Source organism: Rhodococcus sp. 14-2496-1d, from assembly GCF_002259365.1.
GTDB lineage: Bacteria > Actinomycetota > Actinomycetes > Mycobacteriales > Mycobacteriaceae > Rhodococcoides.
On sequence record NZ_NPFV01000029.1, the window covers coordinates 518,763 to 576,433 of the forward strand.

The following is a 57,671-nucleotide window of genomic DNA, read 5'->3' on the forward strand; positions in this document are numbered from 1 at the left end:
TGCCGTCCACCGGCCGGAACAGTCCGGCGAGACCGTTGTCGATCAGATCGGCCGCGTCGGTGAGGGTGCGGTGGTTGCCCGAGCCGGTGGGGATCTCGATGGTGAACGAGTCGCCGTAGTACCGGCCGTAGGCGCGCAGCTTGTCGGCCAGCAGTACGTTCACCGGGAACCACACCGGTCCACGCCAATTCGAGTTACCACCGAACATTCCGGTACGCGACTCCCCCGGCTCGTATTCGATGGACAGGCTTCGTCCGTCGACGTCGAAGGTCACCGGCTCGCGATACGAGGCCGACAGCGATCGAATTCCGAACTGCGACAGGAATTCCTCGGAATCGAACATCCGCGAGAGGATGCGCTTGAGACGCTCGGGCTGGACGAGCGTGAGCAGCATCCGCACCTCGCCGCCCTCACGCCGAGCCAGCAGTGGGCTGACCATCTCCGGCCGTCGACGCTGAACCCAACGCAGACGGGCGGTGAGGTCGGGGCATTCCTCCTCGACCCACGGCGGGATCTCGGTGGCCCCGAGGATGGGCAGCAGGCCGACCATCGATCGCACCCGCATCGGAACCGCATCGCCCTGAGGTTGGACGAGAACGTCGTAGAAGAAGCCGTCTTCCTCGTGCCAGAGCGAAATATGCTGCGAACCGAACGAATTGACGGCTTTCGCGATCGAGAGGAAGTGCGAGAAGAACTTGGTCGCGACGTCGTCCCAGGCGCTGTCGTGCCGCGCGAGCTCGAGTGCGATCTTGAACATCTGCTGGCAGTAGAACGCCATCCAACTGGTCGCGTCGGACTGCTCGAGTCGGAAGCCGGGAGGCAGTGGTGCAGATCGGTTGAACAGTCCGATGTTGTCCATGCCGAGAAATCCGCCCTCGAAGATGTTCGAGCCCTCGGAGTCCTTGCGGTTGACCCACCACGCGAAGTTGAGCAGCAGCTTGGTGAACACCCGCACCAGGAATTCGCGATCCCGGTAGCCGTCGATGCGATAGACGTGCCACGCCGCCCACGCGTGCACGGGTGGGTTGACATCACCGAACTCCCATTCGTACGCAGGCAGTTGACCGTTGGGGTGCATGGCCCATTCCCGGCACATGAGCACCAACTGCTCCTTGGCGAAATCGGCGTCCACGTGCGCCAACGGAATCGCGTGGAAGGCCAGGTCCCAGGCCGCGAACCACGGATACTCCCACTCGTCGGGCATCGAGATCACATCGGCCAATGCCAGGTGACGCCAGTGCGCGTTGCGCCCACCCGGGTCCTGCCGCGAGTCCGGTGCCGGAGCTCCGACCTTGTCGCCCTCGATCCACTCCTCGACGTCGTATCGATAGAGCTGCTTGGTCCACAACAGGCCGGCGTACGCGCGCCGTGCCACGTGCCGGTCGACATCGGTGAGATCGGCACCGATCACGGCACCGTAGAACTCGTCCGCCTCGACCTGGCGATCGACGTTGACGGCATCGAATCCGGCCCCGAACGTCTGCTCGTTCGGGCGGTTGGGCGAGAGCCGCAGCCTGACCGATTCCGTTGCACCCGGGGCGATGTCGTCGAAGCGATACCAGAACGCAGCCTTCGTTCCCGTCTGCTCGGGATTGACCGCATCGAGTTCCCCGTCGACGACTCGGCGGCCGATGCCGTCCTTGGGGTAGGACGAGATGTTCTCCTGCCCCCACAGGGCTTCGGCATTGGTTTCGTTGTCGCAGAACAGAACTGCCGGCGTGCCTTCGGCACTGAGGTAGTACCGACCGAGAAATCCGTGATCGACGGCGATCGCTTCGAGTCCACCTGCCATCAGGTCCGGCGGGCTCAGCTGCGCCAGTGTTCCGCCCCGCTCGTCGCGTCCCCAGGACCAGGTGTTGCGCAACCACAGGTGCGGCAACAGGTCGACCGATGCCGCCTCGGGGCCGTGGTTGGTGATCGAGATGGTGATGCAGATGTCGTCGGGCGAGGCCTTGGCGTACGTGACCTGGACGTCGAAGAATCTGTTCTCGTCGAGGATGCCGGTGTCGGCCAGCTCGTATTCGCGGTCGTCACGTCCGCGTCGAGCGTTCTCTTCTCGCAGGTGGGCGTAGGGGTACTCCGCGTGCGGGTAGCGGTAGAGCCACTGCATCCAACTGTGCGTCGGTGTTCCGTCGACGGCCCAGAAGTACTCCTTGACGTCTTCGCCGTGATTGCCTTCTTCGTTGGCCAGGCCGAACAGACGTTCCTTCAGGATCGGGTCCTTGCGGTTCCACAGTGCGAACGAGAAGTTGAGGAATCCGAAGCGGTCGCAGATTCCGCCGATCCCGTCCTCGCCCCAGCGGTAGGCCCGCTTGTGTGCCTGGTCGAACGGGAACGACGCCCAGGCGTTCCCGTCTTCGGAGTAGTCCTCGCGCACTGTGCCCCACTGTCGTCCCGCCAGATACGGACCCCACTGGCGCCACGGTCCGCTGACTCCGGGCGATTCGGCCAACCGATTGTGTTCGACGGTGGACGGGGTGGGAACGCTCACGGGATTGGTGGTCACGGCACACAGTCTGGTCGTTGGCGGTCATCGATGCACGCCGACGTTGGCCGCGAGGTAGCCGACGCGTCGTTGTACCGCGGCGATCTCGCGGATGCCGTCGGTCAGCAGGCTTCGTTCGAGCGGCGACAGATCGGCCATGATCAGCACGTCGCCGGGGCGGTGGCCCGCTGTGATCTGGTCGATCTGATGCGACAGTCGGAGCCGTTGCAGCAGCGCGAACACCTCGGACAGTGCAGTGACATCACGTTCGGAGAGCATGCCGTTACCCGACGCCGCCGCGAGTCGCGCCGGCGTGGAGGCCGAGGCCATGCCGACCGACAGCCCACCCCAGCGAGCGAGGTTGACGATGGGCGTCAGCGCGTGGGCCTTGAGATCGAACGTCCCGCCGCGCCGAGCCAGGACGTCGCGTAGCGATCGCAGCCGAGCGCGGCCGGCGAGCGCATCACGCAGCTGCAACCGCAGTGCGTCGGGGTGATCGACCAGCAGTCGGCGGTAGGCCTCGGGCACTGTGTGCAGTTCTCTCGGGCCCCACACCACTCTGCCGTCGATCATCAGCGAGGACATGATCAGGCCGGAGTCCTCTGCCGGATTGCCACGTTGGCCGAAGGGGTTGCTGAGCCAGTGCGCCGCGGCGCGTTCCCACTGACCGGCCGAGCGTGCGAATCGAGGTGAGCTCGCGACCGCGCCGTTGGTGTCCGACGGTAGCCCGGCACCGTCGAGGCTCTCGTGCACACGGGCGGCCAAGTCCATCAACGCCTCGTCGCGGGTTCTCTGCACCGCGTTCGCTTTCCCTCGGACCTCGGGGTCGGCGGTGGTGTCCGCCCAGCTCAGCGCACTGTCGACGTCCGAGGAGGGCATGGCTTCTCGACGCGCCACGCTGCCGAGAGTGATCCAGGCGAATCGGTCACGCGGCACGTCCGGACCTGCAGTCCATTCGATCTCGACGGCACGGCGGACGATGCTGTCCACCACGACGGAGAGGATCGCGCTGACCGCCATCGCATCGGTTCCGCCCTGGAACAGATCCACCACCAGTCGGGGCACGAGCCTGCCTGCGTCGGCGAGTTCGGCGGAGGTCGACGCCGATGCCACCGCTCGGCGCACCACGAAACTGCGTCGAGTCGACGCAGCGTGCAGATCGGAATCCTCGACGACACCGAGAACCTCGCCCCGATCGGACACCACGGGCATGTGCCGCAGCCCCAGTTCGAGCATGTCCACCAGCACGGTACCGGCCAGCCGGTCCGCCGTGACGGTCTCGGCGGGTGCCGTCATCACCTGCTCTATCGGAGTATCGACTCCGATCCCGGCGGCCACCACACGAATTCGGAGGTCTCGGTCGGTGAATATGCCATGGCGCGAGCCACGCAGCGGAACCAGAACGTACGAGCTGCCCTGATCGGTCATGTGCCGGACGGCGTCTCGAACGGTGGTGCCGACGGGTACGAACACCGCTGGGGCCGAGAGCAATTCACCGACGGTGCGGCCGGCGCTACCCTCGACCGGTCCCCCACGGTATGCAGACGACGAATTGACGGCATCGGCCAGGAACGCCAGACCGGTGGGCGTTGCGAACAACGGCCGAACCAGTGCACCGGGCAACTGCAGGACGACACTCGGTTCGAGTGCCCGCGCTCGGAATTCGACAGTTCCACCGGACAGCAGAGCCGAGAATCCGAAGACTCCACCTTCACCGATGGTGTCGATCGGCACCTCGGTGGGAGAGGTCGCGTCGGGGTGCATGATCACCACGCGCCCGGTATGCACCACCCATACGGTGTCGGTATCGGTCGAGACGTCCATCCGTCGAGGGTCCACAACCCATGCGCCACTGCCGTACTCGCGTTCGACGGCCGCCGCGGCCACCTCGGCCAGCACAGCCGGTGGCGCGCCCTGAAACGGTGGATGCGCGCCGAGGAAATCGGCCAGCTCCGATCTATCCGCCACGGATCAGGTCGGCGCATCTCTCCGCCATGGTCATCACCGTGATGTTGGGATTGACGTACGGCAGCTTCGGCATCGCCGACGCGTCGACCACGCGCAGGTGCGAGACTCCCTTGACTCGCAATTCCGGATCCAGCACGGCCATGGCGTCGTCCACCGAGCCCATCCGCGCCGTGCCCGCCGGGTGATAGACCGTGTTGTGGGTCTTGTGCACGTAGTCGAGCAGGTCGTCGTCGGTGACGGCCTCGGGCCCTGGGGCGAGTTCGCGCTCGATCCATTCCGAGAGTGGACCGTGCGCGGCGATGTCGCGCGCCAGCTTCAGTCCGGCCAGCATCACCGCGTCGTCGTGGCCGTCGGCATCGGTGAAGTAGCGCGGGTCCACTTTGGCACGGTCACGAAAATCTCTGCTGCGCAGACGAACAGTGCCGCGCGAGCGCCCCTGCGTCACGTTCGGAGTCAGGCAGAATCCGTTGTCGGTGGTCGGGTAGCCCCAGCGGAGGGTGTTCATGTCGAACGGCACACTGCCGTAATGCATCATCACGTCCGGGTAGTTCAGCGAGTCGTCGGTCTGCGCGAACACCCCGATCTCCCACCACTGCGAGGACGTGGTGACCATCGGCTTGCTCGCTTCCCAGAACACCAGACCTTCGACGTGGTCGTCGAGGTTCTCACCCACACCGGGAGAATCGACTCGCACCGTGATTCCCATCTCGCGCAGTTGGGCTGCCGGTCCGATTCCCGAGAGCATCAACAACTTCGGCGTGTCGATGGCCCCGGCGGTCACGATGACCTCGCGCCGTGCGGAGACGGTGTCGTAGCCCGTCAGGTCGGGGCGCTGGTATCGCACACCCGTCGCGGTCAGCGATTCGTCGATCAGAATCTCGCTGATCCAGCAGTCGGTGCGCACCTCGAGGTTCGGCCGTGAGCCGATGATCGGGTGCAGGTACGCATGCGAGGTCGACATGCGTGAGCCGTCTTCTCCCGCATTGATCTGAAACCAACCGGCACCGTTGAGTACAGGCGTTCCGCGGTTGAATGCGACCGTGGGAAGACCTATCCCGGCGGCCGATTCGAGTACTGCGGCACCGCACGGATCGTTCGGCGGCACGTCGCGGATTCGCACGGGGCCGTCGTGTCCGCGGCCCGTGTCGTTGTTCTCCACGCGCGCGACGTACGGCAGGATGTCCGACGCGCCCCACCCCGACGCACCGGCCGCCGCCCAATCGTCGAGGGTTTCCGCAGGTGGGTGAAACGCGATGCAGGAGTTGTGCGAGGAGCAGCCACCGAGCACTTTCGCGCGCGCGTGCCGCATGAAGCTGTTGCCGCGCTCCTGCGGCTCGACGGGATAGTCCCAGTCGTAGCCGGAGTCGAGCAGGTGCATCCACTCCACCAGTTCGAGAATCGCCTTGTCGCCGACGTCGGTCGGCCCTGCTTCGACGAGGCAGACACTGACGGAGGGGTCCTCGCTCAGACGTGCCGCGAGGACGCACCCCGCCGTCCCGCCACCTGCGACGACGTAATCGAACTGGGTGTCTGTCACTGCACGCTCCTTCTAGTTGCCCGTGGAGGCATGTGATTTCAGAGTGCCGATGTGCTTGCGTCCCTTGACTGCGTACCACAGCAGGCCAACGCCGAGGATGCCGCCGATGTAGACGAATGCTCCGAACGTGTTGTACCAGGGGGTTCCGTACACGGCCTCGCGCGGCCACGCGAGGTTGATCGCCATTCCAGCGCCCCACACCACTGCCGCGATGTTGACCGGCAGGCCCCACCTGCCCATCGTGAAGTATCCGCCGGGCTTCAGATCTGCCGGCGGCCACTCACCCTTGACTCGTTTGACCAACAGTGGACCGGTGACCATCAGATAGGCGAGGTAGATCATGATGATCGCGATCGAGGTGAGGACCGTGAAGATCTGCGGCTGACCGATATTGACGACGAGAATGACGATGGCCAGCACGCCGATGGTCACCGCGGGCACCACCGGGGTCTGGGTCTTCGGATTCACCTTGGCCAGACTCTCGCCGAAGGGCAACGCGTTGTCTCGGGCCATGGCGAACGTGAGCCGGATCGCCGCGGTGTGCACTGCCAGTGAGCAGACGAAGACCGCGATGACGATGCAGATGAGGAAGACGGTGCCCAGCGGGCCCCACATCACCGATTCGACGATGGACTGCAGGCTGCCGTCGGGACTGCCGAGGGAAGGATCGTTCAGGTCCGGTGCGGCCATGACGGCGAACACCAGGATGGCTCCGCCGATGACGAACGAGGCGAGGATGGCGCGAAAGATCGCCTTGGGGGCCGTGCGCCGAGGTTCGACCGTCTCCTCGCCGAGCGAGCTCGCGGTGTCGAATCCGTACATCACGTAACCCGACGCCAGCGACGCGACCAGGAAGGCACCGAGGTAGCCGCCGCTCTCGCCGGCTCCGTAGCCGTTGGTCGAGAAGAACACCTCAGGCCCGCGAGTGATGTTGGCCGCGAGCAGGATCGCGATGAGAACGGCAGCGATGAGTTCGATGAACACGCCCGCACTGTTGATCATGGCCATCAGCCGGACTCCGAGCGCATTGATCGTGGTGGTGATCGCGATCAGAATCGCACCGAGCAGCACTGCGTTGGCCGCGAAGTCGGTGGCACCCGAGCCGTCACCGATGATCTGGAACCCACTCCAGATACGTGGCAGGTTCAACTGCAGAGCGAGAGCGACGGCAGACAGTGTCACGATCGATGCCGTGAGCATCAACCAGCCCGCCGACCAACCGACGATCCTGCGGCCCAACAGCTTCGCCCAGTTGTACACCGATCCCGCCACCGGATACTTCGCGGCCAACTCCATGAAGCACAGTGCCACGCAGAGTTGGCCGACGAACACTGCAGGCCACGACCACAGGTACGCCGGCCCGGCGGTGCCGAAACCGAAGTAGAAGAGCTGGAACGTGCCGGTGAGAATGGAGATGTAACTGACTCCCGCGGCGAAGCTGGCGAATTTCCCGAGACTTCGATCGAGTGACTCCTTGTAACCGAAGTCGTCCATTCCGCTCGAATTGTCGTTCAGTAGTGCCATGCGCCTGGCCTTTCCGATCTTTCGCTATCGGGTACCGAACCACCCCGCCGCGGTGGGTGAGGTGTTGTGCCAAATATGCTTTGCCTCTTGGTATTCGGACATTCCGGACGGTCCGAGCTCGCGTCCGTTGCCGGACTGTTTGAAGCCGCCCCATTCCGCGGCAGCGGTGTAGACACCGAAGTCGTTGAGCCACACCGTGCCATGGCGAAGCCCACGGACCATCCGTTCGCCTCGCGCGGCGTCCGATGTCCGAACTCCCGCGGCGAGACCGTAATTCGTATCGTTACCCAACAGGAGTGCTTCGGCCTCGGTGCCGAAGCGCTCCACAGTGAGTATGGGCCCGAATGTCTCCTCCTGCACGATATTCATGGACCGATTGCAGTGGTCGAAGATCGTCGGCAGAAAATAGCTACCCTTGTCCAGGGCCGGATCGTCCGGCTTCGTTCCGCCGATGACCAGCGTCGCGCCCTCCTCGACGCCGGTCGCCACGAAGGCTTCGATCTTCTCTCGCTGTGCCTGCGACACCAGTGGACCGGTCTCGCTCGCCGGGTCCATGCCCGGGCCGATGACGATGGTTTTCGCCCGTTCGGCCACCGCAGCGACGAAGCGGTCGGCGACCGATTCCTCGATGATGAGTCGAGTGCCTGCCGAACACACCTGACCCGAGTGCAGAAAAACTCCGGTCAGGACGTTGTCGACCGAGTCGGCGAACGCCTGTTCGTCGGCCACCGCATCGGCGAACACGATGTGTGGATTCTTGCCGCCGAGTTCGACGGCCACCTTGGTGACGTTCTCGGCCGCCGCGGCCAGGATGTGTCTGCCCGTCGCCAGTCCGCCGGTGAACGAGACGAAGTCGACGTCGCGGTTCCTGGTGAGCGCGTCCCCGAGAACCGCGCCGCTGCCCTGCAGCAGGTTGACCACACCGGCCGGTACTCCGGCTTCTTCCACCAGCTTGGTGAACGCGATGGTGGACAGCGGAGTCACCTCACTCGGCTTGAGCACCATGGTGCAGCCGGCTGCCAACGCGGGGGCGATCTTCCACGAGATCTGCAGCAGTGGGTAGTTCCACGGTGCGATCATGACGCAGACACCGATGGGCTCGTGCACCACACGGCTCAGGATTTCGGGTCGGTCGACGTCGATCAGACGATCGGCCTGCACCACAGCGAGATCGGCGTAGAAGCGAAAGACCGACGTCACGTCGTCGATGTCGATCTCGCTCTCGCCGTATGTCTTTCCGGTGTCGAGGGTCTCGATGCGCGCCAACGTCGCTTTGTCGCGTTGGAGCAGATCGGCGATGCGGTTCAGCAGATCGCGGCGCTCGGCCACCGTGACCGAGCGCCACGGTCCGTCGTCGAACGCCGCTCGCGCGGCTGCCACCGCCCGCAGAGCGTCGTCCGGCGTGGCCTCGTCCACCACGGCGACCGTGCTGCCGTCCGCTGGGTTCACGATGTCTCTGGTACCGCCGTCACCGGCCCCCTGCCACTGTCCGTCGATGTACAACGACGGGCGCAGCGAGGTCGGATCGAGTGCTGCATCGGAATCGGTCACCGAAACACCTTCTTTCGTAGGGGGTCGGGTGGTGTGTCTACGCTATGCCCTCAACGGCCGATGACTCCATCGATCTGTTCGCGGATGATGTCCGCGTGTCCGTTGTGCCGGGCATATTCACCGATCATGTGCACGTAGACCATCCGTAGCGACATCGGCCCACCGCGCGAGTCGACCAGATCGTCCAACGAGTGCCGGGCCGCGATCTCGTCCGAGGCACCGCACTCGGCGGAGAATCGCGCGAAGTCGGATTCGGCCCCGGACTCGGTCGCGCCCAGAAAGTCGGAGTCCTTACCGAACGCCGCGTCGTACATCGGAGCGAACGACATCGACTCCAGTCGCTCTCGGAACCAGATGCGTTCGACCTTCGCCAGATGACGCACGAGTCCGAGCAGGGAGAGCGTCGAGTGCGGAAACGGTCGCCGCGCCAACTGTTCGGCGTCGGCACCGGCGCAGATGTTGAGCAGTGTCGCTCGATGCCACTGCAGCATTCCTTCGAGAATCGGCCGCTCGTCGCCGACGAGCGGACCCGTGACCTGTTCGGGTGTGGGCGCTGTCCATGTCTTCCGCCGTTCGGTCATGCAGAGATTGTCGAACATGCGACGGCGCTGTGCAGCGCCGCGCATTACGGTGGGATTCATGACTATCGAAGATGTGGGCGGCATACGAACGGTGACGGCGGACGAGCTTCTTCTCCTGGTGGGTGATCACCTGCTCATAGAAGAGGGTGTCGCGACCGGGTTCATCGAAAGCGCAGGCCAGGTCGCCGAGAACGTGGCGGTGACCGTGACCGACGGCGTCGACGGCACCACGACGACCGAGCGCGTTTTTCTTCCCGATGCCGAGGTGACCATCGAACCCGCCGATCGCGGACGCGCCCCGGTCACTTTGTGACGGAAGAAGTCCCTGCTCAGAAGTACATTCATGTAACTCGAACAACTCTGCTCACACCAGTCACACCGGCACCGAATTGAGCTAGGGTGGCGGAAACCCGTCACCGCTCGAAAAGGACGTCAGTAGTGCGACAAGGCCGAGTACGACCGACCGTTCGCGTTGCCGTGGTGTCCTGCGCCGCCGCGCTCGCTGTCGGGTTCGGCTCGATCTCGGCGGTTGCCGCGCCCGAGGCCTCGGCCCCGGCAACCGTCGCCGAAACGGTCCGGTCGGCCGACGCGGAGCGCTACAACGACGCGCAGAGTGCATTGGTGAAGGGGCGCTACGACGCCGGTTTCGCGGCACTCGATGCGCTCGCAACCGCTGCCCCGGACGACGCCAACGTGGCAGCTCTGCAGACGTTCTATGCCAACGCGACCGCCGATACCGCTGCTCTGACGGAGCACAGGACCCGCCTGCGCGGCCTGTCTCCAACCCTGGCCGATGCAGTCGATCGCGCCATCGCCATCATCGACGAAGCCGCCACGCAGACAATCGATTTCGCCCCGACCACCGACGGACCGCGTACCGCGATCGTGGTGCTCGGGCTGGGGCTGGAGGGTGACGGCAGCATGACAGGCGAGTTGGTGGCACGTCTACGCTCGGCCGTCGCCGCGGCGGAGCGCTCCCCCGAGTCCCCCATCGTCGTCACTGGCGGGAATCCGCAGAGCGGTATCACCGAAGCCGAAGCCATGCACCGATGGCTCGTCGACGAAGGCATCGCGGCCGATCGCATTCACACCGAATCGACCGCGAATTCGACGGTGCAGAACGCACAGCGCACCACCGCACTGGCAGCCGAGATCGGCGTCGAGAATCTGGTGCTGGCAACGACTCCGAGCCACCTACGGCGCGCGATGTCGGACTTCGAGATCGCCGGATCCGACGTGATAGGCGCTGCGACCGTCGATGTCGACGATGTCCCGGACCTGCCCACACTCGCTCCGACGGCGCGGTTGGGTATGACCGTGGATGCGACCAAGATTCTCGGAATACCGCGCACCTACTGACGCGTCCACCCGCGCAGCACGCACTCCGCTCCCGCGTCGAACATCGCCCGACGAGTCTCGTCGTCGGCGGTCGAGGGCATTGCCAATTCGAGCGACACCAATCCGTGCACGATCGCCCAGAACGAGTGGCTGATCAACTCGACCGACGCCCCGGCCATGGTTCCCGCCGCGACGGCGCTCGACACGGCAGCGCGGAGCGGATCCATGGCCGCGTCCGCGCGATGCGCCTCGTCTGCAACATCGATCGAACCGAGCACTCCCCCGAACATCACCGTGTACAGATGCGGATTGGCCAGGGCCCAGGTGCGGTACGCGACGGCGAGCTCCCGTAGGTCCACTTCGGGATCGCCGGTGACCGGAACCCGGCGCTGGGAGTCCCCGAAACTCGCGAACGAGGTGGCGAACAGTGCCACGAGCAACTCGGTACGTCCGCCGAACAACGAATAGATCGCCGTTGTGGAGGTGCCCTGTGCAGCGGCCAGTTTCCGCAGCGACAACGAGTCGACGCCCTGGTGCGCAACGGTTTCCGCCGCGGACTCCAGTAGCCGGGTCCGCAACTGCTCGTCGTGAATTCTGGGTCTCGCCACTTGCGGAATCTATCACAACGGTGTTTTATAACAGTGTCACATAATGCCTCACCCACCGAACAGACGGGAACACGTCATGCCACCCATCATCGACGGCCGCCGGACGGTCGAATTCGAACGAGACACCGTCACGGTCTTCCTCATCGGAATGCGGATCAACAATCCGGTGGCCGTTCGCTCCTGGTTACCCGTGGTGCGCGCGATGCCGCGGATGCTCGGCCATCTCGAGCAGGATCCCGCTTCCGGGCTGCTCGGTTACCACTCGTGGCTGGGGCGCACCACCATGCTGGTCAGCTATTGGCGCACTGCCGAGGATCTGACGCGATTCGCCTCCGATCCCGACGCACCACATGCACCCGCCTGGCGTGCCTTCAATCGATCGGTGGCCGCAACCCGCCACGTCGGCGTGTGGCACGAAACCTATACCGCCACAGCACAGAACAGCGAGGCGATCTACGTCAACATGCCCGCGTTCGGCCTTGCGGGAGCCATCGGCGGACTACCGGTCGGTACCGGCTCGCACACGTGGAAGCAGCGAATGAAGTCCGCGAAGTAAGAGCTACAGGAAGTTCGCGGCACGCGCAGCGAGGTCGAGAACGGGCTGCGGAAAGACTCCGAGAGCGACGGTGACCACCACCGAGGCCCCTATCGAGCACGACACCGACGCAGTCGGGCGCACGATCGTGGCAGTCGTCTCTCCCGGATCGGTGAAGAACATCAGCACGATCACCCGCACGTAGAAGAACGCCGCAATCGCGCTGCACACCACACCGACCACGACCAGCGCCGCTCCGCCTGCACCGGAGGCAGCACTGAACACCGCGAACTTGCCGATGAACCCACTGGTGAGCGGAATCCCGGCGAACGAGAGCAGAAACAACCCGAACACCGCCGCCACCAGCGGTGACCGACGGCCGATTCCCGCCCACCGATCGAGATCGCTCACCTCACCGCGTTCGTCGCGCGCCAACCCGATGATCGCGAACCCTCCGAGAGTGCTGAAGGCATACGCCACCAGGTAGAACATCGTGGCCGACACACCGGCGTCACCCCCGTCACCGGAATCACCCAGTGCCGTCACTCCCGTGAGGATGAATCCGGTGTGTGCAACGGACGAGTACGCCAGCATCCGTTTGACATCCGTCTGCGTCACCGCGACAACGGAACCCAGCACCATCGTCGCGATGGCGACCACCCACAGCATCGGTCGCCAACTCGAGTCGAGACCGGGCAGAGCCATTCCGAAGATGCGAAGAATCGCACCGAACGCCGCGACCTTGGTCACCGTGGCCATCAGCGCCGTCACCGGCGTCGGTGCACCCTGGTAGACGTCGGGAATCCAGGAATGAAATGGCACCGCGCCGACCTTGAACAGCAGACCCACTGCGAGCAAGGCGGTTCCGATCAGCGCGAGCGATCTGCCCGGGCCGTCCACCGCGATGGCGTCGGCGATGCCGTCCAACCGAACGGTTCCGGCGTATCCGTACAGGAACGCGACTCCGAACAGGAAGAACGCGGACGAGAACGCGCCCAGCAGAAAGTATTTCAGAGCCGCTTCCTGTGAGAGCAGCCGCCGCCGTCGGGCGAGTCCGCAGAGCAGATACAGCGGCAGCGACAGCACTTCCAGCGCCACGAACATCGTCAGCAGATCCGTGGACGCCGGGAACAGCAGCATCCCGCCGATCGCGAACATCGCCAGAGGAAATACCTCCGTCTGGGCGACGCCTGCATCGATGGCCTCCTTCTCCGCCACGCTGCCCGGGGTGGTCGATGCCTGTGGAGTGAACGAATCGATCCGGCGCTCGGCACCGGCCCCGGTGACTGCAACGGTGCGCTCCGCCAGCAGTGCGACTGCCGGAATCGACACCAGCACAATGGTTCCCTGCAGGAAAAGGGTAGGGCCGTCGATCGCGACCGCCCCGTTCATCGCCGACGCCTCGGTTCCGGCCAGACCGAGGATCGCCGCCAGCGCTACCACCAGTCCTGCGAGGGCAAGACCCAGATGCATGAGCCGACGGGCCCGCAGCGGCACGAACGCTTCGACGAGAACGCCGAGAACTGCGACCGAGAACACGATCAGCATCGGTGCCAGCAGACCGTACTGCACCTCGGGTGTGGTCATCGCTGACCTCCTGAACCGTCGACGATCGTGGATTGCACTGCCGGAGTGATGACATCGAGCGCCGGTTTCGGGTAGACGCCGAGCACGATCAGCAACGCGATCAACGGCACCACCACGGCCAGCTCGCGTCGGACGAGATCGGGCACCGTCCGGTTGTCTTCACGGACCGGCCCGGTCATGACGCGCTGGTAGAGCCACAGTATGTAGATCGCCGACAGCACGAGGGCTCCGGCGGCCACGATCGCAGCGACTCCGTATCGACCGAACGTGCCGATCAGCACCAGGAACTCGCTCACGAAGGGGGCGAGGCCGGGTAGAGAGAGCGTGGCAAGTCCCGAGATCAAGAACGTGCCGGCGAGCACCGGTGCCACCTTCTGCACACCGCCGTAGTCGGCTATCGCTCGTGACCCTCGACGCGAGACGAGGAAGCCCGCGATCAAGAACAGGGCGGCCGTGGAAATTCCGTGGTTGACCATGTACAGCGTGGCACCGGCCTGACTCTGACCGGTCATGGCGAAGATGCCGAGGATGATGAACCCGAAATGCGAAATAGACGTGTAAGCGATCAGTCTCATCATGTCGGTCTGACCGATCGCCAGTATCGCGCCGTAGACGATGCCGATGACCGCAAGAGCGATGATCCACGGCGCGAACGTCTGCGACGAGCCAGGAAAGAGTTCGAGACAGAACCGCAGCATCGCGAACGTGCCGACCTTGTCCACCACCGACATCATCAAAACCGCAGTCGCGTGCGTGGATTGAACGGCGGCGTCGGGTAGCCACGAATGGAACGGCCACAACGGTGCCTTGATCGCGAAAGCGAACATGAAGCCGAGGAACAGCGCGTTCAGGACCATCGGGTCCACTCCGAGTCCGCCCGATGCCGCCGCGTCGGCGATCACGCGCAGATCGAATGTGCCGCCGTCGAACGGCCCGTCGGGTCTCGCGGTCACCACGTAGAGGCCGATGACGGCCGCCAGCATGACCAGACCGCCGAAGAGGTTGTACAACAAGAACTTCACCGCGGCGCGCGTACGATGCTTGCCCCCGAAGCCGCCGATGAGGAAGTACATCGGAATCAACATCGCCTCGAAGAAGATGTAGAACAGCAACACGTCCAAGGCAAGGAACGAGACGACGACCATCGACTCGACCACCAGGATCAACGCCATGTACGTGTGCGACACCCGACGGGACCCGTAGTGCGCGACGCGACTGCCGTCGTACCAGCCTGCGACGAGCAGCAACGGCGTGAGAACGGTGGTGAGCAACACCAGCACGAGGCCGATGCCGTCGAGGCCGAGGGTGTACCGCGCACCGAAAGCCGCTATCCACGAATGGTCCTCGACGAACTGGTACCGATCGCCAGCGGAGTCGAACGACACTGCCAAGGCGACCGACACGGCCAAGGTCACGGCAGCGAAACCCACTGCGACACTGCGCGCGACGGTCGGACGAGCGGCGGGCACCAGGGCGACGACGACCGCGCCGAGCATCGGGAGCACCCAGAGAACGGTCAACCAGGGAGTCACAGAGCCACCACCATCAGTACCACGAGAACGGCTCCCGCGAACATCGCCAACGCATACGACCGCACGTATCCCGTCTGCAGCCGCCGGGACCGCATCGATGCACCACCGATCGAGCTACCCACCCCGTCCACGACGGCGTCGATACCGTTGTCGGCGTGCACCAGTGCGCGCGTGAGGGTCTGTCCCGGACGCATGAATGCCGCCTCGTTGAGTGCGTCTCCGTAGAGATCGGCACGTGCGGCTCGGGTCACGGCCGACACGTCCTCGGGTGGCGTCGACGGAACCTCACCGACGATGTACTTGCGGTAGGCGACGGTCGCGCCGACCACAACGACCACCAGGACGGCGACGGTGACGACCCAAGCCGGAATCGCGTGCTCCTCGTGAGCCGATCCCACCACGGGCTCGAGCCATGTCTCGAGGCGACCGCCCACCGCGAGAAAGGCACCCGACGCCACCGAGCCGACGGCCAACACGATCATCGGAGCGGTCATCGTCGCCGACGCCTCGTGCGGGTGTGCCTGCGCGGACCAGCGTTTCGGACCGAAGAACGTCAACAGCATCACCCGAGTCATGTAGAAGGCCGTCAGGCCTGCACCGAGCAACGTCACGCAGCCGAGAATCGGGCCTGCCACTCCCCCGGCGGCGAATGCGACCTCGATGATCGGATCCTTGGCGAAGAAGCCGGAGAACGGCGGCAGTCCGATGATGGCGAGATACCCCAGGCCGAACGTGACGAACGTGATCGGCATCGCGACGCGGAGTCCGCCGAACCGTCGCATGTCGGTCTCGTCGTTCATCGCATGCATCACCGATCCCGCGCCCAGGAACAAGCCCGCTTTGAAGAAGCCGTGCGAGATCAACAGCACGATGGCGTAGGTGTACCCGGAGGGGCCGAGCCCGGCCGCGAGCACCATGTACCCGATCTGACTCATCGTCGACGCCGCGAGCGCTTTCTTGATGTCGTCCTTCGCACATCCGATGACGGCACCGAACAGCAAGGTAACCGCCCCCACGGTGACGGTGGCCGCGCGGGCGGCAGGCGACGCCTCGAACACCGGTCCCGAGCGCACGATGAGATACACCCCGGCCGTGACCATCGTGGCCGCGTGAATCAGTGCCGACACCGGTGTCGGACCCTCCATGGCATCACCGAGCCAGGACTGCAACGGCACCTGCGCCGACTTTCCACATGCCGCCAACAGCAGCATCAGCGCCATGGCGGTGGCCACGGATTCGCTCGCCCCGCCGATTCCGGCGAACACGTCGTCGTACTGCACGGAGCCGAAGTTGACGAACATGATCATCAGCGCAACCGCCAGGCCGATGTCGCCGACTCTGTTGACCACGAACGCTTTTCGGGCAGCCGACGCGGCCGACGGCTTGTGCTGCCAGAAGCCGATGAGCAGATACGACGCCAGACCGACACCCTCCCACCCCAGATAGAGACCGAGGAAGTTGTCGGCCAGAACCAGCAGCAGCATGGCTGCCAGAAACAGGTTGAGGTACGCGAAGAAGCGACGCCGCTCGGCGTCGTGACTCATGTAGCCGATGGAGTACACGTGAATGAGCGAACCGACCCCGGTGATCAGCAGGACGAAGCAGATCGACAATTGATCTGCGCGCAAGCCGAACTCGACCTGTAATTCGTCGACCGGAACCCACCGGAACAGGGTCTGGGTGAGGGCGCGGCCCGACTCGGCGCGACCGAGCATCGAGCCGAACACCACCGCGGCCACGACGAACGAGGACACTGCTGCCGCCGTCGCGACGAGGTGCCCCCAGCGGTCGGTACGCCTGCCACCGAGCAGCAGGAACGCCGCACCGAACGCAGGCAGAGCCGGAAGAAGCCACAGCATCGACATCATTTCTGCGCCCCCGTCAATTCTTCATCAGGGAGTTCTCGTCCATCGATATCGACCGACGGGATCGGAAGATGGCCATGATGATGGCCAGGCCCACCACCACCTCGGCGGCGGCGACCACCATGGTGAAGAACGCGAACAACTGGCCGTCGAGGTTGCCGTGCATGCGGGAGAAGGTGACGAACGCGAGATTGACTGCGTTGAGCATCAATTCGATGCACATGAACACGATGATGGCGTTGCGCCTGACGATGACGCCCGCCGCGCCTATCGCGAACAACAGAACGGACAGGTAGAGGTAGTTCTCCGGATTCATCGTTCGTCACTCTCGACCCGCGGATCGGCGAACATGGCGTTGACGGAGGACTCGGATTCGGTTCCGTCGGGCAACAAGGCGCGGCGATCGACCCCGTTGTGCCTGGCATACACTCCCGGGCTCGGCAGCGGTGTCACCCTCGAGCCGTCGCGGAAGCGATCCTGCGCCATCTCTCGCTGACCCTTGACCGGCCCCAGAACCTCTCGGTGCGCCAGAATCATCGCTCCGATCGTGGCAGTGATCAGCAGTGCTCCGGTCAACTCGAACGCCCACACGTATTCGACGAAGATCAGCTCTGCCAGGCCCTCGACGTTTCCGGTCGAGTTGGCGGCGTCGAGACCGGCGAAGTCGAGCCGACCGGCACGGGCCGCGTCGCGCAGCAGTACCCCGATGATCAACAGTCCGAAGCCGATTCCGATGACGACGGCAGCGATGCGGTGGCCACGCAGAGTTTCGGTCAGCGACTCCGAGGTGTCGACCCCGACGAGCATCAGAACGAACAGGAACAGCATCATGACCGCGCCGGTGTAGACGACGATCTGAACGACACCGAGGAACAGCGCTCCCTGCGCCATGTAGAAGGTCGCCAGCACCACCATCGTGGCAGCGAGGAACAACGCAGAGTAGACGGCCTTGGTGCTCATCACCACCCCGAGTGCGCCGATGACGGCGACGACACCGAGGGTCCAGAACTGCACGGCCTCACCGGTGGACGTGGCATCGAGGGCGAGCTGCACCGCAGCTTCCGGTGCACTCATCGCACCGAACCACCATCGGGTTCGGCTGCGGACTCGGCTCCTGACTCGTGGCCGGTGACGGCTCCCCGGTAGTAGTCCTCGGACGTAAGGCCCGGCACCATCGCGTGCGGCGGTGCGGTCATCTGCGGTTCCAGCGGGGCCAGCAGCGCGTCCTTCTCGTAGATCAGATCGGCTCTGTTGTCACCGGCGAGTTCGTACTCGTTGGTCATCGTCAGAGCCCTTGTGGGACAGGCCTCGACACACAGTCCGCACCCGATGCACCGCAGGTAGTTGATCTGATAGACCCCGCCGTAGCGCTCGCCCGGAGAGTACCTTTCGGTCTCGGTGTTGTCGGCTCCTTCGACGTAGATGGCGTCGGCCGGGCAGGCCCACGCGCAGAGCTCGCAGCCGATGCACTTCTCGAGACCGTCGGCGTACCGATTGAGCTGATGCCGCCCGTGGTAGCGAATCTCGGTGGGCTTCTTCTCCTCCGGATACAGCTCCGTCTCGGGCTTCTTGAACATCGTGGCGAAGGTGACCCCGAAACCTGCTATGGGACCGAGAAATTCAGGCATCGGCGTTCTCCTTCGGTGACCTGACGGCGGATGAGCGCACACCGGCGTGCCGGCTCGGGAAATTCGAGCCCTGCTCGGGAATGGGAGGTATCGGGAATCCGCCTGCCAACGCATCGAACTCGACGACAGATGCAGGAGGCGGCACATTCCGTTCCCGTGCATGCCTGCGCACCATCAGCAGCAGCGCACCCAGCACGGCCACCGCGAAGATCATCGACACTCCGAACGTGACCAGTGGTACGTCGTAGCGCTCGGCCCCGAGGACCCGAACCGTCGCGATCACCATCACCCAGACGAGGGCAACCGGAATGAGGATCTTCCAGCCGAAGTTCATGAACTGGTCGTAGCGCAGCCTCGGCAGCGTCGAACGCAGCCAGATGAACACGAACAGGAACACCCAGACCTTGAGGGTGAACCACAGCACGGGCCACCACCCCGAGTTGGCACCGCTCCACAGACTCAGCGGAATCGGAGCCCGCCAGCCGCCGAGGAACAGCGTGGTCGCCAGTGCCGACACGGTGACCATGTTGATGTACTCGGCGAGCATGAACATGGCGAAACGAAGAGACGAGTACTCGGTGTGAAACCCGCCCACCAACTCACCCTCGGCCTCGGGCAGATCGAACGGAGCGCGGTTGGTTTCGCCGACCATCGCCGTCACGTACACCAGGAACGACGGCAGCAGCAGAAATACGTACCAGGTGTTCTGTTGCGCAGCAACGATTCCGGACGTCGACATGGTGCCCGCGTACAGGAAGACCGCCGCGAACGACAGGCCCATCGCGACCTCGTAGGAAATCACCTGCGCAGTCGAACGGAGCGCACCGAGCAGCGGGTACGTCGAGCCCGACGCCCACCCTGCCAACACGATCCCGTACACACCCACCGACGTGACCGCGAGGATGTACAGAACCCCGACCGGCAGGTCGGTCATCTGCAGTGGCGTCGTGGTACCGAACACCGACACCTCGGGCCCGAACGGAATCACCGCGAAGGCCATGAACGCGGGAACCACCGAAATGATCGGAGCCAGAACGTAAATCGGCTTGTCGACGCCGGTCGGAGTGATCCCCTCCTTCAGCGCCAGCTTGATCCCGTCCATCAACGACTGCAACAGGCCCCACGGCCCCACCCGGTTGGGACCGACCCGCATCTGCATCCACGCCATGATCTTGCGTTCGGCGTAGATCGCCACCAGCGGCGTGAGCACCAGGAACACGAAGACCGCCAAGGCCTTCCCGACAACCAACCACCACGGATCGTTGCCGAACATCGACAGATCGGTCGGCGCGGCCACGATCACGACTGCTCACCCTTCGGTCGTTCCACAGGCTCCACTCCTGCGCCCTCTGCTCGTTCCACAGAGCCGCGACCGATGCGAACCACCGCGCCCGACTGCACACCGAGCGACCGGTACACCGCCGAACCGGACGAGTTCAGCGGCAGCCAGACCACGGTGTCGGGCAGGTCGGTGATCGTCAGCGGCAACGTGATCGAGCCCCGGTCCGTCGCGACGCTCACCGAGTCACCGGTCTCCGCTCCGATGGCCGACGCCGTCGCCGCCGACAACCGAACAGTGGGCGGGCGACCGGTCGCGGCGAGATTGTCCTCACCGTCCTGCATCCGTCCCGCATCGAGGAGCATCCGCCACGTGGCCAGAATCGCCTCCCCGGACCCGAGGGTCGGAACGTCCGCGCGGGACGCGATCCGGGCCACCGGGATGCGCGGGCCGTTCCACACACCGAGGCGAGTCAACTGAGCGCGTGCCGCCGCCGCGTCGGGCACGGCCAGTTCGACGCCCATCTGTGCGGCGATCGCATCGAGGACGCGTTGGTCCGGCATCAGTGCACCGGCACCGAGCGCAGTGTCGAACGCGCGCGGTCGTCCTTCCCAGTCGACGAAGGTTCCCGGCTTGTCGACCACCGGCGCCACCGGGAACACCACGTCGGCCCGCTCGGTGACCGCACTGCGGCGTAGCTCCAGGCTCACCACGAACGCCGATCGGTCCAGTGCATCGAGTGCACCCGCAGGGTCCGGTAGATCGTCGAGATCGATTCCGGCAGTGACCAGGACACGACTCGGTCCGGCGTCGGCCAGGATCGCCGCGGTGTCGCGGCCCACCTCCGCCGGCAACTCGGACACACCCCACACCGCGGCAACCTCGGCGCGCGCAGCCGCATCCGCCACAGGACGCCCGCCGGGCAGGACGTTCGGCAGCGCCCCGGCGTCGAGGGCACCGCGTTCTCCAGCACGTCGCGGAATCCAGGCCAGGCGCGCCCCGGTATCGTCCGCCAGTTTCGAAGCCGCCGCCAGACCGCCGGGCACGGAGCCGAGCCGCTCGCCGACGAGCACGATCGCACCGGGCTCGCGAAGGAGGTGAGCAATGGATTCGGTCCCACGATCGCCGATGTGCAACGCATCGAGCCACGCCGGCTCGTCACCGGGAATCGACTGCAGCAGAACGCCGTCGAGCTTTCGCAGGCCTCGGGTGGAGAACGGCGCGATCGACGCCACCACCACTGCGCTCGTGCGGTGCGCCTTGCGAAGCCTCAGGAACACCAGCGGCGATTCTTCCTCGGGCTCGAAGCCGACCAGCAACACCACCGGGGCCTGCTCGAGGTCGGTGTAGGTGACCCCCAACCCGGTCGCTGCAATTCGGCCGGCCAGGAAGTCGGCTTCTTCGGTGCTGTGGCTGCGATTGCGGAAGTCGACGTCGTTGGTGTTCAGCACTGTTCGAGCAAACTTGGCGTACGCGTAGGCGTCTTCGAGGGTCGACCTTCCGCCGATCAACACCGCCGCCCGGCCGACCGATGCGGCCAGCCCCGACGCCGCGGCGGCCAGCGCAGCCGACCACGACGTCTCGATCAACTCCCCTGATCCGTCCCGGATCATCGGCGCGGTGATGCGATCGGGTTCGGTGGCGTACTTGAACGCCCACCGTCCTTTGTCACAGTTCCATTCCTCGTTGACCTGCGGGTCGTCACCTGCCAGCCGGCGAAGGACCTTGCCGCGCCGATGGTCGGTTCGTTGAGCACAGCCGCCTGCGCAGTGCTCGCACACGCTCGGTGACGAGGTGAGATCGTAGGGACGCGCCCGGAACCGATATTCGGTGTTGGTCAGCGCACCCACCGGACAGATCTGGACGGTGTTGCCCGAGAAGTAGGAGTCGAACGGCTCGTTACCGAAGATCCCGACCTGTTGAATCGCACCGCGCTCGAGCAGGTCGATGGACGGGTCGCCGGCCACTTGTGCCGCGAACCGAGTGCAGCGCGCGCACAGGACGCACCGTTCCCGGTCCAGCAGGACCTCCGCCGACAGCGGAATCGGTTTGGGGTACGTGCGTTTGGTCTCGACGAATCTGGACTCTGCTCGACCCGCCGCCATCGCCTGGTTCTGCAGCGGGCACTCGCCGCCCTTGTCGCACACCGGGCAGTCCAGCGGATGATTGATCAGCAGCAGTTCCATGACGCCTCGCTGCGCCTTCTCCGCCGACTCCGATGTCACCTGAGTGCGCACGACCATGCCCTCGGCCACCGTGGTCGTGCAGGACGCCAACGGCTTGCGCTGCCCCTCGACGTCGACCAGACATTGACGGCACGCCCCCACCGGATCGAGCAGCGGGTGATCGCAGAAGCGCGGGATCTGCACACCCATCAGCTCGGCGGCGCGAATCACCAACGTGCCCTTGGGAACGCTGATCTCGTGGTCGTCGATGGTCAGTGTCACCATCTCCACGTGGGTCACCGCGGAACGACCATGTGCAGCTGCGGTCATGACGTCAGCTCCTCTGCCATCAGAGTCGATCGGTGTGGATCGAAGGGACATCCCTGTTCGGTGACATGTCGGATGTATTCCTCGCGGAAGTACTTCAGCGAGGACACGATGGGGCTCGCAGCTCCGTCTCCCAACGCGCAGAACGACTTTCCGGCGATGCCGTCAGCGATGTCGAGCAGTGTCGTCAGGTCCGCTTCGGTGCCGGTTCCACTGTCGAGGCGGCGCAGTATCTGCACCAGCCAATAGGTTCCTTCTCTGCACGGCGTGCATTTGCCGCAGGATTCGTGTGCGTAGAACTCCGTCCAGCGCAGTACCGCTCGCACCACGCACGTCGTGTCGTCGAAGATCTGCAATGCCTTGGTACCCAACATCGATCCGGCGGCGCCGACGCCTTCGTAGTCGAGTGGCACGTCGAGGTGGTCGCCGGTGAACATCGGTGTCGACGAACCTCCCGGTGTCCAGAATTTCAACTCGTGACCTGGCCGGATGCCGCCCGCATAGTCCAGCAGTTCCCGCAGGGTGATACCCAGCGGAGCCTCGTACTGGCCGGGACGACACACGTGACCGGAGATCGAGTAGAGGGTGAATCCGGGTGACTTCTCGCTGCCCATCGACCGGAACCACTCGATTCCGTTGCGCAGGATCACCGGAACGCTGGCTATCGATTCGACGTTGTTGACCACCGTCGGGCGTGCGTACAGGCCTGCGACCGCGGGGAACGGTGGACGCAGCCGGGGTTGTCCGCGCCGACCCTCCAACGAGTCGAGCAGAGCCGTCTCCTCGCCGCAGATGTACGCGCCTGCACCGGCATGGATCACCAGCTCGAGATCGAATCCCGTTCCGAGAACGCCCTTGCCCAGGTAGCCGGCCGCGTATGCCTCGGCGACTGCAGCATGCAGTCTGCGCAACACCGGTACCACTTCGCCGCGGACGTACACGAATGCATGCGATGCCCGAATGGCGTACGCCGCGATGATGATTCCTTCGATGAGCGTGTGCGGGCTGGCCATCAGCAGCGGCATGTCCTTGCAGGTGCCCGGCTCCGATTCGTCGGCGTTGACCACCAGGTAGTGGGCTTTCCCGTCACCCTGTGGAATGAAGCTCCACTTCGTTCCGGTCGGGAATCCCGCACCGCCACGGCCGCGCAGACCGGAGTCCTTGACGAAGGCGATGAGGTCGTCGGGGTCCATGGCCAGGGCTTTTTCCAGCCCTCGATATCCGTCGTGACTGCGGTAGGTGTCGAGGGTCCACGAGTTCTTCTCGTCCCAGAATTCGCTCAGCACCGGCGTCAGGGCCATGTCACTTCCCCTTCGTCGACGGATCGGTTTCGGTGGTGTTCGGCTGCGGTGGAACGGTCGCCGACGGAGCCGGAGCGGGTTTCTCGCGCACGGTCTCCGCCACGGCTTCGGCACCGAGATCGGAATGATCGTCCGGCGAGCCGGCGGCCGCCCGGGGAGCCGACATCGAGTGCTCTCGGGCGTACCGGAGGCCGGCGAGGGTGGCTTCGCCTGCGCTGCCGGAGGATTCGAGTGCCCCGGGCCGGTCGTCGGCGAACCCGGCGAGAATTCGCTCGGTCTCGCGGAACGTGCACAGCGGCGCGCCGCGAGTCGGGGTCACCTGCTCACCGGAGCGAAGCGCGTCGACCAGTTCCCGCGCCGACGCCGGAGTTCTGTTGTCGAAGAATTCCCAGTTGACCATCATCACCGGCGCGAAGTCGCACGCGGCATTGCACTCGATGTGCTCGAGGGTGATGGCACCGTCGGCCGTGGTCCCGCCGTGATCGATGTCGAGGTGGTCCCGCAGGGCGTCCATGATGGCATCGCCGCCCATGACGGCACACAGGGTGTTGGTGCACACTCCGACGCGATAGTTGCCGGTGGGCTCGCGGCGATACATCGAGTAGAAAGTCGCGACCGCGGTCACCTCTGCTCCGGTGAGATCGAGTACGTCCGAGCAGAATTCGATTCCGGCCGGCGTGAGGTATCCGTCCTCGGATTGCACCAGGTGCAGCAACGGCAGCAACGCGGATCGGGTCTGAGGATAGCGGGCGAGGACGATGTCGGCGTCGGCGCGCAGGCGGGCCAGGACGTCGTCGGGATAGGATTCGCGTGCGTCGGGGCCGACCAGTTGTACGGCTTCCTCGGGGCGGGCTCCGAGTTGGACGAGTACCGGCTCCGAGCGTGGCGTGGTCATCGGTCCACCCCGCCCATCACCGGGTCGATACTGGCCACGGCAGCGATGACGTCGGAGATCATGCCGCCCTCGCACATCGCGGCAACCGCCTGCAGGTTGGTGAACGAGGGGTCTCTGAAATGCACTCGGTACGGCCGAGTGCCGCCGTCGCTGACGATGTGCACGCCCAGTTCGCCTCGCGGCGATTCCACGGTGGACAGCACTTGGCCCGCCGGCACTCGCATTCCCTCGGTCACCAGTTTGAAGTGGTGGATCAACGACTCCATCGAGGTGTCCATGATGGTGCGCACGTGGTCCTGAGAATTGCCGAGACCGTCGGGTCCGGAGACCAGTTCTGCCGGCCAGGCGATCTTCTTGTCGTCGATGACCACCGGTCCGGGTCGCAGCCGATCGAGAGTCTGCTCGACGATCTTGAGCGATTCCTTCATCTCTTCCACGCGAATCAGATAGCGCCCGTAGCAGTCGCATCCGGTGTCGGTGACGACATCGAACTCGTAGTTCTCGTACCCGCAGTAGGGATCGGACCGGCGCAGATCGTAGGGAAGCCCGGTCGAGCGAAGCACCGGACCGGTGACGCCGAGGGCCATGCACCCCGTCAGGTCCAGGTAGCCGACGTTCTCGGTTCTGGCCTTCCAGATCGGGTTGTCGTTGAGCATGAGTTCGAGGTCGCGTAGACGGCCGGGAAGAACCCGCAGTAGCTCGCGGACCTTGGCGATCGCATCGGCGGGCAGATCCTGAGACAAGCCCCCGGGACGGATGTAGGCGTGGTTCATCCGAAGTCCGGTGATGGCCTCGAAGACGTCGAGTATCAGTTCGCGTTCCCGGAAGCCGAACAGCATCGCCGTCACGGCACCCAATTCCATTCCGCCCGTGGCCAACGCCACGAGGTGCGAGGAAATCCGATTGAGCTCCATCAGCATCACCCGGACCACCGTCGCGCGCTCGGGAATGTCGTCGGTGATGTCGAGTAGCTTCTCCACCCCGAGGCAGTACGCGGTCTCGTTGAAGAAGGGCGAGAGATAGTCCATCCGAGTGACGAACGTGACGCCCTGGGTCCAGTTACGATACTCGAGGTTCTTCTCGATACCGGTGTGCAGGTAGCCGATTCCGCACCGGGCCTCGGTGACGGTCTCGCCTTCGATCTCGAGTATCAACCGCAGCACACCATGGGTGGACGGGTGTTGCGGACCCATGTTGACCACGATGCGTTCCGTGGTCGACCCGCGGGCCAGCTCGACCACGTCGTCCCAGTCCTGACCCGACACCGCATAGATGGTTTCGTCCGTTGCGCTCATCAGTTGTACGACCTGCGCTCGTTGGGAGGCGCAACCCGAGCGCCCTTGTACTCGATGGGAATTCCGCCCAGGGGATAGTCCTTGCGTTGGGGGTGGCCGACCCAATCGTCGGGCATCTCGATCCGCGTCAGGGCGGGATGACCGTCGAAGACGATGCCGAAGAAGTCGTAGACCTCGCGTTCGTGCCAATCGTTGGTCGGATACACCGCGCAGAGCGAGGGCGTGTGCGGATCTGCATCGGGCACAGCCACTTCGAGTCGCACACGGCGTCCGTGGGTGATGGAGACCAGATGGTAGACCACGCGCAATTCCCGGCCGACATGATCCGGGTAGTGCACGCCCGATGCCCCCGTGCACAATTCGAATCTCAGTTCCCCGTCGTCACGGAGAGCACGGGCGACAGCGGGTACGTGCTCCCGCGAGAGATGCAGCGTCAGTTCGTCGCGGAAGATCACCACACGTTCGACGGCGTCCTCGAACGGTACGGCTGCGTCCCCGGAGTCGAGAACAGCGGCCAAGCGATCGACCAGGGCGTCGAAGTAGCTGCCGTAGGGTCGGAGCGCGGTATCGACCGACGCCACCGGCGGCTGCAACCGGCCGTAGCCGGACGTGTCGCCGCTCCCCCGGACACCGAACATCCCGCGGGCTCCGTGCGTCGTCATCGCAGCAGCCCCTTCAAGTCGATGGTCGGGGTGGACGCCAACGCTGCAGCCTCGGCGGCCGCGCGCACCTGCTCGCGGTTGACACCGAGCGGCATTTCCTGAATCTTCTTGTGCAGCTCCAGGATTGCGTTGAGCAGCATCTCGGGCCGGGGCGGGCAACCGGGCAGGTAGATGTCGACGGGGACGATATGATCGACACCCTGAACCACCGCGTAGTTGTTGAACATTCCGCCCGAGGACGCGCAGACACCCATGGCGAGGACCCATTTCGGCTCCGCCATCTGGTCGTACACCTGCCGCAGTACGGGCCCCATCTTCTGGCTGACACGCCCCGCCACGATCATCAGGTCCGCTTGACGCGGAGACGCACGGAACGCTTCCATGCCGAATCGCGCGAGATCGAACCGACCGGAGGTGGTGGCCATCATCTCGATCGCACAGCACGCGAGACCGAAGGTCGCGGGCCACAACGAACCCTTACGGGCGTAGCCCGCCAACCCCTCGACGGTGGTCAGCAGAAATCCGCTGGGTAGCTTCTCTTCGAGTCCCATCGATCACGCTCTTTCGCATCCGCTTGAGGTGAGAACAGTGCATCGTGCCGCCGCCGATCAGCGTTCGGGCGTCAGTCCCATCCGAGTCCGCCTCGCCGCCACTCGTAGACGTAGGCCACCGACACATTGACGACGAACAGCGCCATGGCAACCAGTCCGAAAGCGCCCAGGACGTCGAGGTGCACGGCCCACGGATAGAGGAAGACGATCTCGATGTCGAAAATGATGAACAGCATGGCGGTCAGGTAGAACTTCACCGGAAATCGTTGGCCCGTAGGCGCATGCATCGTGGGCTCGATGCCGCACTCGTACGCGTCGAACTTCGCTCGGTTGTACCGCGCCGGACCCACCATGGTTCCGACCATCACCGAGAACACCGCGAACACAACCGCAATGGCACCGAGAACGAGGATCGGAACGTAGGCGTTCATCCCGGCATCTGCTCCCTCGATCGACTACCGCGCCGGCGCGGAGTAAATGCGACGGCCGTACCAATGTGACCTGAAACACACGATATGGGTTCGGTGTCGATCTCGCGGGATTTCGAGGACTCCAGTTTCGTAATCCGTTGACACGCATGGGGCACCCGATCTCGACAGTGTGACTCAGATCACTACCGGACCCCATGCGATCCGGTCGGACGTCAACGACAAACCTCCCGACGATCCCGGCCGAACGAGGCCGCAGCATGAAACAGGAGAAATGATGAAATCGATTTCCGTCTCGGCACTCGCCGCCGAGGGACTGGGAACTGCCCTGCTCGTGATCTTCGGAGTCGGCACCGCCGTCATCGCGGGCGACACTGTCGGCACCCCGGGCATCGCCCTGGCGTTCGGGCTCACACTGCTCGCCCTCGTCTACGCGATCGGGCCTGTCTCTGGATGCCACATCAACCCGGCCGTGACGATCGGAGCCCTGATAGCTCGCGCCATCACCCCGGTCAAAGCTGCGTTCTACATCGCTGCGCAGGCCGTCGGTGCAGTGATCGGCGCGCTGATCGTACTGTTCGTGGCGTCCGGCCGCCCCGGATACGACATGTCGTCGGACGGTCTGGGCACCAACGGATTCGGCAGCTCGTCACCCGGAGGATACGGGCTGGCGTCGGTGGCGGTGTTCGAGACGATCGCGACCGGCCTGCTCGTCCTGGTCGTACTGGCCACGACCGCCCCCACCGTTCACCCCGTCGTGGCGGCCGGCATCCCGATCGGCCTCATCCTGACCGTGGTTCACCTGCTGGGCATCGGCATCGACTCGACCTCGGTCAACCCTGCTCGGTCCCTCGGCCCGGCCCTCGTCTCCGGCGGACCGGCCCTGTCACAGCTGTGGGTGTTCGTGGTGTTCCCGCTGCTCGGAGCAGTCATCGCCGGTTCGATCCACCGGTTCCTGCTGACGGTCCCCGCATCGGAGAAGACGGTCTGATCTACCGCGGTCGAGAGACCCGGGCACCGACGCGTGCCGAGCGCTGCCCCAGCAGATCGACCACCGCACGCCCGAGCCGAATCGGATCCAACGGGTGCGGTACTGCAGCCTCGGCGCGCGACCATTCGGCCAACCACGCGTCGTCCGGACGTCCGATGAGCACCAACACCGGTGGGCAATCGACGATCTCGTCCTTCAGCTGCTTCGCCAGACCCAGACCGCCGACGGGTGAGGACTCGCCGTCGAGAATCGCCAACGCGACACCGCCTGCATCCATGTGCTCGATGACTACGGCAGCCGTGGCGATGTCGACGTACTCGATGTCACCGAGTGCGGGATCCGGTCGAGTTCCCACCGCAGACCGCACCTGGGCACGGGTGGCGGCATTGCTGCTGTACACGAGCACGCGCAGACGACCGGATGAACTCTCTCCCACTGTGGCGTCGGACACACCGCGATGCTACCGCGCTGTCCCCGCGAATCAGCCCGAAACAGCTACGGCCGACATGCATTCGACGCTGCGAGTCCGGTCAGGACTCGACGTTGACGATCACCCCGGCAGGTTCTTCGGTGGTCGTCACCGTGAACTCGGGTCGATCGGCCGCAACACCGACGAAGGCCTGCGAGATTCCGCCGGGATCGGCCAGAAAATCGACCGAGACAACAGCGGAACCCTCACTTCCTCGGACACGTTCGGGCCCGGTATACGGAGAGAACGTGCCGTCGGAATCCGTCGATGTACCGGACAGATCCACCTGCAACACCGATCTTCCCGGCACTGCCAGCGGTTCACTCGTGGCGTAGCGGACGGCTTCGTCGACATACCGCACCGTGTAGGAGACAGGGCCGTTGCCCGCCAACCGGAATTCGACAGTCGACGACCCCTCGAACACCACGTCGGTGACACCGACCGGCGACGCTCCCGGGAACCGCGCGCCATCGAGGCTCAGGGGTAGCTCTGTCACGGCGGGCGGCGGCGCTTCGACGGTCGGCACGGGATCGGTCACGGGATCACCGACCACCAACGATCCCGTGACCGTCACGTAGTTCGTGCCGGCCGAGACCTCGTCGACCGGGCCGCTGCCGTCCTCGCCGGCACAACCCGCGAGAAGACCGAGCGCCAGCGATCCGACGACCCAGAGCGCGAGTGGAGACCTGCGGTGGCCGTCGTACATCGCCATACCGTACTGAAGAAACCGATCGGTTCGGTAGTGCTGTCCCGACGCACATCGGTCACGATTGCACCGTCCTGCGATGCTGCTAGCGTCGGAGGGTATGGAGCCCAAGAGCTATTCGTCCGGTGAGCGTGTGTTCGGTCCGCCCAACGGGACTTTCGACGCGGACTGGGCTGCCACCGCACTGCGCTCGAACCGCCCCGAGTTGGACCATCCCACCTCGGTACGCCTGGTGGAACGGGCCTGGGAGCTACTCCGAACGCAGGGCCTGCGCGGAGAACCGCTGGCAGCTGCACTGAACCTCGAGCCCGGTCTCGCAACTGCGGTGTCCGCCGTCGCCACCGAGACCGCCGAGTTGTACCTGGACCCTCGGTAGTTTCCGAGTCTCTCAGCGCGCACCGAACTGCTCGGCTGCGAAGCCGGCCACGAGCACCGCTGTTCCTCCGATTTCGCCGACGATCAACGACACCATGAACAGATGCGTCCCCGGGACGGGATCGACGAACTGGTTCTCGGTGTCCCGACGAAACCCGTGCACGGTGTAGCTCACGACGGCAGCGACGAAGAACAACAGCACCACCGATGCGGCGATCAGATCCACCGGCACCGACCACGCGCTGAACTGCGCCAGCACAGCGAGTACCAGAGCGGCGAACGAGTACATCAACGCTGCCCGATGGGCGATGTCGACGTACCGGTGGGCAGTGCCGTCCGGAGACGTCGACATCTGGTGGTACTTGACGACACCCAACCCCAGTGCCCACAGCAGCAGCAGACCGGCCACGAGGACGATCACCTTGGTGTCCAGTTCCAACTGCATGTTTCTCCCCCACTAGATCCCGCGCCGAAGGTATCACCGGACTTGCTACCTTTCGGCAATGCCGGCCGACCCCGAACTGTCCCAGAACGCGTACGGACTCCGCTTCGACTGGGGTCTGCGCGGTGCCGATGCCTGTGTCGACGGCGCCGACATCGCCGTCGTCGTGGATGTCCTGTCGTTCACGACCACTCTCACGGTCGCTGTGGACGCGGGTATCGACGTCATCCCCAGTCGGTGGCGCGACGACCGGGCCACCGAGTTGGCCGAGCAGTTCGACGCGGCCCTCGCCGTGGGGCGGTCGGCCGCCTCACCGGGCCGGATCAGCTTGTGCCCGGCCACCGTACGGGCCGCGCCGGCACCGGCTCGGCTGGTGTTGCCGTCACCGAACGGGTCCACCATTGCCCACGATCTCGCGAGCACGGCCCCGCTGTGTGTGGGAGCGTCGCTGAGAAACGCGTCCGCAGTGGGGCAGTGGATACGGACCGGAAACAGCAGTGCGGTGACAGCGGTCATAGCGGCCGGAGAACGATGGCCGGACGGATCGCTCCGCCCCGCCGTCGAGGACCTGTGGGGGGCCGGTGCAGTCATCGCCGCCCTGCTCGACGCCGGAGCAACCGATGCCTCCCCCGAGGCGAGAACAGCCGCTGCCGCGTGGCGAGCCGTCATGCACGACGTAGGCTCCGAGCTGCGGCAATGCGCCTCGGGTCGCGAATTGGCCGGGATGGGACACCCGGAAGACGTCGACATCGCAGCCGAGGTCGATTCGAGTTCCTGCGTTCCGATTTTGCGCGACGGAGTATTCGTCGACGCGGCTCGGTCGTGAGTCGACGGGCGATCGACACGACCCACGATGCCGACCCGACACGGCCGATCGTGTCCGATATTTGGATCGGACACCCGAATCACGGATCATACGGTGGTGAGTACGGAACGAGTCGCCCCCAAGACCACCGTCGTTGTACCGACGTACAACGAACGTGAGAACCTCCCCAAGCTCGTCGAGCTGCTGGCCGGGTTACAGGTGGAAGGGCTCGGTGTGTTGGTGGTCGACGACAATTCGCCGGACGGCACCGGCGAGGTCGCCGACAAATTGGCCATCGACGGACCCATCGACGTCAGCGTTCTGCACCGCACCGAGAAGAACGGGCTCGGCCGCGCATACGTCGCAGGCATGACGAGAGCGCTCGACGAAGGTGCGGACATCGTCATTCAGATGGACGCCGATCTCTCGCACCCCACCGAGGTGATTCCGGCGATGATCGACAAACTCAACACCAGCGACGCGGCCGTGGTGCTCGGATCGCGATACGTACCGGGCGGAGCGGTCGCTGCCGATTGGCCCTGGCATCGCAAGGCCCTGTCCGCATGGGCGAATTTCTACGTGAACACGATCCTGCGCCTCGGAGTCAAGGATGCGACCGCGGGATTCAAGGCGTGGCACGCGCGCACCCTGCGCACCATCGATGTCGCCTCGGTCGAGAGCAACGGGTACGCGTTCCAGGTGGAGATGAACTACCGAACCGTCAAACACGGCCTCACTCTCGCCGAAGTGCCGATCACGTTCGAGGAGCGCAGCGAGGGCGAATCCAAGATGAGCCTGTCGGTGCAGCTCGAGTCGGCATTGGTGCCCTGGAAGTTGTTGCTGGGCAAGAAGAAACTGTGATCCCACACGTCAAGGCGTGAAGCGTCGGAATCCGCCCTCGGCCCCGATCACCTGACCGGTGATCGAGCCCGAATCGGGCGAGAGCAGCATCGCCACGACGGCCGCGGCTTCGTCCGGAGAGTTCCACCGACCGCGCGGCATGTGGCGTGAAACGAACTCGTCCAGATCCGCACTGGCCCAGCCGGTATCGGTCGGACCCGGATTGATCGTGTTGACGGTGATGCCTCGCTCGATCACCGAATCGGCCAGCGTAGAGGTGATCGACGCAATGGCACCCTTGCTCACTGCGTAGGGAATTTCGGTCGGCATGGGCCCTTCGTCCTGCCCGGAGGTGAACAGTACGACGCGACCACCGTCGGGATGCGCCACGTAGCGCCGCACGAATTCCTGAACCAGGAGCAGAGACGCTCGCACGTTCACCGCCCAGGTCAGGTCGAGCGACTCCGCCGTCATCGAATCCAGATCACCCACCTGCGACCGCGCATGGTTGACCACCAGAGAATCGATCGCACCGAGCCTGAATTCGGCCGCGTCGAACAGGGCTGCCGGTGCCGCGGGATCGACGAAATCGATGTCGAGGTGGCCGAGCCTGTCGTCGGCGATCGACAACTCGGCCAACACCTTCCTCGCTCCCGGTGTGCCTGCTCCCCACGGCTCGGTGACGTCGTAGCCGTCGCACGAGTGCGCGAAGACGCGGGTGGTCTCGTCCTGCAGCAGACGGCGGGTGACAGCGAAGCCGATTCCCTGCCGCCGACCTACGCCGGTGACGAGGACTGTTCTGCCCCGTGCCGGCACGTCCGAGTTTCTCATGCCGCTTCCTTGACCGACGCGGCGTACACATCGACGTATTCTTGCCCCGACAGGTTCGCCAGCGCCGCCATCACCTCATCGGTGACCGCCCGCAGAATGACCTTACTGTTCTCTCCCCCTGCATATCTCGTGAAATCCAATGGTTCGCCGACGACCATGCGCACCTTTCCCGGACGCCACATTCTCGAGCCGACCGGATTGACGGCGAGCGTTCCGTGCATCACCAACGGTACGACGGGGGCACCTGTTTCGATCGCGACGCGCGCCAGGCCGGTCTTGCCCTTGTACAGCCGTCCGTCGGGCGATCGAGTTCCCTCCGGGTACACCGCCCATACCTTCCCTTGTCGCAGAATACTTTTCGCCGCCGCGAGCGCCGGTGCCGACGCGTCGGCACCGCGTCGATCGACCGGAACCTGACCCGTCGCGCTGTAGAACCACCGAAGCGCCGCCCCCTTGATTCCCCGGCCCGTGAAGTACTCGCTCTTGGCGATGAAGGTGACGCGGCGACGCACCAGGAGGACGAGGAAGAAGGAGTCTACGACCGTGAGGTGGTTGCCCGCGATGATCACCGGACCCGAGGTCGGTAGATTCTGCGTCCCGGACACTCTCGGTCGACCGAGAATGCGCAGAATCGGGCCGATCAACACATATTTGAACAGCAGGTACCACACGTCGGATCCTCTCGGCTGGACAACGTCGACACCGAGAGTAGACAATGTCTACGTGCCGGACAACCTCAGGACTCGACTGGTGAACGCGGGTGTTCGCCTGCTCGAAAGCGAGGGACAGGGCGCGCTGACCATCAGAGCGGTCACCCGCGAAGCGGGCGTATCGCACGGCGCACCGAGACGGTACTTTCCGACGTTGAGCGCACTTGCCGCGGCGGTGGCTCGAGTCGGTCTGATCGACTTGGGGGTGGCGCTGAACTCGGCGGCGCAACAAGCCGTTTCACCCCGCGAGTCACTGGATGCGATGGCACATACCTACGTGCAGTTCGCTGCGCAGCGCCCGGCGATGTTCGCACTCATCTTCAGGCACGACCTGCTCGAGGGCTCGGGCGAGAACCTGCGGCTGGCGTCGCGGCCGGTGTTCGACGCGTTGATCGACGCGGTCGAAGCCGTTGCGCCGGAGAATCCACAGTTCACAGCCCTGCGACTGTGGACCTCCGTGCACGGAATAGCGGCGCTCCACTCCACCCGTGCGCTGGAGCCGATCACCGACGTTTCGGCGGTGACGGAGTTGACCCGCCGCGCAGTGCGCGACGTGATCGCCGACGCTACCGAACGAGGGACCTGACCGACGCAGGCAGCTGGCGAACGTTCTTGTAGGGGCCGACCACCGCGGCACCGAAAGGACGCTCGAGCAACACGGCTGCAACCTCGCGCACCTCGTCGTTGCCGACGCTGTCGATCCGCGCCAACGTGTCGGTGATGTCGCGGTGATTACCGTAGTTCAGTTCACTACGACCGATCCGGTTCATCCGAGAGCCCGAATCTTCCAGGCCCAGAACCAATCCGCCTCTCAACGAACCCTTGGCCCGCGCGCACTCCGCGTCGGTGATGCCCTCGGAGGCGACCTTGGCCAGCACTTCCCTGATCACCGTCGTCACTTCGCCCAAGTTCTCCGGCTGGCAACCCGCATAGACGGAGAAGGCACCACTGTCGGCGAACGTGTCCACCGACGAGTACACCGAGTACGCCAGACCGCGCTCTTCTCTGATCTCCTGAAAGAGACGGGAACTGAGCCCGCCGCCCACGGCCGAGTTCAGCACGGACAACGCCCAGCGGTGCCCCTCGTGTCGACCGAACGCCCGTACACCCAGGCACAGGTGGGCCTGTTCACTGTCACGAGTGGTCAGGCTCAACGTGGGTGCGCTACGCAATCGCGCTGTACCGGAACGTCTTTCGGCCGGCCTCAGGCCCTTGTCCAGATGACCGGAGAACGCTCGGCGCACGAGCGAGACGATTTGCTTGTGGTCGACGTTGCCCGCAACCGCAACGACCATGCGCTGCGGGGTGTATCGACGAACGTGGAACGAGTGCAGTTGCGCACGCGTCATCGACTCGATGGATTCGACGGAGCCGATGATCGGGCGTCCGATCGGATGATCGCCGAACATGGCTTCCAGGAAGGCATCTCCCAGCAGATCCTCCGGATCGTCGTCGCGCATGGAGATCTCTTCGAGGACCACCTGACGCTCGACGTCCACATCGGCCGATCGGCACCGACCACGCAGCACCACATCGCTGACGAGATCGATGGCGAGCGCCACGTCCTCGTCGAGCACGTGCGCATAGAAGCACGTGCTCTCCTTCGAGGTGAACGCGTTCAGCTCGCCCCCGACGCCGTCCATCACCTGGGCGATTTCGAGCGCACTACGCGTAGGAGTCGACTTGAACAGCAAGTGTTCGAGGAAATGTGCCGCACCGGCAACACTGGGCTGTTCGTCTCGTGAGCCGACCCCGACCCACACACCGACCGAAGCCGAGCGAACGCCGGGCACGAACTCGGTGACGACCCGAAGACCACCGGGCAGAGTCGTCCGTTGCACACCCGTATCGATGGTGATGCTCTCTGGAACGGCCGAACGGTACGTCCCGAGGGGACGTACCGTTCGACTCGATTGCTTCTTACTCAGCGCTGACCTCGGCGGGTGCCTCGGAAGCATCGGCGGGAGCAGCCGCGTTGTCGTCCTCGACGGGAACGAGGCTGATCTTGCCGCGGTTGTCGATGTCGGCGATCTCGACGCGCAACTTGGATCCGACGCTGACGACGTCCTCGACCTTGTTGATGCGCTTGCCGTTGCCGAGCTTGGAGATGTGCACCAGTCCGTCGCGGCCCGGGAGCAGCGAGACGAATGCACCGAAAGCCGTTGTCTTGACAACGGTTCCGAGGAATCGCTCGCCGACCTTCGGCAGCTGCGGGTTGGCGATGGCGTTGATCATGTCGATCGCGGCCTGTGCGGACGGGCCGTCCGCTGCACCGACGTAGACAGTGCCGTCATCTTCGATGGAGATGTTGGCACCGGTCTGCTCGGTGATGGAGTTGATCATCTTGCCCTTGGGCCCGATGACCTCACCGATCTTGTCGACGGGCACCTTGATCGCGGTGACGCGAGGTGCGTACGGGCTCATCTCGTCCGGGGTGTCGATGGCCTCTGCCATGACCTCGAGGATCGTCGTGCGAGCATCCTTGGCCTGCGACAGCGCGCCGGCGAGCACCTTGGAGGGGATGCCGTCGAGCTTGGTGTCGAGCTGCAGAGCCGTGACGAAGTCCTTGGTTCCGGCGACCTTGAAGTCCATGTCACCGAACGCGTCCTCGGCACCGAGAATGTCGGTGAGTGCGACGTAGCGAGTCTCGCCGTCGACCTCGTCGGACACGAGGCCCATCGCGATACCGGCGACCGGGGCACGCAGCGGCACACCGGCATTGAGCAGCGACAGAGTCGATGCGCAGACCGACCCCATCGAGGTCGAGCCGTTGGAGCTCAACGCCTCGGAGACCTGACGGATGGCGTACGGGAACTCCGCCTGGCTGGGCAGCACCGGCAGCAGAGCGCGCTCGGCGAGTGCGCCGTGCCCGATCTCGCGACGCTTCGGCGAACCGACGCGACCGGTCTCACCGGTGGAGTACGGCGGGAAGTTGTAATGGTGCATGTAGCGCTTGGACGTCTCGGGCCCGAGCGAGTCGACCTGCTGCGCCATCTTGACCATGTCGAGAGTGGTGACGCCCAGGATCTGGGTCTCCCCGCGCTCGAACAGGGCCGATCCGTGGGTACGCGGGATGATCGCGACCTCGGCGGAGAGCGAGCGGATGTCGGTGATGCCGCGGCCATCGATGCGGAAGTGATCGGTGAGGATGCGCTGGCGAACCGACTTCTTGGTCAGTGCGCGGAACGCCGCACCGATTTCCTTCTCGCGACCGGCGAAGCTGTCTCCGACCGACGTCAGGACCTGAGCCTTGACCTCGTCGAGCTTGTTCTCACGCTCGGCCTTGCCGGCAATGGTCAGCGCCTCGTTCAGCGGGATCTTCGCGGCGTTCTCCACGGCCTCGAAGACGTCGGACTGGTACGCCGGGAAGACCGGGTAGTCGCCGGTGGGCTTGGCTGCCTTGGCGGCGAGCTCCTGCTGCGCGGTGCACAGTGCGGCGATGAAGGGCTTCGATGCCTCGAGGCCCTCGGCGACGACGGTCTCGTTGGGGGCGGTGGCACCACCCTCGATGAGCTCGATGACGTTCTCGGTGGCCTCGGCTTCGACCATCATGATCGCGACGTCTGCATCGGCACCGGAGCCGGAGACGATGCGGCCGGCGACGACCATGTTGAACACGGCCTTCTCGAGCTGCTCGTTGGTGGGGAACGCAACCCACTGCTTGTCGATCAGTGCGACGCGAACGCCGCCGATCGGGCCGGAGAACGGCAGTCCGGCGATCTGCGTCGAGGCCGATGCCGCGTTGATCGCGACGACGTCGTACAGATCGGCCGGGTTGAGGCTCATGACCGTGATGACGACCTGGATCTCGTTGCGCAGTCCGTCGACGAACGTCGGACGCAGCGGCCGGTCGATCAGGCGGCAGGTGAGGATGGCGTCGGTGGACGGACGTCCCTCGCGGCGGAAGAACGATCCGGGGATGCGGCCCGCGGCGTACATGCGCTCTTCGACGTCGACCGTCAGCGGGAAGAAATCGAATCCCTCACGGGGGTGCTTACCTGCAGTCGTTGCCGACAGCAGCATGGTGTCCTCGTCGAGGTACGCGGCGACTGCGCCTGCGGCCTGCTGTGCGAGGCGGCCGGTCTCGAAGCGGATGGTCCGCTTGCCGAACGTGCCGTTGTCGATGATCGCAGTTGCTTCGTAGACGCCTTCTTCGACGTCCAATGTTGTGGTTTCCGACATGTGTTCTGTTCTCGTCCTCTCGTCTTTGCCGTGCCCGCGTGGACACACCACGAGCCCTCCTGGCTGCGGCGGCATACCTGTGCCGTCCATCTCCGAGCTTCTCTCGGGACGCGGCTACGCGGAGGCGGCCATCGATCGAAGCCCACCGGATCTCGTATCCGAAAGGCCACTACCGAAGACCGTCACCACGGCGTGACAGGCATACACGGCGGTGTGCGGATGCCGTGCATCCGCTTTCTCGTGCTGGTCGAACTGTTTCTTGCGGTACAAACACAGATAGCCAACGAGGAACAGTCTAAGCACTGCCTCGTTGGCTACTGCACTATTGCTGCGAGTCGGGTGCGCACCGGCGCGTCGAACGGTGCATCGGTGACATCCTCGCGTCTCCGAAGACTATCGACGCAGACCCAGACGCTCGATGAGCGAACGGTAGCGGGTGACGTCGACCTTCGCGATGTACTTGAGCAGACGACGACGACGTCCGACCAGCAGCAGCAGGCCGCGGCGGGAGTGGTGGTCGTGCTTGTGCGTCTTGAGGTGCTCGGTCAAGTCGACGATGCGCTTGGTGAGCATTGCAACCTGCGCCTCGGGCGAGCCCGTGTCGGTGGGGTGCAAGCCGTACTCGCCGAGAACGGCCTTCTTCTGTTCGGTGGTCAATGCCACTGGTACTACTCCTGATCAATGACGTCCGCGTGAAAGGAAGCAACGCGCCCCGATCGAACGACCGAGGTCGACACGACGGGATCGAAGCCGGTACAGCCGCCACGGACCGCAGCGTGCACCGAGGGGATAGCCTATCAGGCCGTGCTAGCCGCCAGGATCGAGCGGGCACGCTCGGCGTCGCGGCCCATTTCCTCCACGAGAGCTTCCATCGAGTCGAACTTCTCCATGCCCCGCAGTCGGTCGACGAAGTCGACTGCCACATGTTGCCCGTACAGGTCGGCCTCGCCGTCGAGTACGAATGCCTCGACGGTTCTGGTGCGACCCGAGAACGTGGGATTGGTGCCCACGGACACCGCCGCAGGGTGCCGCTCCCCCGGAGTGACCGTCCCCATGATCGGGCCGGGCCCGAGCACGGTGAACCACGCCGCGTAGACGCCGTCCGCGGGGATGGCCGAGTACATGGGCGGCGCGACATTGGCTGTGGGATAACCCATCTGACGACCCCGGCCGTCGCCGTGCACGACGACACCCTCCACGCGATGCGGCCGTCCGAGCGCGGCGGCGGCTGCGGCGACGTCTCCGGCATCCACGCACGATCTGATGTACGTGGATGAGAACGTCACGGCATGCTCGGCGAGCAGGTTGACTCCGTCGACCGCGAATCCCGATCGTTCGCCGATCTTCCGGAGCATCGGCACCGTGCCGAGCGCCTTCTTGCCGTAGGTGAAGTTCTCGCCGACGACGACCTCGGCAACGTGGAGCCGTTCGATCAGAATCTCGTGCACGTACCGCTCGGGGGTGAGTTTCATCAACTCGGGCGTAAACGGCATCACACAGAACACGTCGATTCCCAGTTCCTCGGCGAGTTCGGCTCGTCTCGTCAGGGTGGTCAACTGCGCGGGATGACTTCCCGGCCGCACGACCTCCATCGGGTGCGGATCGAATGTCATGAGCACGCTGGGAACGCCGCGCTTCTTCGCAGCGCCCACCGCTCGCTCGATCAGCTGTGCGTGCCCGCGGTGAACGCCGTCGAAGACGCCGATCGTGAGCACGCATCTGCCCCAGTCGGCAGGTACATCGTCGAGACCTCGCCATCTCTGCACACCGCGAAGCCTACGGCCCGACGGCCGCTCGGTCACTCTCGGACAGGCGTGTCGCGTGCGGTAGCTATGGACAAAAAGGTATCCCCACGGTAAATATTTCGGGGTGCCTAACTTATTTCTTCGCCAGCGTGGATTTCACGCCGGACGTATTCTCGCGAGTTGGGCCGTGGTTGGACTACTGGTAGCAGCGTCGACGGGCTGCGCCCGCGCCGTCGGAGAGGACGATCCGACTGTGCTCGACGACGACAGACCCTTGGTTCTGACGACCTTCACCGTCCTCGCCGACATGGCCGCCAATGTGGCCGGCGACCACCTTCGAGTGGAATCGATCACAAAAGCCGGCGCCGAGATCCACGGCTACGAGCCGACACCGGGAGACCTACGCACCGCGGAGCAGGCCGAGTTGATCCTGGACAACGGGCTCGGGCTGGAGGCCTGGTTCGAGAAATTCGTCGAGCGCATCCCCGCACCGCATGCCGTGGTGAGTGCGAACGTGGATCCGATCTACATCCGCGACGACGCGTACGCGGGCAAAGCGAACCCCCACGCGTGGATGTCACCCGTCGTGGCCGAGACGTACGTCGAGAACATCGCCGACGCGTTCGTTGCGCTCGACCCCGCCAACACCGACGACTACCGCGCGAACGCAGCGGCGTACGTCGAGCAACTCCGCCGGGTCGGTGCCGAGCTGGACGCCGATCTCTCCGGACTGCCCGCTCGTCAACGTGCGCTGGTCACCTGTGAGGGCGCATTCGGGTATCTGGCTCGTGACTTCGATCTGCAGGAGGCGTACCTGTGGCCGGTCAACGCCGAGCAGGAAGGCACGCCGAAACAGGTGGTGCGCACCATCGATTTCGTTCGTGACAACGACGTACCGGCCGTGTTCTGCGAGTCGACCGTCTCGGACAAGGCGCAGCTGCAGGTCGCCGAGGACACCGGCGCGCGGTTCGGCGGACAGCTCTACGTCGATTCACTGAGCGATGCGGCCGGCCCCGTCCCCACGTACCTGGACCTACTGCGCTACGACGCACGGTTGATCGCCGACGCACTGGTGGGAGAACGATGAGCGAGCACACTGGCGCCCCGAATCTCAGGGCCCCGCACGAGAACGAGGCAGCGCTTGCGGTGGACACCGTCAATGTCCGATACCGCGACGTCGTGGCGCTCACCGATGCCAGTCTGACGCTCGCACCGGGCCGGGTGTGCGGGTTGGTCGGCATGAACGGATCGGGCAAGTCGACGCTGTTCAAGGCCGTCATGGGAGTGGTCAAGCCGAACTCCGGATCGATCACCGTGTTCGGCGGCGACCCGGCTCGGGCGCGCAAGGCAGGAACGGTGAGCTACGTACCCCAGGCCGAATCCGTCGACTGGACGTTCCCGATCAGCGTGCGCGACGTGGTGATGATGGGCCGATACGGGAAGCAGAATTTTCTTCGCACTCCCCGAGCAGCCGATCGACGGGCGGTCGACGAGGCTCTCGAGCGCGTCGATCTGGCCGAACTCGCGAGCCGACAGATCGGTCAGCTCTCCGGCGGTCAACGCAAGCGTGCGTTCGTCGCCCGCGCCATCGCCCAGGAGGCGTCGTTGCTGTTGCTCGACGAGCCCTTCGCCGGCGTGGACAAGAAGACCGAAGCCACCATCACCCGGCTGCTCCGCGAACTCGCCGCACACGGCGCCTCGGTTCTCGTGTCGACACACGATCTCCATGCTCTGCCGGATCTGTGCGACGAGGCGATTCTGCTGCAGCAACGGGTGCTGATGCACGGCAGTCCCGCCGAGGTACTGCGTCCGGAGAACCTGGCGCTGGCCTTCGGCATCGACCCGTCGAAGGTCGACCAACTCGGTGCAGGCAATCGAACCCAGGCCACCCCGACCACGGAAGCGAGCTGAACCGTGTATCTCGTCGATTTTCTCGTCGAACCACTCGAATACACCTTCATGCAGCGGGCCCTCCTGGTGACCGTGACCGCCTCGATCGTGTGCGCGGTGCTGAGCTGCTGGCTCGTTCTCATCGGGTGGTCGCTGATGGGCGACGCCGTCTCGCACGCCGTGCTGCCCGGCGTCGCATTGTCGTATCTGCTCGGTGCACCGTTCGCGATCGGCGCTCTTCTGTTCGCCCTCATCGCGGTCGGTGCCATCGGGGTCGTGCGCAACACCACCATCGTCAAGGAGGACGCCGCCATCGGCGTCGTCTTCACCACCTTGTTCGCGCTCGGTGTCGTCCTGATCTCCAAGTTTCCGAGCCAGATCGACCTCAACCACATCCTGTTCGGCAATCTGCTCGGCGTCTCGCAGGCGGACATGATCCAGGTGTTCGTACTCGGCGGCATCGCGTTGGCCGTCATGATCGTCAAGCGTCGGGACTTCACTCTCTTCGCCTTCGACCGCACCCAGGCCCGCGCCGTCGGCATCAATCCGACGGTGATCTCGGCTGTGATGCTGACCCTGCTGGCTTTGACGACGGTGGTGGCACTTCAGGCCGTCGGCGTGATTCTCGTGGTGGCGATGCTCATCACCCCAGGTGCGTCGGCGTATCTGCTCACGCACAGCTTCGGCCGCATGCTGGTATTGGCACCGCTTGTTTCGGTGGGTTGCGCGCTGGTGGGGATCTACGCCAGCTTCTATCTCGACGTGTCCTCCGGTGGCAGCGTCGTGCTCACTCAGGGGTTGGTCTTCGTCCTTGCCTACCTCTTCAGCCCCTCACAGGGCATCGTCGTCCGCGCCGTGCGCCGACGCGGACAGGTACCGGTGGCTCCGGCCGGGTGAGATGTCTTTTTCCATTGGATTGCCTAAGCTCGGCGACGTGGCGCAACGAAAAGACGATCCCGCACCGGCCGACGAGGGCGTCCAGCTGTCCGCGGTTGCGCAGGATTACCTCAAGGTCATCTGGACGGCCAGTGAGTGGAGCGAGGACTCCGTCAGCACCAAGATGCTCTCCGAGCGCATCGGCGTTTCCGCATCGACGGTGTCCGAGGCGATTCGCAAGCTCGCCGACCAGGGCATGGTCGACCACGCCCGCTACGGAGCCATCTCGTTGACGGAGAAGGGCCGCCTGGCTGCCATCGGCATGGTGCGTCGGCACCGTCTGATCGAGACCTATCTGGTCCGCGAACTGGGGTACGGCTGGGACGAAGTGCACGACGAGGCAGAGATTCTCGAACATGCAGTCTCGGATCTGATGATGGATCGAATCGACGCCAAACTGGGTCACCCCGAACGGGACCCGCACGGTGACCCGATTCCGTCGGTGGACGGTGCGATCGAGACTCCGTCCGCGACTCGCCTGAGCGAGTACCTCGACGGACAATCCGGCCGAGTCGCCAGAATTTCCGACTCCGACCCGGCCATGCTCCGCTACTTCGATTCCGTCGGCATCACGCTGGACCTGCCGATCACGGTGGTCGAACGACGTGACTACGCCGGCACCGTCGCCATCGAGCTCGCCCGCACCGACGCCACCGATTCGATCGACCTCGGCCACCGCGCCGCCGAAGCGATCTGGATGGTTCCGGCGAACTGACGTCGGTTCGCTTCAGTGTCCGCGCAAGGTCGCGGGCCGGACCACCATGACCGAACTGGCGCGCTTGCCCTTCTCCTGAAGCAGAGCGATGGTGTGACCCGTGGGATCGACCGCCGCGTACACCCCGTCGATTCCGACCGGATCCAGCCACCTTCCCTGGCTCAACGACTCCGCCTCACCCGCGTCGATCTGCCGGTGCGGAAAGGCCGTTCGCGCCGCCTGGTCGATGTCCAGGCTCACGGCCGGGTTCTCGGCCAGCTCTTCGAGCGTCCGCGCATGGTCGAGGGTGAAGGGTCCGACGCGAGTGCGACGCAGCACGGTCAGGTGGCCGCCGACGCCGAGTGCAGCGCCGAGATCGCGCGCCAGGGCACGCACATAGGTCCCGGACGTGCAGTCCACCTCGACATCGAGGTCGACGAATGCCGATTCGTTGTCCACGACATCGCGCCTGGACGTCACGTCGAATCGGGTGACGCTGACCTTGCGGGCGGCGAGGGTGAATTCCTCACCTGCGCGGGACAGTTTGTGGGCGCGTTGCCCGTCGACCTTGATGGCGCTGACGCTCGCAGGCACCTGCTCGATGTCGCCCGTCAGGGCGGCGATCGCGGCCTGGATCTCGGAGTCGGAGACGTGCACGGCCGAGACATCGGCCAGCAGGTCGCCCTCGGCGTCGTCGGTCGTCGTGCTCCGGCCGAGCCGGATGGTCGCGGTGTAGGACTTGGTGGTCAGCGAGAGCAATCCCAGCATCTTGGTCGCACGCTCCACGCCGAGCACCAGCACGCCCGTCGCCATGGGGTCCAGAGTCCCCGCGTGGCCGACCTTCCTGGTGCGCAACAGTTTTCGACACGACGCCACCACGTCGTGGCTCGTCACACCCGGCCCCTTGTCGACCACCAAGAGGCCGGCACCGACGAGACCGGACGAAATCTTTTCACGGGCACTCACGAGAGAGCATTGTGCCAGGCCCGCGAATCCGGCCGTCACATCACCGAGATCGCCGTCATCACCAGACCGCCGGCCACCATCCAGCGACCGTCGAACGCCGACAGAGGCGGGCCGGAGACGGTGTCGCCCGGCACCAACAACTCGGAATGGAACGTTCCCGAGAGGTCGTCGCCGGAGCCGGTTCGCTCGAAGGTGATGTGCGCGTCCTCGAAACCGAGCCACCGTCCGGTCAACGGCTCCCAGGCCTTGTACGTCGCTTCCTTGGCACAGAACAACACTCGGTCCCAGTGGATGTCCTCACGACCGGCCGCCTCCAGCCACTCCCGCTCGGCCGGCAGGCTCACCGCCTCGAGTACGCCGTCGGGCAAGGGGCCGTGCGGCTCGGCGTCGATCCCCACCGACCGCACCTGCATCGAATAGGCCAGCACCGCGCCGCGATAACCGTCGCAGTGGGTCAAGGATCCGACCACACCCTTCGGCCACTGCGGTGCACCGGACTTGCCGCGCATGATCGGCGCGGGCTCCACGCCCAACTTCTCCATCGCCACCCGAGCACAGTGTCGAGCCGAGGTGAACTCACGCTTGCGCTTGTCCACCGCCTTGGCCACCAGCGGAGCTTCGAGCGGATGCGGCGTCAAACCCGGTGGGTCCGCGAACAATTCGGCCGAGACGACGCCGTTGGGAAGTATCGATTCGATCACTTGCCTGCCCTCATCTTTTCTACCTCTGCCTCCATCTCGGGCGTCACCGTGAAGTGTCCGCCCCACTTGTTCAACGCACCCGGCGGATACTCGGGGACCGGAAGAATCTGGCGCAGAACGTTCTTCGGCAGGCCGCGGCGCTGCCATTCGCGCGGGTAACCCACCGACACCTCCTCGAAGCGAACGCCGTCGTAGTAGGTCGTCCGCGGGATGTGCAGGTGTCCGTACACCGAGCAGATCGCGTTGTACCGCGTGTGCCAATCCGCCGTCAGAGTGGACCCGCACCACAGCGCGAACTCCGGGTAGAACAGCACCTCGGTGGGCTGCCGGACCATCGGGAAGTGGTTGATCAACACGGTCGGAACGGATGTGTCCAACGCATCGAGACGCTCCCGGGTGGCGTCGATCCGCGCGTGGCACCAGGCATCTCGCGTCGCGTACGGCTGCGAGGACAGCAGGAATTCGTCGGTGGCGACCACGTTCTTCTCTCGCGCGATCGCCAGGCCGTGCTCCTTGTCGCGCGCTCCCTGGGGCAAGAACGTGTAGTCGTAGAGCAGGAACATCGGCACGATCGTCGCCGGGCCGCCTTCACCCTCCCAACGCAGGTACGGATCCTCCGGGGTGACGACGTCGATCTCGCGGCACAGGTTGACCAGGTACTCGTAGCGGGCGGCGCCGTGGATCTGGACAGGATCTTTCACCGTCGTCCACAGCTCGTGATTTCCGGGAACCCAGATGACCTTCGCGAAACGGCTACGGAGCAGCTCGAGCGCCCACTTGATGTCGTCGGTCTTCTCCGACACGTCGCCGGCAACGATCAGCCAGTCGTCGGGAGATTCGGGAAAGATGTCTTCGGTCACGGGTCGGTTACCCCGATGTCCGACGTGAATGTCGCTCACTGCCCACAGCTTCGCTGCCACTGAAAATTCCTTCCGATGCGCTCGGCCGCCGGCGTCGAATCGCCAGAACCGTCCGAGAACGTACCAACGTCCAATACTCCATGCAGATTCCGCGCAGTGTCCGGGCGGGGTGACGCGGCGATTCGGTCGACGACCGAACGGTGTTGCTCACCGACACCGAGATCGGGTCGAAAGACCCGCAGATTCGGGTATATGGTGCCTCTCATGACTTGTTTGCGGACGTTTTCTGGGATTGCACCCCGATGACAGTGCCCCCGGTCCGCGTTCGTGACGCCGCAGCCCTCCTCGGTGTCAGTGACGACACCGTGCGCAGATGGATCGACAGCGGAGCGCTGCCCGCGCTCGAGGACGAGACCGGACGCAAGGTCATCGCCGGTCGCGACCTCGCGGACTACGCACGCGAACATGCCGTTCCTCCGCCCGAGATCTCGTCGCGTGGCAGCTCCGCCCGCAACCGGCTCGTGGGTTTGGTCACCGAGGTCGTCTCGGACGCGGTGATGAGCGAGGTGAGCATGCAGTGCGGGCCGTTCACGATCGTGTCGCTGATGAGCACCCGATCGGTTCGCGAACTGGGGCTCGAGCCCGGCAAGGTCACCGTCGCTGTCGTCAAGGCGACCACCGTCATCGTCGAGACACCGTAGAACGCAGGAGATGTTCGTGAAGACAATGCGCCAGGTATCCGCCCTCGTGGTTGCAGCCACCCTGATGCTCGTCGGATGCAGCTCGCAGTCCGATTCGACAACGCCCGATGCGGCCTCGGACGCCCACGCAGTCGGAGGCGAGATCACGGTCTTCGCCGCAGCTTCGCTTCGCGCGACGTTCACCGATCTCGGTACTCGCTTCGAGGCCGAACACCCCGGAACCTCGGTGGAGTTCAGTTTCGCGGGTTCGTCCGATCTGGCCGCACAGCTGATCTCCGGCGCGCCCGCCGACGTCTTCGCCTCCGCGGATACGAAGAACATGACCGCGACGGTCGACGAGAATCTGGTGGCCGGCAGTCCCGTCGACTTCGCGTCCAACACTCTGACCATCGTGACCGCCCCCGGAAACCCGGACCGCATAGCCTCGTTCGCCGATCTGGCGAACCCCGATGTTCTGACCGTGATCTGCGCGCCCCAGGTGCCCTGCGGTGCGGCGACGGCCGCGGTCGAGACCGCAACCGGCACGCTCGTCCCGGCCGTGAGCGAGGAATCCTCGGTCACCGACGTACTGGGCAAGGTCACCTCGGGGCAGGCCGATGCCGGACTGGTCTACGTCACCGACGCCGCCGGAGCAGGCGCAGCCGTGACCACGGTGCCCTTCGAGGAGTCGAGCGAGGCCGTCAACACCTACCCGATCGCGACACTGCGAGGTTCCGGCAACCCCGACACAGCGCGCGCATTCACCGAGTTCGTCACCGGACCCGTCGGCCGAGACGTGCTCGGTCGAGCCGGTTTCGCGGCGCCGTGACCGCCAGAGCCGTCGACGGCGGGCGACCATCGGCAGGACGCCGTCCGACCGTCGGGGTACCGCCGTGGATATTCGCACCGGCCGCCGTGGGCGCCCTGCTCGTCGTGTTGCCGTTGGCCGCGATGTTCACCCGAATCGACTGGTCGAATTTTCTCGGTCTCGTCACCTCCGAATCCGCCGTCGCAGCACTGGTTCTGAGCCTGAAGACAGCGACGGCCAGCACCGCAGTGTGCGTGCTTCTGGGCGTTCCGATGGCAATCGTGCTCTCGCGCAGCTCGATTCGAGGGCTGTCGATCCTTCGCTCTCTCGTCGTACTGCCCTTGGTTCTTCCCCCGGTGGTCGGCGGCATCGCGCTGCTCTACACCTTCGGACGCCAAGGCCTGTTGGGCGAGCACCTCGAAGCCTTCGGTATTCGAATAGCGTTCACCACCTCGGCCGTCGTGTTGGCGCAGGTGTTCGTGTCGCTCCCCTTCCTCGTCGTCGGCGTCGAGGGTGCCCTCCGTACGGCCGGCGACCGATACGACGTGGTGGCCGCCACCCTCGGTGCCACCCCCACGACCGTCCTACGGCGGGTCACCGTTCCACTGATTCTTCCCGGACTGATGTCCGGAACAGTCCTCGCCTTCGCCCGCGCACTCGGAGAATTCGGCGCGACGTTGACCTTCGCCGGTTCTCTCGAAGGTGTGACCAGGACGCTACCGCTGGAAATCTACCTGCAGCGCGAGAGCGACCCCGATGCCGCGGTGGCGCTGTCGCTGGTGCTGATTCTGGTCGCGGCACTCGTTGTCGTCACCGCACGCGGCACCCGATCGTCGGGAACGCTGTGAGTTCACTACACCTGAGGGCTACCCTCGGTATCCGCGGCATCGATCTCGAACTCGATGCCCGCGAGGGCGAGACGGTGGCTGTTCTGGGGCCGAACGGGGCGGGCAAATCGACACTGCTGCAACTCGTCTCGGGCGTGGTGGCACCCGACCACGGAATCGTCCGACTGTGCGAGGATGTGTTGACCGACACCGCCTCGAACACCGCCGTGCCGATTCATGCGCGAGGCGTTGCGACCCTCGCTCAGGAAGCTCTGCTGTTTCCTCACATGGACGCTCGCACGAACGTGGCCTTCGCACCACGCAGCGCCGGCGCGGACCGCGCCACCGCCCGGACCGTCGCCGATACCTGGCTCGACGCCGTCGGAGCCTCCCACCTGGCCGATCGCCGCCCTGCGCAGTTGTCCGGCGGCCAGGCCCAACGTATCGCCATCGCGCGCGCTCTCGCGGCCGATCCACGCCTGTTGCTGCTCGACGAACCCCTGGCGGCACTGGATGTCGACACGTCACCGGGCATTCGGCGCGTGCTGCGCACAGTGTTGCGCGAGAGCGGTCGCACGGCCTTGATCGTGACCCACGACCTGCTCGACGTCGTTGCACTCGCCGATTCCGTCGCAGTCGTCGACGGCGGGCGCGTCGTCGAGCGAGGCTCGGTCACCGAGGTCCTCACTGCCCCTCGCAGCGAATTCGGTGCCCGCATCGCCGGGGTGAACCTGATCTCGGGACGGGCCGTCGACGCCGACGACTCGACGTCCCTGACCACCGCCTGGGGAGTGACGGTGCACGGCTCCGGACGGCACGCCACCGACACTCCACTGGTAGCGGTGTTCTCCCCCGCCGCTGTGTCGGTACACCCGACACCACCGCATGCAAGCCCCCGCAACGTGTTCGAGGTGCTGATCGAGGAGATGGAGGTGCAGGGCTCCGGCATTCGTGTTCGGTCACGTCCGCAACCCGACGGTTCCCCCGGCATGGCCGCCGACATCACCCCGGCTGCGGTAGCGGATCTCGGGCTCGAGCCCGGCCGCAGCGTGTTCTTCGTCGTCAAGAGCCACGAGGTGGCGTTGCACCCCGCGTTGCCGTCGCAGCCCTGACCGACGGTCAGTGGCGTAGTTGGCGGTCGCTGCCGACGACCAACCACTTACCGGACAGCACCCGTCCCGCGACGGCGAGCATGCGTAGCCCGACGAAGACCCCGAGCCCGGTCCAGATCCCGACCAACCCCCAGTCGAACACCAGAGCCGACCAGATGAACGGTAGAAAGCCCACGACGGCGCACGCCATGGTCGCGTTCCGCAGAAACGCAGCATCGCCACTGCCGAGCAGCACTCCGTCCAGCGCGAACACCACGCCCGCAACGGGAATGATCGCCACGAAGATCCACCAGATCGCATGCATCTCGTCGATGACCGATGCGTCGGTGGTGAACAACTCCGGGACGAACGAGCGCCCGACCGCGAACACGCCTGCGAGGACGACCGCGAAGACCGTCGACCATGCGGTCAGCCGCCACGCGAGTGCGCGCGCGTCGTCGGTCCTGCTCGCGCCGAGGGCTGCACCCACCAGGGTCTGAGCGGCAATCGCCAAGGAATCGAGCATCAGGGACACCAGGTTCCACATGTGCAGGACCACCTGATTGGCGGCGACCGACGCCGCACCGAAGCGCGACGCGACCGCGGCGGCAGACAGGAAGCAGGCCTGGAACGCCAGGCTGCGCACGATCAGGTCGCGTCCCAACACCAGCTGCGCGCGCATCACCGACCAGCGCGGGCGCAACTCGGTGCTCGCTCGCACGACTGCGAACACGAACAGCGCACCGGCCAGGCCCTGCCCGATCACGTTGGCCACGGCCGATCCCACCAGCTCCAGACGCGGGAATCCGAGCAGCCCGTGAACCAGCAGTGGGCACAGAACTGCCGACACACCGAAGCCGAACACGACGAAACGCAGTGGGGTCACCGTGTTCTGGACTCCACGCATCCATCCGTTTCCGGCCAGAGACACCAGGATGAACGGCACACCCAGCAGAGCCACCCGTAGCCACGCGAGAGCCTCGGCGGCGATGTCGCCGCCTCCGGTGAGTACCGACACCACGGGCTCTGCCGCGAGTTGCATCACCGCGACGATGGCGATACCGATCGCGAAGGCCAACCAGGTTGCCTGCACACCCTCGCCGACAGCATCACGTTCGCGACCGGCACCGTGCATCCGAGCCGCTCGCGCGGTCGTGCCGTAGGACAGAAAGGTGAGCTGGGTGCTGACCTGGGCCAGCACGAGCCCGCCGATCGCCAGGCCCGCGAGGGCCAAGGCACCCAGCCTGCCGATCACGGCGGCGTCGAACAACAGGTAGAGAGGTTCGGCGGCGAGGACGCCGAGGGAGGGCAGCGACAGGCCGAGAATCTTTCGAGCGGTGACCGGAGTGGAGCTCACGACGTGGACAAGGCTCCGCGCAGCGCTTCGATCACGTCGGACAATTCGCCGGTCGCGGTGTAGCCGGCTGCATTCCGGTGCCCGCCGCCGCCGAGTTCGCACGCCACTGCCGAGACGTCGACCTCGGTCTTCGAGCGCAGGGAAACCACCCAGATCGAGCCGAAGTCCTGTTGCTTGAGCACGGCGGCCACCTCGGCTTCGGAGGTGGTGCGCACGATGTCGATCACGCTCTCGATCTCCTCGGAGCGCAACCCGGCCGAATCCTCGCTGCGAATCACGGCGTACACCAGCCCGCGTCCGTCGACGGCATCGGGAATCAGCGAGGCCGAACCCAGGACCGAACCGAGCATCGGGAGCCACTCGAACGGATGGGTGTCGAGCAGTTTGCGAGCGATGTGGGCGCCGTCGATGCCCGTCGCCAGCAGTCGTTCGGCCAGCAGGTGCGACCCGGGACGAACCCACCGGAACGAACCGGTGTCGGTGACCAGGCCCGCGAACAGCAGGTGCGCCAGATCTGCGTCGATCTCCACACCCCACTGGTCCAACATCCGCGCGATCACAGCGGTGGTCGACTCCGCGGAGGCATCCACCACGTTGACCGTTCCGAATCGGGTGTTGCTGCGGTGATGATCGATCACGAGGCTCGCCGACGCGGAATCGAGCCGATCGCCCAGCGAACCCAGCCGGCCCCGACTTCCGGCGTCGACGGTGACCACCAGGTCGACGGTGTCCGTGACCTTGTCGGCGTCGACGAGAAGGTGCCTTCCCGGCAGCTCGTCCATCGACTCGGGCAGAGACGACGGAGCTGCGAACGCCACCTGGACCCTCGCACCGCGACGTTCGAGTACCGAACCGAGCGCGAGCCCGCTGCCGATCGTGTCGGCATCGGGCTGAACGTGACACAGCACGGTCACCGAGGATGCACGTTCGAGCATCTCGATCGCCCGGGTCAGATCCTCGTCGGTCTCCGACACCGACCCCGAACCATCGGCCATGTCAGTCGGCTTCGGCGGGCTCGACGTCTGCGACTTCGCGCGGGGCCTTGTACGGATCGGGGTCGCCTGCGGGCTTGGCGTTCGCGCGGGCGCGGGCCAGCTCCTCGTCGGCCACTCGGGCGCGTTCGAGAAGGTCTTCCATGTGGCGTGCGGTGTCGGGCACCGTGTCGGTCACGAACGTCAACGTCGGCGTGTACCGCACACCCGTTCCTGCCCCGACCTTCGAGCGCAGGACGCCCTTGGCCTTCTCGAGTCCTGCTGCGGCAGCCTGCAGGTCGGGCGGAGTATCGAGGTCTTCACCCATGACGGTGTAGTACACCGTTGCGTCGTGCAGGTCGGCGGTCACCTTGGTATCGGTGATGGTCACGAACGCCAGCCGGGGATCCTTGATCTCGTGATCGATCGCCGTTGCAACGATGGCGGCGATTCGCTTGGACAACTTACGAGCCCTGGCCTGATCCACCACGACAATCACACTCCTCTTTCATGGCCGGACGTCGATTCTCGCGACGTACCGACGGTTGTGCACTTCACCTCTGCCGAACAGTGCTCGGCACAGGCACCGGATCAATCCTCGGGTCCGAAGATTCTCCGGCGTACCGCCAACAGTTCCAGATCGTTGCGTTCGGCGACATGCCGTTCGCACTCGTCCAGTTTGTCGTGCAGTAGATCTACATCGGTACCGGCTGCAGCGACCCCCAGCAGGGACCGCCGAATACGTTCTCGCTCACCGGTTTCGGCCGCCGACACTCCCAGCCGTTGCAGATCACCGAGGACCGGTTCGACCATCGACCTTTTCTCGGCGAGCGAACGCACGTCCCCCAACAACACGTCCAACTCCAAAGCACCCAGATACACGCTGACGTCCTTCGATCAGCTTCGACGACAAAGCCGGTGGTGGTACAGCTGTCGTACCACCACCGGCTCGAAAGTCGGAGCGCAGTGTCACTCCCCTGGCTTCACCACCGAGCCGACGCGACCGGATGCGGAGCCGAACGGCTCCGCATCGGTTCTAGTCGCGCGGCTTTTCACGGAGTTCGTACGCCTCGATGACATCGCCCACCTTGATGTCGGAGTACGTCACCGTCAAACCACACTCGTATCCCTCACGAACCTCCGTCGCGTCGTCCTTCTCGCGGCGGAGAGAGGAGATCGTGACGGTTTCCGCGACAACTGCACTGTCTCGGATGAGCCGCGCCTTTGCGTTGCGACGGATCGTACCGGAGGTGACGAGGCAACCGGCGATGTTTCCGACCTTGGAGGAACGGAACAGCGCGCGGATCTCGGCCTGCCCGAGGGCGACCTCCTCGTACACCGGCTTGAGCATGCCCTTGAGGGCCTTCTCGATCTCGTCGATGGCCTGGTAGATCACCGAGTAGTACCGGATGTCGACGCCTTCGCGGTTGGCCAGCTCGGTGGCCTTGCCCTCCGCTCGAACGTTGAAGCCGATGATGATCGCGTTGGATGCCGACGCCAGGTTGACGTTGGTCTCCGTGACGCCACCGACACCGCGGTCGATGACGCGCAGCTCCACCTCGTCGTCGATCTCGATACCGAGCAGCGCCTCTTCGAGTGCTTCCACGGTTCCCGAGTTGTCGCCCTTGAGGATCAAGTTCAGCTGCGAGGTCTCCTTCAGAGCTGCATCGAGATCGTCGAGGCTGATGCGCTTGCGGCTCTTGGCTGCCAACGCATTGCGCTTGCGCGCATTTCGACGGTCGGCGATCTGACGGGCGATCCGATCCTCGTCGACGACCAGCAGGTTGTCGCCTGCACCGGGCACCGACGTGAAGCCGATGACCTGCACCGGACGGGACGGCATCGCTTCGGTGACGTCCTCGCCGTGCTCGTCGACCATTCGACGAACGCGTCCGTACGCGTCGCCTGCGACGATCGAGTCACCGACACGGAGCGTTCCGCGAGCGATGAGCACGGTCGCGACCGGGCCACGACCACGGTCGAGGTGCGCCTCGATGGCGACACCCTGCGCGTCCATGTCCGGGTTGGCGCGCAGATCGAGCGACGCGTCGGCCGTCAGCAGCACCGCTTCGAGGAGGGCATCGATGTTGGTGCCCTGCTTGGCGGAGATGTCGACGAACATCGTCTCGCCGCCGTATTCCTCGGCGACCAGACCGTATTCGGTGAGCTGCTGCCGGATCTTGTCCGGGTTCGCGCCTTCCTTGTCGATCTTGTTCACCGCGACCACGATCGGCACGTCGGCCGCCTGGGCGTGGTTGATGGCCTCCACCGTCTGCGGCATGACGCCGTCGTCGGCTGCGACCACGAGGATCGCGAGGTCGGTGGCCTTGGCACCACGGGCACGCATGGCCGTGAAGGCCTCGTGACCGGGGGTGTCGATGAACGTCACGAGACGCTCGTTGCCCTCGAGCTCGGTCAGCACCTGGTACGCACCGATGTGCTGCGTGATTCCGCCTGCCTCGCCTTCGCGCACCGTGGTGTTACGAATCGAGTCGAGCAGTCGCGTCTTACCGTGATCGACGTGGCCCATGACGGTGACGACCGGGGGACGCTGTTCCAGGTCTTCCTCGCCGCCGGCATCCTCGCCGTAGGTGAGGTCGAACGAGTCGAGCAACTCACGATCCTCGTCCTCGGGGCTGACGACCTGAACGACGTAGTTCATCTCGCCGCCGAGAAGCTCCAGCGTCTCGTCGTTGACGGACTGAGTCGCGGTGACCATCTCGCCGAGGTTGAACAGGGCCTGCACGAGTGCGGCCGGGTTCGCGTCGATCTTGTCCGCGAAGTCCGACAGCGATGCGCCGCGGGCGAGACGGATGGTCTCACCGTTGCCGCGGGGCAGCCTGACGCCGCCGACTGCGGGAGCCTGCATGCTCTCGTACTCGGCGCGTTTCGCCCGCTTCGACTTGCGGCCACGACGAACTGCTCCGCCGGGACGACCGAATGCACCTGCTGCTGCGCCGCGCTGACCGGGGCGTCCACCGCCGCCGGGACGACCGCGGAAACCACCCGCGGGAGCGCCGCCTGCGGGGGCACCACCGGGAGCGCCGGGAGCGCCGCCGCCGCGGTAACCACCGCCACCACCGCCGCCGCCGGGACGTCCGCCCGGAGCGCCACCGGGACGACCGGGACGACCTGCTGCGGGACCGGGACGTGCCGAACGGGTCGGCATGGCACCGGGGTTGGGGCGAGGAGGCATCGACCCCGGGCTCGGACGAGGTCCGGCCTGGCCCGGTGCGGGACGGGGCCCACCCTGGCCGGGAGCCGGACGAGTGCCACCGGACGGTGTTGCGGGACGGGGTCCACCCTGTCCGGGAGCCGGCCGTCCGCCACCGGGGCGCGGAGCACCGGGTGCGGGACGGGGAGCCGGTCGCTCCACGGGAGCCGAGGAGTACGGGTTGTTACCGACACGCGGAGCCTTCGGGCCGGGCTTGGGGCCGGGACCTGCTGGCTTGGGAGCTGCCGGGGCCGGGGCCGGTGCAGCGTCGCTGGTCGCAGCCGACGCGGCCGGAGCCTGCTCGACCGGAGCTGCGGGCGAAGGGGTCGGCGCTGCCGGGGCCGGAGCCGGTGCGGCTGCCGGAGTTGCGGGTGCAGCGGGAGCTGCCTCCGCCGGAGCTTGCGCTGCGGGTGCTTCCGGCTCTGCCTGACGGGGCGCCGGCTTGGGGCCGGGACGGGGTCCGCCCGGTTTCGCTGCGCCCGGCTTCGCGGTGCTGCCTGCAGCGCGATCGGCCGCTGCGCGACCGTTCGGTGCAGCTGCGGCGGGTGCGGACGCGTCCGCACCGTCGGACGGGAAGGATTCACGAAGTCGACGTGCCACGGGGGCTTCGACTGTGGATGATGCGGACTTGACGAACTCGCCCTGCTCTTTGAGCCGTGCGAGTAGTTCCTTGCTGGTGACACCGAGTTCTTTTGCCAACTCGTGCACGCGGGCCTTGCCTGCCACTGCTCTCCTCACTGAGAGGCCGAGCGAGGCTTGGTGCCCGCACGACCTCGGGTTATCTCCGATGGACGTTCATCGTTGGTGCTTCACGGTGTGCTCATCAGTGCTGTTGCCTGTTCTTGTCGACGGGTGTTGCTCTTGTCGTGTTCTCGGCCTGCAGCTGCTCGTACTCGTCGAGCACGACTGTCACTGCGGACGAGTCCACATTTCCCGATATCCGAAACGCACGACCGAAGACTCGGCGTCGTTCCGCATTGTGCAGGCATTCTCGGCTGTAGTGCAACCACGCACCACGGCCGGACATCGAATGCCGGACGTCGGGGACGAGAGCGAATTCGTGCGAACCAGCTTCTCGAACCACGATCCTCAACAGATCGGCGGCCGGCAGTCGCTCCCTGCACCCGATGCATGTACGAATCGGCCGGCTTGTCACCACCGGATACTCGCGTTCATGCCTCTGGGCCGAGAGGTCGTTACCGAACCATCGACCACTCTACCGCTGTATTGCCCCGAACTCCGCATTCCGGCCCTATGCGCTGGTCGTCTCGGGTGCCGCCGCATCGCTGCGGATGTCGATGCGCCAGCCGGTCAATCGAGCGGCCAGTCGAGCGTTCTGCCCTTCCTTGCCGATGGCCAGAGAAAGCTGGTACTCGGGAACCACGACCCGGGCCGCGCGAGCAACCGCGTCGACGACGGTCACAGAGACAACCTTCGACGGGGACAGTGCATTCCCGACGAACGTGGCCGGATCCTCGTCGAAGTCGATGATGTCGATCTTCTCGCCGGCAAGTTCGCTCATCACGTTGCGCACGCGCTGCCCCATCGGCCCGATGCACGCGCCTTTGGCGTTGAGACCGGACACGGTGGAGGCAACGGCGATCTTCGAGCGGTGCCCCGACTCGCGGGCCACTGCGACGATGTCGACCGAACCGTCGGCGATCTCGGGCACCTCGAGGGCGAACAGCTTGCGCACCAGATTCGGATGGGTGCGCGACAACGTGATCTGCGGACCCCGATTACCGCGGGCGACTCCGACGACGTAGCACTTGATGCGTTCGCCGTGCTCGTAGCTTTCACCCGGCACCTGCTCGGCGGGCGGCAGGAGGCCGTCGGCTCCGTTGGCGTCACTGCCGATGCGAACGATGACGGTGCCCTTGGCGTTGGCGCGCGTGTCGCGCTGGATGACGCCGTTGACGATCTCGCCCTCGTGTGTGGCGTACTCACCGAACGACCGCTCGTGCTCGGCGTCGCGCAGGCGCTGCAGGATGACCTGACGCGCCGTGGTCGCCGCGATGCGTCCGAAGCCTTCCGGGGTGTCGTCCCACTCGGAGATGACATTGCCGTCGGCGTCGATTTCCTTGGCCATCACTCGAACGGAACCGGTCTTGCGATCGACGTCGATCCACGCGTTGGACTGGTGCCCCTCGGTGTGCCGGTAGGCCGTCAGCAACGCGGTCTGAATCGTCGAGATCACCATCTCGATCGGAATTCCCTTGTCCGCCTCGATGGCACGCAATGCGGCAATGTCGATATTCACTTGTCCGACCCTTCTTCCGGTGCTTCCACGTCCACGATCTCATCGGTGTTCGCGGGTGACGGCCGACCTCCGACCACACCACCCGCCAGGTCCATCTCTTCGGCACTCGGCCGCGAGAACTCCACCTGTACAACAGCTTTCACTACATCGGACAGTGCAACCGAGCGAGTCGCCAGCACACCCTTCTCCTTGGTCACCACGGTGACCGAATCACCGTCGAGCACGCCGACGCGACCGTCGAACTTGCCGTCGCCGAGCTCGATACGCACCTTGCGTCCGCGGGCCCGACGCCAATGCCGAGCCTCGGTCAGCGGGCGGTCGATTCCGGGGGTGGTGACTTCCAGCGTGTACGGGGCTTCCCCGAAATCGGTCACGGCATCGAAGGCGTCCGAGATCTCGCGGCTCAGTTCCGGGAGCGCGTCGAGGTCGATTCCCTCTTCGCGATCGACCATGATCCGCACTGCACTGTGTTTTCCTGCGGCGACGACGTTTACGTCTTCGAGGTCGTAACCCCGTTCCCGAACGAGGTCGGCGAGCAGTTCGACAACCCTTTCCTTGGACGGAACAGGCATGTCGCGAACTCCTCGTGTGTAGTTGTGGGCGATCCGGCGTGCGGCAGCCGGACTGCGTTTGGTGAACCAACAGCCTACCGCCCCGCAGGCACTGCTCGTGACCACG

57 protein-coding genes (1 of these 57 only partly in view) are annotated in these 57,671 nt (G+C 65.3%); 16 read left to right on the forward strand and 41 right to left on the reverse strand.

The features are described from left to right. The 6 genes in view from CH296_RS23775 to CH296_RS23800 are tightly spaced (at most 50 nt apart) and all read right to left on the reverse strand, a layout consistent with a single transcriptional unit that may run on beyond the window. On the reverse strand, positions 1 to 2,506 hold the 5' portion of the coding sequence (locus CH296_RS23775; RefSeq protein ID WP_256980556.1) for a glucosidase. It extends 173 nt beyond the left edge of the window; only the first 2,506 of its 2,679 coding nucleotides appear in the window; it begins with the start codon at positions 2,504 to 2,506; the stop codon falls past the left edge of the window. 24 nt (positions 2,507 to 2,530) lie between these two features. Beyond that, entirely contained in the window at positions 2,531 to 4,453 is a 1,923-nt protein-coding gene (locus CH296_RS23780) for a putative nucleotidyltransferase substrate binding domain-containing protein (protein ID WP_094685836.1), read from the reverse strand. Beyond that, positions 4,443 to 5,990: a GMC family oxidoreductase gene (locus tag CH296_RS23785; protein WP_094685837.1), complete on the reverse strand. Its 1,548-nt coding sequence runs from the start codon at positions 5,988 to 5,990 to the stop codon at positions 4,443 to 4,445. Before CH296_RS23785 ends, CH296_RS23780 begins: the two co-directional genes overlap by 11 nt. 12 nt (positions 5,991 to 6,002) lie before the next feature. Next, complete coding sequence (locus CH296_RS23790) at positions 6,003 to 7,514, reverse strand: APC family permease (protein ID WP_032397867.1); 1,512 nt, start codon at positions 7,512 to 7,514, stop codon at positions 6,003 to 6,005. A 24-nt stretch (positions 7,515 to 7,538) separates the two neighbouring features. Continuing rightward, positions 7,539 to 9,065, reverse strand: coding sequence for an aldehyde dehydrogenase family protein (locus tag CH296_RS23795; protein WP_045195472.1), 1,527 nt, complete (start codon positions 9,063 to 9,065; stop codon positions 7,539 to 7,541). 50 nt (positions 9,066 to 9,115) lie between these two features. Further along, positions 9,116 to 9,646, reverse strand: coding sequence for a DinB family protein (locus tag CH296_RS23800; RefSeq protein ID WP_045199857.1), 531 nt, complete (start codon positions 9,644 to 9,646; stop codon positions 9,116 to 9,118). A gap of 58 nt (positions 9,647 to 9,704) precedes the next feature. On the opposite strand from CH296_RS23800, the gene CH296_RS23805 reads away from it, so the two are divergent. Further along, positions 9,705 to 9,959, forward strand: a complete 255-nt coding sequence (locus CH296_RS23805; RefSeq protein ID WP_143546410.1) for a hypothetical protein — start codon at positions 9,705 to 9,707, stop codon at positions 9,957 to 9,959. Positions 9,960 to 10,084: 125 nt separating this feature from the next. Beyond that, a complete protein-coding gene (locus CH296_RS23810; protein ID WP_094685839.1) occupies positions 10,085 to 11,005 on the forward strand; it encodes a YdcF family protein in 921 nt (306 codons plus the stop codon). Here the strand turns inward: CH296_RS23810 and CH296_RS23815 are convergent. Beyond that, positions 10,999 to 11,592: a TetR/AcrR family transcriptional regulator gene (locus CH296_RS23815; protein WP_094685840.1), complete on the reverse strand. Its 594-nt coding sequence runs from the start codon at positions 11,590 to 11,592 to the stop codon at positions 10,999 to 11,001. The genes CH296_RS23810 and CH296_RS23815 overlap by 7 nt on opposite strands. Before the next feature lie 76 nt (positions 11,593 to 11,668). Here CH296_RS23815 and CH296_RS23820 point away from each other — a divergent pair, with 76 nt between their 5' ends. Further along, positions 11,669 to 12,148, forward strand: a complete 480-nt coding sequence (locus CH296_RS23820) for a DUF4188 domain-containing protein (RefSeq protein ID WP_094682838.1) — start codon at positions 11,669 to 11,671, stop codon at positions 12,146 to 12,148. A 3-nt stretch (positions 12,149 to 12,151) separates the two neighbouring features. On the opposite strand, the gene nuoN is transcribed toward CH296_RS23820, so the two are convergent. The 14 genes from nuoN to CH296_RS23890 all read right to left on the reverse strand — a co-directional run bounded on the left by nuoN (position 12,152) and on the right by CH296_RS23890 (position 27,645). Beyond that, the gene (gene nuoN / locus CH296_RS23825) at positions 12,152 to 13,714 is read right to left on the reverse strand and encodes an NADH-quinone oxidoreductase subunit NuoN (RefSeq protein ID WP_094685841.1); all 1,563 of its coding nucleotides are present in this window, start codon (positions 13,712 to 13,714) and stop codon (positions 12,152 to 12,154) included. Beyond that, positions 13,711 to 15,210 (reverse strand): NADH-quinone oxidoreductase subunit M, encoded by a 1,500-nt coding sequence (locus CH296_RS23830; RefSeq protein ID WP_373557305.1) that lies wholly within the window; start codon positions 15,208 to 15,210, stop codon positions 13,711 to 13,713. The genes nuoN and CH296_RS23830 overlap by 4 nt, the downstream gene beginning before the upstream one ends. Before the next feature lie 32 nt (positions 15,211 to 15,242). Beyond that, positions 15,243 to 17,114, reverse strand: a complete 1,872-nt coding sequence (gene nuoL, locus CH296_RS23835; RefSeq protein ID WP_179277804.1) for an NADH-quinone oxidoreductase subunit L — start codon at positions 17,112 to 17,114, stop codon at positions 15,243 to 15,245. 13 nt (positions 17,115 to 17,127) lie between these two features. Continuing rightward, positions 17,128 to 17,427, reverse strand: a complete 300-nt coding sequence (nuoK, locus tag CH296_RS23840; protein ID WP_032397862.1) for an NADH-quinone oxidoreductase subunit NuoK — start codon at positions 17,425 to 17,427, stop codon at positions 17,128 to 17,130. Beyond that, complete coding sequence (locus CH296_RS23845; protein WP_094657048.1) at positions 17,424 to 18,185, reverse strand: NADH-quinone oxidoreductase subunit J; 762 nt, start codon at positions 18,183 to 18,185, stop codon at positions 17,424 to 17,426. Before CH296_RS23845 ends, nuoK begins: the two co-directional genes overlap by 4 nt. After that, the gene (gene nuoI, locus CH296_RS23850; protein ID WP_094685843.1) at positions 18,182 to 18,739 is read right to left on the reverse strand and encodes an NADH-quinone oxidoreductase subunit NuoI; all 558 of its coding nucleotides are present in this window, start codon (positions 18,737 to 18,739) and stop codon (positions 18,182 to 18,184) included. The genes CH296_RS23845 and nuoI overlap by 4 nt, the downstream gene beginning before the upstream one ends. Further along, positions 18,732 to 20,012, reverse strand: a complete 1,281-nt coding sequence (gene nuoH / locus CH296_RS23855) for an NADH-quinone oxidoreductase subunit NuoH (RefSeq protein ID WP_094685958.1) — start codon at positions 20,010 to 20,012, stop codon at positions 18,732 to 18,734. Before nuoH ends, nuoI begins: the two co-directional genes overlap by 8 nt. Before the next feature lie 26 nt (positions 20,013 to 20,038). Further along, positions 20,039 to 22,513 carry an NADH-quinone oxidoreductase subunit G gene (locus CH296_RS23860; protein WP_094685844.1) on the reverse strand — a complete coding sequence of 825 codons (2,475 nt, stop codon included), beginning with the start codon at positions 22,511 to 22,513 and terminating at the stop codon, positions 20,039 to 20,041. Beyond that, positions 22,510 to 23,811, reverse strand: a complete 1,302-nt coding sequence (gene nuoF, locus CH296_RS23865; RefSeq protein WP_094685845.1) for an NADH-quinone oxidoreductase subunit NuoF — start codon at positions 23,809 to 23,811, stop codon at positions 22,510 to 22,512. The genes CH296_RS23860 and nuoF overlap by 4 nt, the downstream gene beginning before the upstream one ends. A 1-nt stretch (position 23,812) precedes the next feature. Next, on the reverse strand, positions 23,813 to 24,706 hold the full coding sequence (gene nuoE / locus CH296_RS23870) for an NADH-quinone oxidoreductase subunit NuoE (RefSeq protein WP_094685846.1): 894 nt from the start codon (positions 24,704 to 24,706) through the stop codon (positions 23,813 to 23,815). Next, complete coding sequence (gene nuoD / locus CH296_RS23875; protein ID WP_032397857.1) at positions 24,703 to 26,001, reverse strand: NADH dehydrogenase (quinone) subunit D; 1,299 nt, start codon at positions 25,999 to 26,001, stop codon at positions 24,703 to 24,705. Before nuoD ends, nuoE begins: the two co-directional genes overlap by 4 nt. Next, positions 26,001 to 26,663, reverse strand: a complete 663-nt coding sequence (locus tag CH296_RS23880; protein WP_094648072.1) for an NADH-quinone oxidoreductase subunit C — start codon at positions 26,661 to 26,663, stop codon at positions 26,001 to 26,003. The genes nuoD and CH296_RS23880 overlap by 1 nt, the downstream gene beginning before the upstream one ends. Further along, positions 26,660 to 27,214, reverse strand: a complete 555-nt coding sequence (locus CH296_RS23885) for an NADH-quinone oxidoreductase subunit B family protein (protein WP_032397855.1) — start codon at positions 27,212 to 27,214, stop codon at positions 26,660 to 26,662. Before CH296_RS23885 ends, CH296_RS23880 begins: the two co-directional genes overlap by 4 nt. Positions 27,215 to 27,285: 71 nt before the next feature. After that, on the reverse strand, positions 27,286 to 27,645 hold the full coding sequence (locus tag CH296_RS23890; protein WP_032397854.1) for an NADH-quinone oxidoreductase subunit A: 360 nt from the start codon (positions 27,643 to 27,645) through the stop codon (positions 27,286 to 27,288). Positions 27,646 to 27,919: 274 nt separating this feature from the next. Between CH296_RS23890 and CH296_RS23895 the strand changes: the two genes are divergently transcribed. Beyond that, entirely contained in the window at positions 27,920 to 28,633 is a 714-nt protein-coding gene (locus tag CH296_RS23895; RefSeq protein ID WP_094685959.1) for an aquaporin, read from the forward strand. A 1-nt stretch (position 28,634) separates the two neighbouring features. Here CH296_RS23895 and CH296_RS23900 read toward each other — a convergent pair whose 3' ends face one another. Together CH296_RS23900 and CH296_RS23905 are read right to left on the reverse strand one after the other, a co-directional pair. Further along, a complete protein-coding gene (locus CH296_RS23900; protein ID WP_094685847.1) occupies positions 28,635 to 29,084 on the reverse strand; it encodes a hypothetical protein in 450 nt (149 codons plus the stop codon). A gap of 79 nt (positions 29,085 to 29,163) precedes the next feature. After that, positions 29,164 to 29,808, reverse strand: coding sequence for a hypothetical protein (locus tag CH296_RS23905; protein WP_143546411.1), 645 nt, complete (start codon positions 29,806 to 29,808; stop codon positions 29,164 to 29,166). 100 nt (positions 29,809 to 29,908) lie between these two features. Between CH296_RS23905 and CH296_RS23910 the strand changes: the two genes are divergently transcribed. Continuing rightward, entirely contained in the window at positions 29,909 to 30,184 is a 276-nt protein-coding gene (locus CH296_RS23910) for a hypothetical protein (RefSeq protein ID WP_094657259.1), read from the forward strand. A 12-nt stretch (positions 30,185 to 30,196) separates the two neighbouring features. On the opposite strand, the gene CH296_RS23915 is transcribed toward CH296_RS23910, so the two are convergent. Then, positions 30,197 to 30,628, reverse strand: a complete 432-nt coding sequence (locus CH296_RS23915; RefSeq protein ID WP_094657042.1) for a hypothetical protein — start codon at positions 30,626 to 30,628, stop codon at positions 30,197 to 30,199. Between the two features lie 58 nt (positions 30,629 to 30,686). Between CH296_RS23915 and CH296_RS23920 the strand changes: the two genes are divergently transcribed. Together CH296_RS23920 and CH296_RS23925 are read left to right on the forward strand one after the other, a co-directional pair. Next, a complete protein-coding gene (locus CH296_RS23920) occupies positions 30,687 to 31,451 on the forward strand; it encodes a 2-phosphosulfolactate phosphatase (RefSeq protein ID WP_094685849.1) in 765 nt (254 codons plus the stop codon). A gap of 96 nt (positions 31,452 to 31,547) precedes the next feature. Continuing rightward, a complete protein-coding gene (locus tag CH296_RS23925) occupies positions 31,548 to 32,291 on the forward strand; it encodes a polyprenol monophosphomannose synthase (protein WP_032398379.1) in 744 nt (247 codons plus the stop codon). Between the two features lie 9 nt (positions 32,292 to 32,300). On the opposite strand, the gene CH296_RS23930 is transcribed toward CH296_RS23925, so the two are convergent. Next, the gene (locus CH296_RS23930; RefSeq protein ID WP_045195501.1) at positions 32,301 to 33,101 is read right to left on the reverse strand and encodes an SDR family oxidoreductase; all 801 of its coding nucleotides are present in this window, start codon (positions 33,099 to 33,101) and stop codon (positions 32,301 to 32,303) included. Further along, a complete protein-coding gene (locus CH296_RS23935) occupies positions 33,098 to 33,772 on the reverse strand; it encodes a 1-acyl-sn-glycerol-3-phosphate acyltransferase (protein WP_094685850.1) in 675 nt (224 codons plus the stop codon). The genes CH296_RS23930 and CH296_RS23935 overlap by 4 nt, the downstream gene beginning before the upstream one ends. A gap of 52 nt (positions 33,773 to 33,824) precedes the next feature. Between CH296_RS23935 and CH296_RS23940 the strand changes: the two genes are divergently transcribed. Next, the gene (locus CH296_RS23940) at positions 33,825 to 34,397 is read left to right on the forward strand and encodes a TetR/AcrR family transcriptional regulator (protein ID WP_256980557.1); all 573 of its coding nucleotides are present in this window, start codon (positions 33,825 to 33,827) and stop codon (positions 34,395 to 34,397) included. On the opposite strand, the gene CH296_RS23945 is transcribed toward CH296_RS23940, so the two are convergent. From CH296_RS23945 to CH296_RS23960, 4 genes are all read right to left on the reverse strand, one after another. After that, positions 34,378 to 35,769, reverse strand: coding sequence for a pitrilysin family protein (locus CH296_RS23945; RefSeq protein WP_179272755.1), 1,392 nt, complete (start codon positions 35,767 to 35,769; stop codon positions 34,378 to 34,380). The genes CH296_RS23940 and CH296_RS23945 overlap by 20 nt on opposite strands. Further along, entirely contained in the window at positions 35,732 to 37,993 is a 2,262-nt protein-coding gene (locus CH296_RS23950) for a polyribonucleotide nucleotidyltransferase (protein WP_045195505.1), read from the reverse strand. Before CH296_RS23950 ends, CH296_RS23945 begins: the two co-directional genes overlap by 38 nt. A gap of 393 nt (positions 37,994 to 38,386) precedes the next feature. Then, complete coding sequence (rpsO, locus tag CH296_RS23955) at positions 38,387 to 38,656, reverse strand: 30S ribosomal protein S15 (protein ID WP_032397847.1); 270 nt, start codon at positions 38,654 to 38,656, stop codon at positions 38,387 to 38,389. A 134-nt stretch (positions 38,657 to 38,790) separates the two neighbouring features. Beyond that, positions 38,791 to 39,759, reverse strand: a complete 969-nt coding sequence (locus tag CH296_RS23960; protein WP_176459297.1) for a bifunctional riboflavin kinase/FAD synthetase — start codon at positions 39,757 to 39,759, stop codon at positions 38,791 to 38,793. A 103-nt stretch (positions 39,760 to 39,862) separates the two neighbouring features. Between CH296_RS23960 and CH296_RS23965 the strand changes: the two genes are divergently transcribed. Genes CH296_RS23965 through CH296_RS23980 form a run of 4 tightly spaced genes read left to right on the forward strand, consistent with a single transcriptional unit; the run spans position 39,863 to position 43,279 of the window. Further along, positions 39,863 to 40,825 (forward strand): metal ABC transporter substrate-binding protein, encoded by a 963-nt coding sequence (locus CH296_RS23965; protein ID WP_032397845.1) that lies wholly within the window; start codon positions 39,863 to 39,865, stop codon positions 40,823 to 40,825. Continuing rightward, entirely contained in the window at positions 40,822 to 41,649 is an 828-nt protein-coding gene (locus CH296_RS23970; protein ID WP_045195510.1) for a metal ABC transporter ATP-binding protein, read from the forward strand. The genes CH296_RS23965 and CH296_RS23970 overlap by 4 nt, the downstream gene beginning before the upstream one ends. Positions 41,650 to 41,652: 3 nt before the next feature. Next, a complete protein-coding gene (locus tag CH296_RS23975) occupies positions 41,653 to 42,525 on the forward strand; it encodes a metal ABC transporter permease (RefSeq protein ID WP_094631757.1) in 873 nt (290 codons plus the stop codon). Position 42,526: 1 nt separating this feature from the next. Further along, positions 42,527 to 43,279: a metal-dependent transcriptional regulator gene (locus CH296_RS23980; RefSeq protein ID WP_371828393.1), complete on the forward strand. Its 753-nt coding sequence runs from the start codon at positions 42,527 to 42,529 to the stop codon at positions 43,277 to 43,279. A 12-nt stretch (positions 43,280 to 43,291) separates the two neighbouring features. On the opposite strand, the gene truB is transcribed toward CH296_RS23980, so the two are convergent. Genes truB through CH296_RS23995 form a run of 3 tightly spaced genes read right to left on the reverse strand, consistent with a single transcriptional unit; the run spans position 43,292 to position 45,845 of the window. After that, the gene (gene truB / locus CH296_RS23985) at positions 43,292 to 44,224 is read right to left on the reverse strand and encodes a tRNA pseudouridine(55) synthase TruB (protein ID WP_094685961.1); all 933 of its coding nucleotides are present in this window, start codon (positions 44,222 to 44,224) and stop codon (positions 43,292 to 43,294) included. Positions 44,225 to 44,259: 35 nt separating this feature from the next. After that, the gene (gene npt, locus CH296_RS23990) at positions 44,260 to 44,925 is read right to left on the reverse strand and encodes a 4'-phosphopantetheinyl transferase Npt (protein ID WP_094631758.1); all 666 of its coding nucleotides are present in this window, start codon (positions 44,923 to 44,925) and stop codon (positions 44,260 to 44,262) included. Next, complete coding sequence (locus CH296_RS23995; RefSeq protein ID WP_032397841.1) at positions 44,922 to 45,845, reverse strand: metallophosphoesterase; 924 nt, start codon at positions 45,843 to 45,845, stop codon at positions 44,922 to 44,924. Before CH296_RS23995 ends, npt begins: the two co-directional genes overlap by 4 nt. Positions 45,846 to 46,087: 242 nt before the next feature. On the opposite strand from CH296_RS23995, the gene CH296_RS24000 reads away from it, so the two are divergent. From CH296_RS24000 to CH296_RS24015, 4 genes are read left to right on the forward strand one after another with little or no spacing between them, the layout of a single operon-like run. Next, on the forward strand, positions 46,088 to 46,486 hold the full coding sequence (locus CH296_RS24000; RefSeq protein WP_094685962.1) for a molybdopterin-binding protein: 399 nt from the start codon (positions 46,088 to 46,090) through the stop codon (positions 46,484 to 46,486). A gap of 10 nt (positions 46,487 to 46,496) precedes the next feature. Continuing rightward, on the forward strand, positions 46,497 to 47,294 hold the full coding sequence (gene modA, locus CH296_RS24005) for a molybdate ABC transporter substrate-binding protein (RefSeq protein WP_373557299.1): 798 nt from the start codon (positions 46,497 to 46,499) through the stop codon (positions 47,292 to 47,294). Then, positions 47,291 to 48,121, forward strand: a complete 831-nt coding sequence (locus tag CH296_RS24010; protein ID WP_094685851.1) for an ABC transporter permease — start codon at positions 47,291 to 47,293, stop codon at positions 48,119 to 48,121. Before modA ends, CH296_RS24010 begins: the two co-directional genes overlap by 4 nt. Beyond that, on the forward strand, positions 48,118 to 49,212 hold the full coding sequence (locus CH296_RS24015) for a sulfate/molybdate ABC transporter ATP-binding protein (protein ID WP_094685852.1): 1,095 nt from the start codon (positions 48,118 to 48,120) through the stop codon (positions 49,210 to 49,212). Before CH296_RS24010 ends, CH296_RS24015 begins: the two co-directional genes overlap by 4 nt. 7 nt (positions 49,213 to 49,219) lie before the next feature. Here the strand turns inward: CH296_RS24015 and CH296_RS24020 are convergent, their stop codons facing one another. From CH296_RS24020 to rimP, 8 genes are all read right to left on the reverse strand, one after another. Next, complete coding sequence (locus CH296_RS24020) at positions 49,220 to 50,548, reverse strand: MATE family efflux transporter (RefSeq protein WP_094685853.1); 1,329 nt, start codon at positions 50,546 to 50,548, stop codon at positions 49,220 to 49,222. After that, the gene (locus CH296_RS24025) at positions 50,545 to 51,543 is read right to left on the reverse strand and encodes a bifunctional oligoribonuclease/PAP phosphatase NrnA (protein ID WP_045195523.1); all 999 of its coding nucleotides are present in this window, start codon (positions 51,541 to 51,543) and stop codon (positions 50,545 to 50,547) included. The genes CH296_RS24020 and CH296_RS24025 overlap by 4 nt, the downstream gene beginning before the upstream one ends. Position 51,544: 1 nt before the next feature. Continuing rightward, positions 51,545 to 52,009 carry a 30S ribosome-binding factor RbfA gene (gene rbfA, locus CH296_RS24030; protein WP_094685963.1) on the reverse strand — a complete coding sequence of 155 codons (465 nt, stop codon included), beginning with the start codon at positions 52,007 to 52,009 and terminating at the stop codon, positions 51,545 to 51,547. Positions 52,010 to 52,110: 101 nt separating this feature from the next. After that, positions 52,111 to 52,401 (reverse strand): DUF503 domain-containing protein, encoded by a 291-nt coding sequence (locus CH296_RS24035; RefSeq protein WP_032397837.1) that lies wholly within the window; start codon positions 52,399 to 52,401, stop codon positions 52,111 to 52,113. Positions 52,402 to 52,555: 154 nt separating this feature from the next. Next, the gene (gene infB / locus CH296_RS24040) at positions 52,556 to 55,459 is read right to left on the reverse strand and encodes a translation initiation factor IF-2 (RefSeq protein WP_094685854.1); all 2,904 of its coding nucleotides are present in this window, start codon (positions 55,457 to 55,459) and stop codon (positions 52,556 to 52,558) included. Positions 55,460 to 55,556: 97 nt separating this feature from the next. Continuing rightward, positions 55,557 to 55,892 (reverse strand): YlxR family protein, encoded by a 336-nt coding sequence (locus tag CH296_RS24045; protein ID WP_373557300.1) that lies wholly within the window; start codon positions 55,890 to 55,892, stop codon positions 55,557 to 55,559. A gap of 93 nt (positions 55,893 to 55,985) precedes the next feature. Beyond that, the gene (nusA, locus tag CH296_RS24050) at positions 55,986 to 56,993 is read right to left on the reverse strand and encodes a transcription termination factor NusA (RefSeq protein ID WP_032397835.1); all 1,008 of its coding nucleotides are present in this window, start codon (positions 56,991 to 56,993) and stop codon (positions 55,986 to 55,988) included. Next, positions 56,990 to 57,565, reverse strand: a complete 576-nt coding sequence (gene rimP, locus CH296_RS24055) for a ribosome maturation factor RimP (RefSeq protein WP_032398369.1) — start codon at positions 57,563 to 57,565, stop codon at positions 56,990 to 56,992. Before rimP ends, nusA begins: the two co-directional genes overlap by 4 nt. Between the last annotated feature and the right edge of the window lie 106 nt (positions 57,566 to 57,671).

What these genes read in the sequence shown, in the direction of transcription:
- CH296_RS23790 (WP_032397867.1), bottom strand. Translation starts at nt 7,514, where the DNA reads ATGGCACTACTGAACGACAATTCGAGCGGAATGGACGACTTCGGTTAC.
- CH296_RS23800 (WP_045199857.1), bottom strand. Translation starts at nt 9,646, where the DNA reads ATGACCGAACGGCGGAAGACATGGACAGCGCCCACACCCGAACAGGTC.
- CH296_RS23805 (WP_143546410.1), top strand. Translation starts at nt 9,705, where the DNA reads ATGACTATCGAAGATGTGGGCGGCATACGAACGGTGACGGCGGACGAG.
- CH296_RS23820 (WP_094682838.1), top strand. Translation starts at nt 11,669, where the DNA reads ATGCCACCCATCATCGACGGCCGCCGGACGGTCGAATTCGAACGAGAC.
- nuoN (WP_094685841.1), bottom strand. Translation starts at nt 13,714, where the DNA reads ATGACCACACCCGAGGTGCAGTACGGTCTGCTGGCACCGATGCTGATC.
- CH296_RS23830 (WP_373557305.1), bottom strand. Translation starts at nt 15,210, where the DNA reads ATGCTCGGCGCGGTCGTCGTCGCCCTGGTGCCCGCCGCTCGTCCGACC.
- nuoL (WP_179277804.1), bottom strand. Translation starts at nt 17,114, where the DNA reads ATGATGTCGATGCTGTGGCTTCTTCCGGCTCTGCCTGCGTTCGGTGCG.
- nuoK (WP_032397862.1), bottom strand. Translation starts at nt 17,427, where the DNA reads ATGAATCCGGAGAACTACCTCTACCTGTCCGTTCTGTTGTTCGCGATA.
- CH296_RS23845 (WP_094657048.1), bottom strand. Translation starts at nt 18,185, where the DNA reads ATGAGTGCACCGGAAGCTGCGGTGCAGCTCGCCCTCGATGCCACGTCC.
- nuoI (WP_094685843.1), bottom strand. Translation starts at nt 18,739, where the DNA reads ATGCCTGAATTTCTCGGTCCCATAGCAGGTTTCGGGGTCACCTTCGCC.
- nuoH (WP_094685958.1), bottom strand. Translation starts at nt 20,012, where the DNA reads ATGTTCGGCAACGATCCGTGGTGGTTGGTTGTCGGGAAGGCCTTGGCG.
- CH296_RS23860 (WP_094685844.1), bottom strand. Translation starts at nt 22,513, where the DNA reads ATGACCGCAGCTGCACATGGTCGTTCCGCGGTGACCCACGTGGAGATG.
- nuoF (WP_094685845.1), bottom strand. Translation starts at nt 23,811, where the DNA reads ATGGCCCTGACGCCGGTGCTGAGCGAATTCTGGGACGAGAAGAACTCG.
- nuoE (WP_094685846.1), bottom strand. Translation starts at nt 24,706, where the DNA reads ATGACCACGCCACGCTCGGAGCCGGTACTCGTCCAACTCGGAGCCCGC.
- nuoD (WP_032397857.1), bottom strand. Translation starts at nt 26,001, where the DNA reads ATGAGCGCAACGGACGAAACCATCTATGCGGTGTCGGGTCAGGACTGG.
- CH296_RS23880 (WP_094648072.1), bottom strand. Translation starts at nt 26,663, where the DNA reads ATGACGACGCACGGAGCCCGCGGGATGTTCGGTGTCCGGGGGAGCGGC.
- CH296_RS23885 (WP_032397855.1), bottom strand. Translation starts at nt 27,214, where the DNA reads ATGGGACTCGAAGAGAAGCTACCCAGCGGATTTCTGCTGACCACCGTC.
- CH296_RS23890 (WP_032397854.1), bottom strand. Translation starts at nt 27,645, where the DNA reads ATGAACGCCTACGTTCCGATCCTCGTTCTCGGTGCCATTGCGGTTGTG.
- CH296_RS23895 (WP_094685959.1), top strand. Translation starts at nt 27,920, where the DNA reads ATGAAATCGATTTCCGTCTCGGCACTCGCCGCCGAGGGACTGGGAACT.
- CH296_RS23905 (WP_143546411.1), bottom strand. Translation starts at nt 29,808, where the DNA reads ATGTACGACGGCCACCGCAGGTCTCCACTCGCGCTCTGGGTCGTCGGA.
- CH296_RS23910 (WP_094657259.1), top strand. Translation starts at nt 29,909, where the DNA reads ATGGAGCCCAAGAGCTATTCGTCCGGTGAGCGTGTGTTCGGTCCGCCC.
- CH296_RS23915 (WP_094657042.1), bottom strand. Translation starts at nt 30,628, where the DNA reads ATGCAGTTGGAACTGGACACCAAGGTGATCGTCCTCGTGGCCGGTCTG.
- CH296_RS23920 (WP_094685849.1), top strand. Translation starts at nt 30,687, where the DNA reads ATGCCGGCCGACCCCGAACTGTCCCAGAACGCGTACGGACTCCGCTTC.
- CH296_RS23930 (WP_045195501.1), bottom strand. Translation starts at nt 33,101, where the DNA reads ATGAGAAACTCGGACGTGCCGGCACGGGGCAGAACAGTCCTCGTCACC.
- CH296_RS23945 (WP_179272755.1), bottom strand. Translation starts at nt 35,769, where the DNA reads ATGCTTCCGAGGCACCCGCCGAGGTCAGCGCTGAGTAAGAAGCAATCG.
- CH296_RS23950 (WP_045195505.1), bottom strand. Translation starts at nt 37,993, where the DNA reads ATGTCGGAAACCACAACATTGGACGTCGAAGAAGGCGTCTACGAAGCA.
- CH296_RS23970 (WP_045195510.1), top strand. Translation starts at nt 40,822, where the DNA reads ATGAGCGAGCACACTGGCGCCCCGAATCTCAGGGCCCCGCACGAGAAC.
- CH296_RS23980 (WP_371828393.1), top strand. Translation starts at nt 42,527, where the DNA reads ATGTCTTTTTCCATTGGATTGCCTAAGCTCGGCGACGTGGCGCAACGA.
- CH296_RS24000 (WP_094685962.1), top strand. Translation starts at nt 46,088, where the DNA reads ATGACAGTGCCCCCGGTCCGCGTTCGTGACGCCGCAGCCCTCCTCGGT.
- modA (WP_373557299.1), top strand. Translation starts at nt 46,497, where the DNA reads ATGTTCGTGAAGACAATGCGCCAGGTATCCGCCCTCGTGGTTGCAGCC.
- CH296_RS24025 (WP_045195523.1), bottom strand. Translation starts at nt 51,543, where the DNA reads ATGGCCGATGGTTCGGGGTCGGTGTCGGAGACCGACGAGGATCTGACC.
- rimP (WP_032398369.1), bottom strand. Translation starts at nt 57,565, where the DNA reads ATGCCTGTTCCGTCCAAGGAAAGGGTTGTCGAACTGCTCGCCGACCTC.